Raw genomic sequence first — 57671 nt, 5'->3', positions numbered from 1 at the left:
TCAAGCCGTCAGCGATATTAGGAATCTCGAGATCGAAAGATTTCTTGCCGAGATCTACTCGGTTTACAAAAGTTTCATAGATGAGGAAGATTTGGAGCTTAAAGAAAGAGTCTATCAAATCAGAGAAACACTCTTAGGTGCAAAGTTGATTGGGAGGGTACCCGATTTTGTTTACGACCAGATAGTGAGTCATGGCGAAAGGTGTTCCTCGCTGTTTTTAAAGAATTATCTGAGAAATTGTGGCTTCGAATGTGAGGAGGCTCTCCCAGAAAACTTTGGTTTGATAACAGATGGCAGGTTCAAAAATGCATCTGTTGATCTACATGCCTCTGAAGAAAATCTCAGAAAGTATTTCAAGAGTAATACGAACTACATAGTGCCTGGTTTCTACGGTGTTCACGAAGATCACATCACTATTTTAGGTCGTGGTGGCAGTGATTATTCGGCGACCTCAATTGCATATTGCCTCGATGCAGAAAGGGTGGATTTGTACAAAGATGTTTCTGGTTTTATGACCTGTGATCCAAAGTGCGTTAAGGGTGTCAAACCAGTTAAAAGACTGAATTACGATGAAGCAGCTGAACTTTCTTACTTTGGGGCGAAGATACTCCATCACGCGACCGTTGACCCGATTCGCAAGAAAAAGATACCGTTGTACATCTACAACATAAACACCTTTAAATCGATCGATAGCCCTGATACGATTATCTCTTTCAACGATTCTATAGCTGAAACGATCATCAAGAGTATTTCCTTCACCGATGATATCGCTGTGATACAGTTCAAGGGTACAAACATCGGACGCGTTCCAGGTCTGCTTGGTCAAATCGCATCGACCTTTGGCACCGAGGGAATCAACATAAAATCTGTTGTCACTTCTCAGACGAGCATAAATGTGCTCATCTCAAAGCAAGATGTCGAAAGGTGCAAAAAGATAACCTCGAGACTGCAGATCTCAGAAGTTGAAGAAATCCACTACAGAACAGACATATCTCTCATTGCCGCAGTTGGTGACGGGCTTCTGAAGAAGCATGGTATAGCCGCGAGGATCTTCTCGGCTGTATCGAGAAGAGAGATAAATGTTGAGATGATCTCAGCTGGTGCGTCGGAGGTGACAATCTATTTCATAGTTAGTCTACAAGACAGAGAAAAAGCTTTGCAGGCGATTCATGAAGAATTCTTCTCAGATAAACTGTGAAACCGAGATATTGAGTTTGTATCTTTGCTGATCTTTTAGAATCTGAAGAGGTGATTTGTGTGAAAACAATCGAAGAGATCAATGAAAAGATCAAATCTGGCAAGGCAGTCGTACTGACTGCAGAAGAGGTAGTGCAACTTGCAAAAGGATCAAAGCCTCAAGAGATAGTCAAAAAGGTTGATGTTGTGACAACGGCAACCTTTGCACCTATGTGTTCAAGCGGTGCTTTTATAAACTTTGGTCATACAACACCACCAATGCGAATGGAAAGAATAGAACTTTCTGGAGTGGAAGTTTACGGCGGCTTGGCAGCTGTTGATGGATACATCGGTGCCACTCAAGAATCGAAGGAAGACAAGGCTTTTGGCGGAGCTCACATAATCGAGGCACTCATAAAAGGTAAAGATCTTCTTTTGAAAACCTCTGGAAAGGGTACAGACTGTTACCCCCGAAAGTACTTCGAAGGCTATGTCAACAAAGAGATGGTGAACGACTTTTTCCTGTTCAACCCGAGAAACGCCTATCAGAACTATGCTGCAGCGACAAACAGTTCTGAAAAGACCATATACACGTACATGGGTAAACTGCTGCCAAGGTTTGGCAACGTCACGTATTCAACATCAGGTGAGCTCAGTCCACTACTCAAAGACCCAAAGATGCTCACGATAGGTCTTGGCAGTAAGATTTTCCTGTGTGGTAGTGAGGGATATGTAGTATGGACTGGCACACAGTTCAGAAACAACGTCAAGGTTAACGAGCACGGAATACCGGTTTCAGCAGCAAGAACCATAGCTGTGATAGGCGATGCCAAGAAGATGAACGTTAGGTATTTGAGAGCAGCCTACTTCAAAAACTATGGTGTTACTATCTTTGTTGGTATCGGTGTACCTATTCCTGTCTTGGACGAAGAGATAGCCTATTATGTCTCCAGATCGAACGAGGAAATAGAAACTGAACTCAGAGATTACGGCCTTCCCGATAGGCCTGTGATCTGCAAAGTCAACTACGCACAACTCAGATCAGGATGGATCGAGATCGATAGAAAGCAAGTTAAGACATCTTCTATCTCGAGCCTTCCAATGGCTCGGGAGATAGCCAATTTGTTGAAAAATTGGATTGAGGATGGGAATTTTCTTCTCACCAAACCTGTGAAACTCTTCGAAGAAGAAAGATCTATAAAAGGGCTCGTTGAAAAAACTGAAGGTAAGGAACTGAAAGGTGATCAGCCAGTTTGTGTCGATTGCGGTCTTTGTGTTAGTCTCTGTTCTTTTGACGCCCTGATGCTCGTCGACGGCAAATTCACTTTTATACCAGAGAGATGTACTTTTTGTGGTGAATGCGCTGATGCATGTCCAACTGGAGTGAAACTTCCACCAAATGAATAGGTTCTATCGTGATTTTCACAGTGATAGGTTCAAAGCTTTCACAATCACTTATATGGAGACAGATCTTTGGGTAGGTGTCGATAGATTTCAAGCAGAGATGATCGACAAAATTCTTGATTTGGTGATGAGACTGCACAAAGATTTGCGTGAATATATAAAGTTCGATAATAATTTTCTGCTTTCTTTCGAACCGATAGAGATTACAAGAGACTGTACACCGATAGTCGAACAGATGGCAGTTGCAGCTCGATATGCGGGTGTTGGTCCGATGGCAGCCGTTGCAGGTGCCTTCGCCGATGAAGTGGGAAGATTGTTGGTAGAACAATTCAAATGTTCCGAGGTAGTGGTTGAAAATGGTGGTGATATTTTCATTAAGAACTTGAAACCTATAACGATCTGTGTCTATGCAGGTAATTCACCTCTATCGCAGAGAGTAGGTCTGAGAATACCACCAGGTGTCTGTGGTGTATGTACTTCATCTGGAACTGTTGGACATTCGATCAGCTTTGGAAGTGCCGATGCAGTAACTGTTGTCAGCGAGAGTGCAGCTATCGCCGATGCCTTTGCAACTGCTTATTGTAATATGGTAAAGAAAAGGGAAGATGTTGAAACACTTCTGAATAAAGCTTTGAATGAACATGTTCAAAGTGTTTTGGTGATTTACAAAGACAGAATGGGATTTGTAGGCAAACACGAACTTGTCTTCATATAACAAGGGCAGGGTGATGAAAGTCAACCACAGAGCACAAGATGCTGCACGAGGGCAAAATCAAAATACCCAAATCGAAACTAGAAAAAGTAAAAATACTCAAGGATGCAACACACGTATCCACAATAGGCTGGCATATAGTCAACAAATTGAGAGAGCGCCAATCAGTTCAAGTAACATACGGCAGCACAACCAAAGAGAAGCGACTAAACTGTGGCTTAGAAAAGTCACACAGAAACGACACATTCATCATAGCTGAAGGAAGTTTGCAAGAAAGACCAGCAGAATGGTATTTTGGGAAGTTCTTCAGGCGACAGAACAGGTCGCTGCACAAGGCAAATCCAATCAAAGGTGGCAGAAGACCTGCTAATACTGTAAAGCAGGTGAATGGACTTAGGAGATTTGACAAGGTGGGATACGAAGATAAGATTGGAATAATATCAGGGTTAAGAAGTAGCGGATACTTTTCGATAAGGACACTAAACGGAGAGAAAATAAGTGATGGTATTAAATGGAGCAAGCTAAGGCTTCTGGAAAAGGGTAAGACCTTAATGATTGAAAGGAGGGTAGTGGCCGCTTCCTCACGCGACTGAAGTCGTGTGTATCCGCAGCCAAGAGCGTATGAAAGTGACCGATAGAATAAAAAAAGCTCAAATTCTATCCATAGAGATCTTGCCTCCAAGTAGGGGAGAAGGCGTGGAAGAAATCTTCACTGTTCTTGACAATCTGATGGTCTTCCCCATCAACTTCATAAATATCACCAGACATGCACCAGAGATGACCTATTTGGAGTTGCCAGACAAAATAATAAAAGTGCCAAAGGTCAAAAGGCCAGGTACCGTCGGCTTGACAGCTGCTTTGATGAACAGATATAAAATCGATGTGGTCCCTCATGTCCTGTGCTATGGCATGAACAAGTATCAAATTGAGGATATGCTCATCGATCTACACTTGATCGGTGTGCAAAATCTCTTTGTGGTCCGTGGTGAGTACGAAAATCAATCTGATTCTGTGGAAAAAGACAGTTATCAACACGCCTCCGACTTAGTCAGACAGATATCGAAGATGAATCGCGGTGAATACCTGTATCCTTGCGAGAACCCACATCCAACAGACTTCTGCATAGGCGTTGCGGGATATCCCGAAAAACATTTTGAAGCCCCTAACATGCAGGAAGACCTGAAACATCTCAAAGAGAAAATCGAAGCCGGTGCTGATTATGTCATAACCCAAATGATCTTTGACTTCGATGTCTACACGAGATTTTTAGAGCTAACACACGAGCTTGGTGTGAACGTTCCCATAATACCTGGAATAAAGCCTATTGTGAACCTCAAATCCATCTACAGTATCCCCAAGAAATTTTTCGTGAACATACCGAATTCACTCTTGGTGAGCATGCAGGAAGCGAGAACGCCGAAGGAAGAATTTGAGATTGGGACTAAGTACATGGCTAAACTTGCAGAAAAGTTGCTCACCTATGGAGTGCCAGGCATTCATATATTCACAATGGGCAGGGGACAGTCGACAAAGGCCTTGCTGGAAGCAATCTATCGAAAGGGAGGTTGAGTTCATGAAAAAGGTGGCAATACTGGGTGCAACGGGATTGGTAGGGCAAAGGTTCGTACAGTTTCTATCAGGACATCCTTTTTTCAAGATCTCAGCTCTTGCAGCTTCTGATAACTCTGCCGGCAAGAAATACTCACAGGCTGTACAATGGCATCTGAATATACCAATTCCAGATGAAGTTTCACAGATGGAAGTACAGAGATGTGAACCGAACATAGAATGCGATTATGTTTTCTCTGCCCTTCCATCCGATATAGCTGGACCAATTGAAGATAGCTTCGTCAGAGCAGGATACACAGTCTTCTCAAATGCCGCAAGTCATAGGTTGGATCAAGATGTACCTCTTGTGGTTCCAGAGGTTAATCTCGATCATCTCAGATTACTCGATTCTCAAAAGACCCCAGGGAAGATAGTGACCAATCCAAACTGTTCGACGATTGGACTTGTGATGGCGCTCAAACCCATACTCGACAGTTTTGGTTTAGAAAGAATACACGTCGTGACAATGCAGGCGATATCAGGGGCAGGTTATCCGGGCGTTGCTTCACTGGACATCTTGGACAACGTGATACCTTACATCAAAAATGAAGAAGAAAAGATGATGGTTGAGCCAAAGAAAATCCTTGGCACATTGAACGGTGAGCAAATCAAATACGCCACCTTTGACATACAAGCTCAGTGTAACAGAGTACCTGTTCAGGATGGACATATGCTGTCGGTTTTTGTGGAAACCTCCCAAAGAGTGGATCTTGAAAAGATCGTCAAAGCCTTTGACGACTTTCGACCTCTGAACAAACTAAGCCTTCCCACAGCACCTGAAAGACCCGTGATCTATCTGCCAGATCAAAGATCACCACAACCCAAGCTACACAGAGATCTTGGTAATGGTATGTCGGTAACGGTTGGAAGAGTTGTTTTGATTTCGGAAAAAAGATTTCGTTTTGTGGCATTGGTTCACAACACTATAAGAGGTGCTGCTGGATGTGCGCTGTTGAACGGTGAAGCTTATGAAGTGCTGAGAAATAGATGACCAAAGAAGGTGAGAGATTTGACTGTTCAAGTACTCATATACTTTATCGTCTCAATCTTTTTCATCACAATAGCCTATGTGGTCTTGGACACTACGATAACACATTTCAGAACCACTCTCCAAAGAATAGACAAAGAGACAGACTTGTTCATGACTGTAGATTTTCTAAGAAGGGATTTTTGGTTTCACTCTGTCTCAACTGGATGTGTCTCACAGGATGGTTCGACCTTCACCTTCAAGGAAAAAATAGATGGCCAAGAAAAACAGGTCAGGTATTTCGTGGAGAGAGATGACAGTTTCTATCAACTTAGGCGAATAGCGAATGATGGGATAAACGTGGTCTACAAATCTGCTAAGCCCATCTCTTTCTCAGAACCAGTCAAAGGTATCTGGGCAATAACAATCGAAGACCTTCAATTTGAGATGGTCAACGCCACTCCGACAGAACTCATGGAGAAGTTGTACAAGGGTAAGGTCAAAACACCAGAGTTCCTTCTGCCCAAGTTGATCGAGGTGAGAAATAGATAGAGACCTCACTTCTCTTCGATCTTGGGTTTTTCGAGCAACTTTACCTTTCTCTTGAATTCTTTTATGTTCATCTCTCTCAAAACAAGAGATCCTAAAAAGTACTGGAATGGTAGCCAAGTCACATGACCCGATGGAATGATATACCTTCTTGGTCTTCCAAGTGCCTGCCAGAGAATCTTTCTCGTTCTTAAGGGAAGCGCTTTATCGAAAAGTGCTTCTATGAAAACAACTTTCTCGGAGTCAACAAATCTCGCATAAGCCAGAGGGTCTATCTTGAGCACTGGATGAACCTGAGAGTTCAGCATCTCTTCGATGGTTCTAAAGGAAGGAAGTTTTTTGATATCATTTTCAAAGGTTTGAAGAAACCAATTTTTCTCGTCCATCTTGTCTTCCTTACCAAAGCCTTTTTTAACATCCCTACGAAAATAAGCAAGTGTTGGTGAGTACCACATGAGGGTTGCGATATCCCCTCCAGAGGTTATGGTAATCGTTTTTTTGAAATCTCGACTCAGAGCTGAGAGTATGACAGAGATCATCCCTCCCAAGCAATAGCCAACAAGGCAGTTATTTTCGTGCCACCAGTTTCTCTCTTTAGCCAGTTCCAGAATGCTCAATACGTCGATCACTGCGTGTTCCCAGAATCGAACCATTTTCTTCACATCTGTTGAAAAGTACTCCCTACCGCTTGTAGAACCGTTCGCCGTTCTGGTTAGATTGCCTGGCAGAATCGGAAGAAAGGTTCTGACACCAGCGCTGGCTATGTGTATACCCATCCAAAGCAGAAACGGTATGTTGATCGTCCCAAGTCCATGCAAAAGAATCAACGAGCCAACGGGTTTTTCCTTAGGCTCTATGTGGTAGACTTCGACCGTCTCTGTGCCTGGCAATGGATTGGTGTACATCGTTGGAAATTTGATGATCGAAGCCCTGAAGTTCTTACCTTTTATGATATAGCCACTCGATATCTCCAATCCTTTCTTGTATTGAAAATCAAAACTCACCACTCGGATATCCCTTCCCACAAAACGTATAGACTCTTATGAGGACTTACCTTGCTTAGAAGAAAATTTCCTCGCTATATCGAACAAAACTATACCGGCGCTGACAGAGACATTGAGTGAATCGATAGGCGAATACATTGGCACACTGATCAATTGATCACATCTTTCTCTCACGAGTCTGCTCAAACCCTCTCCTTCATTTCCAAAGACCACTGCAACAGGTGGCACGAAATCTTCTTCAAAGAGATTATTTCCCTGCATATCGGCTCCATAAACCCAATATCCGCGTTCTTGCAACAGCTCGATTGTGTTGGTGAGGTTTGTCACAACCACAATTGGTATTCGAAAAACAGTTCCTGCAGAAACCTTTACCACAGCGGCGGTAACCTTTGCCGATCGATCCTTTGTTATCACGATCGCACTCGCTCCTGCGCCAACACAGGTCCTGACAATCGCTCCCAGATTGTGTGGATCAACGATATGATCAAGCAATACGATCAAATTGCCATCGAGGGCACTTTCATCACTGTATTGAAAATCAAGGTCTATGACGATACCTTGGTTTTTTTCTTCCCCACAGAGTTTTTCCAACTGCCTCGCCGTTGTATAAGTGTAAGGATAACCGATCTTCTTAAGCATTTGCTCAATGCTTTGAAATTTCTTGTCATCGCTCTCGCGCAGATATATTCTTCTTACAGGATAACGAGTTCTTATGATCTCATCAAGAACACTCTTACCGTACACTATCATCTTCAGAACTCTCCAATGTTATCTGAATCAATTTCATCAATCTGTCGAGGTCATCGGAAAGATAAAGAAAACCTACAAGAGCTTCGAAGGCAGTACTCTTTCTATAATGCAGATCGTTACCGTATTTTTTGGCAGCTTTACTGTTCATCGCTCTTTTCACCAAAGAAAGTTCAGTTTCATTGAGCAAATCCATGAGCTTGTCCAAGTTCTCAGCTTGCCCATGCCTCGAAACCATTTTATTGACCTTTTTGTGAATTTCATCGACTTTCACCAAACCTAAGAACTTAATTCTGCAAAAGAGCGAATAAACTGCATCACCAACATAGGCAATAGTGGAGATGGGAAGTCGCAGAATCTCTGATGTGTTACCCTTCACTTCTTGCCACCCTTCTCAGTGCAACTTCATCGAGGTATAATCTGTTGATCCTATCTTGTTCAAAGACATAGTTTCTAAACCTTCTTGCTCTCAGATTCTGCAAGATCTTTCTTTCTCTCCTTGCCGTGAGATACTGATCGACGAGGATTTCCTCCTCTTTTCTTAGATCTCTGAGTTGTTCATTCAATTTCTTAAGGTTCAGATTCACACTATCCATGTATGCAAGCCACTGACGTATTTCTACTCCTGTCATACCCCTTGATGAGTTTTGCAGCATCGATCTGTAGAGTTCAAGAATAGAACTCTGTGCAGAAGTAATCTGCTGTTCCACATCTCTTATCTTCTGTCTAAGGGCTGCCAAATCCATTTTGATTTGGTTTTCTTGAGATTCCCTTAGGTGCAATACCCTCTGTAATCTGAATCTGAACAACCCACTACTCCTCCGCGCGTTATTCATTCATGTCGATATTATACTACAGCATGAAAATGCTTTGCTTTGCATAACTCAAAGATAAGAGATTTACTCAAAATCAACGGGTTGTCATGATGGCTGAGAAGAAGGAGTGTCTGATACAGGCTGTTGGAAACGGAAGGCCACCAGAGTTGTGAGAAATTCCAGTGGCCCTTTGCGGTAGAGAAGTTGAATGAGAACTGTTTTCTGGAAAGTTCAGGATATCATTCTTTTCTCCGCATCTTTCAGGTCAAGGGCAAGTGTCCCACCTGGGTTCATAATGTTGTTTGGGTCAAAATATCTCTTCAGCGCCCTGATGATTTCAAGCTGGTTCTTTCCTATGCAGTCTTCAAACCACGGTGCGAACAACTTGCCAATGCCATGATGATGGCTTAATGCCGCACCGTGTTTCACTATATTATCAAGTATGCCGCTTTGATATTCAACAAAATCTTCTATACTCTCAAACTTGCCTATGAAGATGAAATACAAATTAGTGCCTTGTGGATAGAAATGTGAACAATGACTCATGACGATAGTCTTAGGTCTTTGTTTGCAATACTTTCTGACATTCTCCCAAACGTACTCAACTTGGTCCCAAGCAACAGCACATTCGAGCGTGTCTATTACTATACCAAAATCATTCAGATCGTCCCTCAGATATGGATCAGTGAATCTGCCGTGTTCCCAGGACTTTGCCACAAAGCCAGTTGTGTACATTGCACCATACCTCTTTGCCACGCTTATAATGTGCCGTTTGACATTTTTTGCATAACTTTTCTCTCCTTGTGCAATTCCAAGAAGCAAGCATCTTTTCATTGGTTTAAAACCTCGCAGGCTTATCATTTTGTCTATAAAGGTGCCTTCTACTCCGTAGAGTTTCAGTGCAACATCCGTTTCTTCAGGGTCTGACAGTCTCATCACTGCAGGAACTCCAAACTGAGATTGCATCATTTCCCTTGTTGCCTCTACTGCACTGTGAAACTCTGGAAAGATGAAGCTGAATCTTTGATCATTCTCTGGGAAGTATCTGAAAACCTTCAGCGTGGCTGAAACGAGTAGCCCATATGCACCTTCACTTCCAATGAAGATTTGATCGATCGATGGACCCAAGGCAGCCCGAGGGTATTCCTTGGTGACAATCCCTCCGATGGGTGTTATATATTCCTGGCAAACCACGAGGTCTTCTATCTTTCCATAGTATGTCGAATTCTGTCCAGCCCCTCTGGTGACGATCCAGCCTCCAACTGTGGAACCTTCGAAAGACTGTGGAAGATGACCACAGGTATACCTGTACTGTGCGTTGAACTCCTGTGGAGCATTGTTCAGTTTTCTTTCAAGCTCTGGACCGTAGATACCAGGCTCAACGGTGACGGTGTGGTTGATTTCGTTCAGTTTCAGAATTCGATTCATGTGTTTTGTGAAATCAACGCATATACCACCATTTGTGCATTCTGTACCCCTCGTTACCGTTGAACCTCCTCCTCTTGGATAGATTGGTATCTTGTTTTCATTGCAGAATCTCACTATCTCAATAACATCCTGTTTGTTGCGCGGAAACAAAACGGCATCAGGAAGATTCTCTATCTTCTTTTCTCTAAGTCTCATCAAATCGAGCATCGTTTTTCCAAAACTCGCCTTGACTCTTGAGTAATCATCTGTTTTCACATTCTCCTGTCCAACAATCTTTTCGAAAGCCTCAATGTGTCTTGACGAAAGCCTTATCGGTATATCCACCTTAACCTGTTCAAAACCTGTATTTATGGATTGCCTAAAGTGCTCGTCTGATAATTCGAAGACTTCTTTCATCAGTTTGTACAGTCTCTTGTTCGGATGTTTAAAAAACCTCGGATCACCCCACTTGAATATAGATCTATAAGAACCTGCAGGAGGCATCTGTTCAATCCACTTTGGCTCAAATTCCATTTCATTCACCTCTCAATAGTCTGGATAACCGGTTATCTCTTGCATGGCTTTGTAGAGTGGGCATAACCTGCGGTACATCTTTCGATAGACATGTTCGTATAATTGAGAATAAAGCTTAGCATACTCCTGATTTGGTGTGAATTCTCTGCTGTATCTGACCATATTCCTAACCGCATCTTCGAAAGAAGAATAGTACTTTATTCCGACAAATCCAACTATAGCTGCTCCCAGACCGGAGCCTTCGTAGATTTCACCCCTGATTGTCTTCTTGTTCAAAACATCAGCCAAGGTTTGACAAACAAAATCGGACTTTGATCCACCGCCTGTTACCATCACCTTTTCTATATTTGCACCAGAAACCTTTTGTATTTTCTCCGCAGCGTCTTTCAAGGCATAAGACAGGCCTTCTATTATCGCTCTATAGAGATAAGCCCTGCTGTGGACATCGCCAAATCCTATGATCGCCCCTCTGGCTTCAGGTATCTTCAAGCCAGCACCCCAATAGGGTTGAAGCATCAAACCGAGTGAGCCTGGCTCAGTCATCTTCAGTAACTCATCAAAAACATCTTCAGCTGTGATGCCTTTTGCTTGTGCCACTTGGGTTTCATGATTGCCGAACTCTTTTTTGAACCAACTGACCATCCAAAAACCTCTGAATATCTCTACTTCAGGATTGAAGTGTTGTGGAATCACTGCGGGGTATGAAGGCATGAATTTCAACGGCTCAAGATATCTCTTGGAGGTTATCTGCATGGTAGTTGTGGTACCGAGACTTGCACAAGCCGTCGATTCTGTCAAACATCCCAGAGCGATCGTTTCACAACCTTTGTCTGAACCTGCGGCAATCAAGGGAGTACCTTCAGCAATTTGGGTTAACTGTGATGCTTCTTTTGTCAAAGTTCCTATTACCGTCGCTGGTTGAACCAGATCTGGAAGCTTGTCTCTTTCTATCTGAAAAAGATAAGGTTGATAATCGTGCTTGGGATCAGCCCAAGCGAGCTTCTTGTAGTTGAAGGGTATGTGACCTATCTGATTGGCAACTGAATCGACAAAGTTACCTGTGAGAAGATAGTGAAACCAACCAGACAACAGTAAAAACTTGTGGGTCTTTTGCCAGATCTCTGGTTCATTCTGCCTCACCCAGTTTGCCTTGCACTTCTTTGCCGAGATCTTTGCTGCCTTATCCATTCCAACTATCTTGAAACCTATTCTGTAATGTAAAGGCAGACGACTGTCGTATTCAGCCATTCGTTGGTCTAACCAAAGAACAGCTGGTTTCAATGCCTTTCCATCCTTATCCAAGAAGACACAAGTATCACGTTGAGTTGTTACAACTACAGCCGCAATTTTTTTCCAAACTGCATTGTTTCTTTCTTTTACCACTGAACAAGCGCGTGAAAGTGCGCTTTTGTAAACTCCCACGTCTTGTTCCGCCCACCCTGGTCTTGGAGAAGTATAGGTTTGAGGATACTCTTCTTTGTGCACCTCTATCAATCTACCATTCGAATCAAATAGAAGTACTCTCAAACTCTGTGTGCCACAGTCTATGGCGAGTACCACTTCAGACATACTGAATCACCCGCAATGTACCTGTTGCAACGAGGTTTGCACCTGTACCAGCAACATCTTCGACTACAAGATCACCTTTTTCGATTGGTTTTCCTACAACGGTCCTTTTCACAAACTGCATCACCTTTTCGAAATCTTGTAGTCGTATTGGTCTGTCTGTTTTCACAGGGACCAACTTACCATTCGAAGTTAACACTGTCGTACAAAGTATACGCTTTGGATTGATCAAATCGTTCTTGGCGAATTCAAGACCTCTTTGACAACCATAGCCTTTGAACACAGGGTGATCTTCGTTACCCAAGATTTCAATCTCACATCCCTTTGGACAAACAATACACACTTTTTTCTTAGCAGAGCTTTCCACAACTTCTCCTCCCCTTCCTTCGAGTTCAACGGTGATTCTACCCCCGGCTGAAGAAAGCTCAAAATCCACGAACTCCGTTTGCTGTGGTCTAACAACCTGAAAGCTTTTCTGTATAATTCTTTGCTCACATCTAACAACAAGCTTCGCTTCCCTCTTTTGATTTCTCACCCGGAAAAACAGTCTTATCTTACCGTCTGAGGGAAACGCAATTCTCTGTGGCACACAGTAAGCTATATCGTCAGACCATTCGATTTCTGAGTACTGTGTGTTGCTAAGTAATCCTTTTGAGTACATCGCAGCTGATCTTCCTGCGATCTTACCAGTTTGTGTAACATAGTCGACAAGATCATGCACATGCAAAGCATTCCCACAACTGAAAACACCTTCTACAGTTGTCATCATGTTCTGGTCCACAATTGGTCCTCTTGTCCTACTGTCGATCTGAACCTGAAGCCTTTCTGCAAACTCATTTTCTGGTATCAAGCCAACCGCCAAGATGAGTCCATCACACTCAACTCTGTGGACAGTGGAAGGAATTGGTCTATTGTTTTCATCGACCTTTGCAATTTCAACTGCCTCGACTCTATCTTTGCCGAATACCCTTGTCACAGTATGAGAAAGAAACAAGGGAATATTGAAATCATCCAAACATTGAGATATATTTCGCGCAAGTCCAGATGGTTGGTTTCTGACTTCATAGACCCCCAAAACCTTTGCCCCTTCCAACGTCAATCTCCTTGCCATTATCAAACCTATATCTCCACTTCCAAGTATGACACATCGCCTGCACGGTAGCAAACCCAGTACATTCACCAGATACTGAGCAGTACCAGCTGTGAAGATACCAGCGGGTTTATCGCCGTGTATAAAGATTTGCCTTGAAGTTCTTTCTCTGCAACCCGTAGCAAGGATGACAGCTTTACTGTTGATAACAGAGATTCCTTTCTTGTTTTGAATAGTCAGACGAAAAAGACTTTTTATCTTTTCTATGTCAAGGACAAAACTTTGAAGCATTACATCAATATCGAGTTCATTGACCTTCTGTATGTACCTTTCTGCATACTCAGGACCGGTGAGTCTTTCTTTGAACTCTATTACACCGAAACCGTCATGAATACACTGCTTCAAAATTCCCCCTAACATTGGCTCTCTTTCTACTATCAAGACGCTCGCCCCATGTTCCTTTGCTGAAACTGCCGCTGCTAACCCTGCTGGACCAGCTCCTATGACCAACACATCGAATTCAATCACATCACTCACCCCTTGTTTTACCGACAACTATGTAAGAAGATCCACCTTTCTTGGTCATATTCAACACGTTTATTCTTTGTTGCTGAAGCGTCTGCAGCACATAAGGAGTACAGAAACCTCCTTGGCATCTTCCCATCCCACACCGTGTTCGCCACTTTACACCATCAAGAGTAGTGGCTGGTAAAGGCGAACTTACAGCTTTTATAATCTCTGCTTTTGTCACCTCTTCACATCTACACACGACAACACCGTAGTTTGGATCTTTTTCAATGAGTTTTTGCTTTTCCTCAAGAGATAGACTTTTGAAAGGTGGCTGCGCTCTTCTATTCGCAACAAATTTGGTGTTTGGAAGCACGTGCATTTCCTCTGAAAGAATTTCTACACACATTTTGGCAACATCCTGCGCGATTGCCGGAGCGCTGGTCAAACCTGGTGATTGTATACCTGCAGCATGAACTAAATTCCTCACTCTTCGGGATTTTTCAACAATGAAATCTTCTCTGTAGGTAGCGGCTCTTGTCCCTGCAAAGTAGGTTATGATATCATTCACCGTCAAACCGTGAACAAGCTTTGCATGTTTCTTGATAAGTTCTTCGAGACCTTGTGAAGTCGTGCTGTAATCTTCTTTGAATGGGACTTCTTTTGCAGTCGGACCGAGCAGTAGATTACCGTGAACAGTTGGGATTAACCCACCTCCTTTTGTCACAGATTTTGCTTGAGTTATCTGTGGCATAGAGATAGTAAGTCTCACAAGGCCCTGTCTTTTGCTGTCTATTATCGCCATCTCACCCTTTCTTGGGTGTATGGTGAAAAATCTATCATTGGCAAGCTCGGCAACGTAATCAGCCCAAAGACCAGCAGCGTTGACAACTACACGAGGAAAAACTCTGCCTCTGTTTGTTTCAACGGAGAGAATTTTTCCATCACTTACTTCGATAGACTCAACGAAAGTTTGAAAAGAAAACTCCACACCATTTTGTACCGCATTTTCCGCAAAAGCGAGTGTCATTTTGAAAGGATCGACAATTCCAGCATTCTTGAACAAACAAGCCCATGCAAAGTCATCGAATACATTGGACTCGATGGACTTCAATCTCTTTTTGGAAAGAAATTCTATCGATTCAATTCCATTTTTCTTCGCTCTTGAACTAATCAGCCCAGCACCTGCAAAAAAGATCCAATGTTTAAAGAGGATCACCATGCCATTTTCTTCATAAGGAAAGTCAAGTTCTTTTGAAAGCTCAGCTAAGATCTTCAACCCACGCTCGTTGTACAAAGCTTTCTTCGAACCTGGTTTGGGGGCAATTGGAGGGTGAGCCATGCCAGCATTTCTCGAGCTTTGATGCATCGCTATGTCGCTTTCTTTATCTACTACAAGCACGGTCATCTTGTATTTGGAAAGTTCTCTTGCTGTAGCACAACCTACAACACCAGCACCGATGACAAGAACATCTACTCTCTTGTTAAACAGCTTGTCATCTCTTACAATCGATCTTGATGGTCTTTCCTTTTCAATGCCTCTGCACTCGATCAAATTGACTACTTCTTTATTGGAGAACTGAGCGGCGATCTTTCCTGCACTGACGACTTTCTCCCAGTCGTTAACAACACCTTCAAGAACGATGCAATCGTCCCTTTCTCTTACTTCAATAGTCTTACAGACCTTCTTTCTAAGTATCTCTTGGAGATTTCGGATTGTACCACCCCCATCACTTATACGGTTGTCCGTACATCCTGATCTTACCTCTTTTCCATCCCTTTGTCAATAACCAGTAACAGAAACAATCCAAAAACAGCTTCACCAGACAAAAAACTGTCGAAAAACTCCAATGAATCTCCTTCGAGTAATTTGTTTTTTCTGAAGCATTACAACTGGACGTGCCGGTGTGAAAGCTCTTTTCAAAGATCTATAATTTAAATTGAGACCATGTCTGTCCACTATTCAAGAGGTGATTATATGGAACAGATAAAAAAGTCCTTTGTTGTCACTGGTATGACTTGTGCAACGTGTGCGAGAACTGTTGAAAAGGCTCTCAACAGAATTGAAGGCGTTGAATTTGCTGCCGTTAACCTGGCTACTTCAACGGGTTTCATTGTTGCAGAAAAAGAGATCCCCATAGAGGTGATAAGAGCAACTGTCGAGCAAGTTGGTTATGGTATATCAACAGAACCTGTTGAAGAGATCGAGAAGAAAAGGTATGCGAATGCCAAGAGAAATTTGATGCTGGCGTGGTTCGCAACTATACCTCTCGCCGTGATGATGTTGTGGCACATGTTTTTCAACCACTTCAGTTATCTCGTCTGGTTCGAGATCTTTTTAGGCGGTTTTGTGATTTTCTACGCTGCGAGAGACACAATAAAAGGTGCTTGGATAGCTCTGACACACAAGCACACTAACATGGACACGCTCATATTCTTGGGCTCTGTTGTTTCGTGGTTCACTGCTGTTCTGGAAGCTGTTAGAGTCCCAATCGTGTCATTTGGCACTATTGGAGCAATGATCGTAGCTTTTCACATAACGGGGAGGTTCATCGAATCTCATCTCAGAGATCGTGCGAGTAAAGAGATCAAAGCCCTTTTGAAACTTCAGGCGAAAGAAGCACGTGTTATCACTGAAAAGGGTGAAATCATGGTACCTGTGGAAGCAATCAAAGAAGGTTTGAACATATCAGTTCTTCCCTCTGAAAGAATACCCGCAGATGGTTTAGTGGTTGGTGGATCTTCTTCAGTTGATGAATCAGTGATAAGTGGAGAATCAATACCCGTTCACAAAAAAGCGAACGACGAAGTCATAGGTGGTTCATTGAATTTGACAAGTCCACTCAGGATTGAAGTAACAAAGGTTGGCGAAGACAGTTTTCTCTCACAAATGATAAACTTGGTCCAGCAAACTCAGGGTTCAAAGATACCTATTCAAGCGCTCGCTGACAGAATTACCATGTGGTTTGTTCCAGTGATTATCTTTTTGGCGATCATAAGCTCATTCATATGGTACCTCAATTTTCACAGGTTTACGCCATTCCTCAATCAAGTGAGTAGCTTCATCCCGTGGATTATGAACACAACTGAACCTATTAGTTTTGCTGTCTTTGTCTTTGTTGCAACGATAGTCATAGCCTGCCCTTGTGCTCTTGGACTCGCAATTCCTATGGCTCTCGTTGCCGGAACAGGACTTGCGGCTAAAAGAGGATTGTTGATAAGAAACGCAGAGGCGATTCAAACATGCAAAGACGTAAAAGTAGCACTCATGGACAAGACTGGCACCATTACCAAAGGTGAACCAACGGTGGTGCAACACAACTTAGATGAACATACCTTGAAAACAGTTGCGAGTATAGAGAGAAACTCCAGTCATCCTCTCGCCAAGGCAATATCTTCTGCGGTCAAAGAGCATTTTGAGATCAAGGAGATAGAGGAAATCCCAGGTGAAGGAGTCAAAGCAAGAGTTGGTGAAAATCTTTACTTTGTTGGAAAGCCAGTGAATACGAGTGCCTATGAAACCTTTTACAAAGATGGGAAAACAGTAGTCGAAGTCAGAATGAACGATGAAACTATAAGCTTTCTTGCCATAGAAGATACCTTGCGTGAAGATGCACAAGAGGCAATAAACAAACTCAAAGCAATGGGAATAGAACCAATCATGTTGACCGGGGACAATCACACAGTGGCAGTAGCTGTTGCCAAAAAGGTTGGTATACAGAAGGTCTATTCGAATGTCAAGCCACAAGACAAGTTGGACATCGTGAGAAGATTCCAAGCCGAGGGTTTTAGGGTTGTCATGGTTGGCGATGGTATGAACGACGCAGGCGCACTGAAAGGGGCAGACGTTGGGATAGCTGTTGGCAGCGGAACAGATTTGGCTATCGACAGTGCAGACATAATAATTAAGAAAGGCGGCATATCCAAAGTGTCCGATGCAATAGAGATATCAAAGAAAACCTTTACAGTGATTAGGCAAAATCTTTTCTGGGCATTTTTCTACAACATCATAGCTATACCAAGTGCAATGGCGGGACTCTTGCACCCCTTGGTTGCTGAAATCGCTATGGTTCTGAGTTCCATCACCGTAGTTTTGAACTCTCTGAGGATAAAGTAGACAAAGATACGCTCCTCTTCAGATGCCTCAATCAGATCATTTCTCCTCAAACGCACTATGAGCCCGTTTACCGGTTGGGGTCCAACCGCAGTACTGCGGAACAGTGCGCCACGAGATGCGAGCACAATCAAGTTCCCATGCCCTGTCGAAAGCTACCTTGTACAGAACTTGCTCAAGTTCAACGTAATGAATTTGTGCTATGTATTCTATAAACCCCCAAGCTACTTGGGAAGAGGTGTAAGAAACCAAAGTCTCGTAAAACCCGCTAGTCCATTCTCCACCGGAATCTTCGGGATTTGGATCTTTCTTGCCGTCACAATCGCCATAAGCCAGACGATCACTATCTGTTGCAGTCATTATCGTTAGCAAATTTCCTAAACCATCGTAACAGAGACCATCAACAAAGCTTCCTGAGTAGCACGCATCGATGATCACATAAAACTTTACTCCAAGATAGTTGGAAAGTATCCCGTACAGGTCATCAACGGTCAAACGACTGTTTCCCATGACCAACTGATTCTTACTACCATGAGACGAGATATAGATTATTAAACGTGTAGCACCACCTTTGATGAGTGCGTCAACTGCGTTTTCAAAATCTTCTTTTGAATTGTCTGGATACTCAAGTGCTCTCACAGCAACTTCACCATAAAACTGCTTGAAGAACTGCTCCATGTGTTCCTTGTCCTTCGAGATGCCAGCATCTATATATCGCTCAGGATTGTTGCCGTTGACTACCAATGCACAGTTGTTCGGTACACTCACCACGAGCTCTGAGGCGACAATCGTTTCAGATACACTCAATTCGAAATTCTTCCATTTGATCTGCGAAAACGAAGGATGGTAGATATCGCCAAGGAAGAGCGGTTGATCGTTGAGAAAAGGCATCCATTCGGCATCTTCCTGTGTAACGATTTCAAAATCTTCATTCAGATAGATATAAACAACTTCGTGTGCGAGCTTTGCAAGAGGGTGTTTATCGAGCACAAAAAGCCATTTCTCTTCGCCTGCCGCGGGCTTTTGTAGACTTTTGAATGGAGAACCTTCAGAGACAATGTCACCACTCTTTAGTTCTGCCGCGTAGAAGATTATGAATCTGTCATCGGTCGACTGGCTTGTTTCTGGTAAGCCAAGTTGATCAGCAATACTCATCGCAGCCTGCTTCATCGGGTCTTCTTCTTGAGGTACAGCGCAAGAGAAAATGATGAAGAGCAACAACATACAAGTAAAGACAAGGCAGAAATGCCTTTCTTTCATGTGAATCCCCCCTTGTGAAATTGCAGCTGCCTCGAGAATATTGAGTATCTGTGGCTTTGCAGAACTTAATGGCTGGTCTTGTCGAGAAGTCTGAGAACTCTGAGAAGATTTTTGTATTTTGAGGTTAGACAGTCAGTGTTTTCACTATCTCACCATATCTCACTACGAAGATCGTTTGATTTGCCATCGGAAAATAATCGCCGTTCATCGGTTCTGAGCATACGACAAAACCTTCATCGTTGCTGTACCAAAGTGTATAGTAATCTTCATTTGTACTGTAACCACAATAGACGATCAATTCATCCCTGTTGATCATCAAGAAATTCATACTCGTGTAACTATAATTCTTGGCTATGTGGGCTATCCTTTCCCTGAGTTCCTCGTAAGAACTGAACTGCCTGAGCTTTGAGAAATAAGAATAAGTGTCGCTCTCAATGAAATGAAACGGTATATCCTTTATAGTTCCGTTGTGGCAAAAGGCTTTTCCACAACCATCGATGAAAGGATGAATTTGCAGTATCGTTACCGGCAAGTTCTCAGAAGCCTTTCTTGCATGAATTATGCCTACCTTCAATTTTACAGAGGGGAAAGTATCATCAAAAGCAGCTTTTTCCGACCTGTGGTAGACAACATCTTCGCCGTTCAAAGCGTAGATTCCCCAACCATGGTTGTGCGGCGCATGCTTACCATTCTTTGCCATACGCTGAAGATGAACAAAAAACTCATCTACCGGTCTTTCGTCTTTGAAAGAAAATCCTATCATTCTACACACAGTGGTCACCCAGAAAAATGATAACACAGGGCAGAGCCCTGTGTTTAATCCTTCATGATCAGATTTCTAATTGCCTCGACAGCCTGTTCGGTGTTCATGTTGCGTATATCGACACCAACGTGTTTTGATCTATCAAAACCAGAAGTCTCGAATGCGTCTCTGTACATCTTTTTCTGCATAGCTGGGTCGCAACCCGCTACATAGAGCTTTTCAATATCACTGTTCTTCGTTAACGTGCTTAAGTACTCATCTCCATCTTCTGCACAAAGTTGAGGATGAAGTACAACGAAGTCAACTAACTTTTCCCTTCTAATGGTGTTGAGCACTTCAAAGATGTCCATCTGTTTAAAAGATGGGCAAGTACCTTGACATACACACAATAGCAGTCCCTTTTTACCCATGACTTTTCACCTCCGAGTAATAGCTAATCGCACCATATTCACACAGTTTTTGACAGCCTCTGCAGAACTCCACACATTCCATTGGGTTGGTCACCTTTGGTTTTCCATTGTCTACTGTGTAGACCCCGTGCGGGCAAAAGTTGGAACATGTCAAACAGCCAGTACACTTGTCGTAATCAATCACTGGATACCAATTCTTTGCCACTATCGCACCTCCTCACAGATTTTTTCTGCAATCTCGATTAAATCGATGATCCTTTTATCTCTCAAAAGCAATCTCTTTCGCTGCCCATCTTTCTGAAAATCTATTATGCCTGCGCTAAGCAGAACTGAAATGTGTCTGGAGATCGTCGTTCTATCAAGGTGATTCATTGCCTCAAGATCGCAGATGCACACATCCTGCCCGGCAATTTGCTTTACAATTTCTATTCTCCACCTGCAAGACAGTGCTTTGAAGATATTTTCAATATTCATTCTTAACACCTCATCTCTTTTACTGTATAAGTGTACAACTATACACTTAATATATACTATTTTCTGTAAAGTTTAGAATAATCTCCATTTACACAAATATGACCAAGCTGGCATTGCTACGTTATAGGGTTGGCAGATGAAAAGAATTGGGGAAATAAAAAATGGTCGGGGCGACTGGACTTGAACCAGCGACCTCCTGCTCCCAAGGCAGGCGCGCTAAGCCGTCTGCGCTACGCCCCGACACTATTAAGTATCTTACCATAAACTTCTAATTATTCAAGTGGTAGAATCAACAGAATTCCACAGTTCACAGCAAATCTCACAAAGGATACTCAGAAGACTTTTTAAGATGCTTCAAACCATGTTGCAAGAAAAAGCACCCCCCATCGCTATTGTGATAACCTAAATTAGCTGAGACTAAGTTCTGTTTTGAGCTTGCATAAATGAAAACAACGGAAAAATCGTTCGAGATTATCTGTTGGTCTGCCTCAAAGATAAGTGTGAATCTTTTCACTTTCGTATATTATACAGTGGAAGGCGCCAACCAAGATTTTGGTACACCCTGAATCGTATGTTGGGATAGATCTACCCTGTTGGGTCATTTTACAAGATTCTTTGGCAATTGATGATCTTTGAGGTTTTCATGGAAATCTATACTTTTTCACTTTCTGCATCAACGGCGAGTATAGTTAATTCGTGGATCTTCGAAAAAGTCTCTACATGAATTAGTTCAATCCAAAGCACTTTAAGAACCTGCTAAACAAAGGAGTTTGACAAGAACCTCGACTCAAAATCAGTCAGATTCACAGATGATCAATATTGCTTTCCTATCTTCAAAGGTTGAGATTGAATCTTTTTGTCTTAGGGATTGACACCGGTTAAGATTCCCAACGGCAGACAAGAAATCTAAAATTCTAATCGACTGCCAAAGACTGAGCGCGGCGAATGCCACGCATTTCTTTTTTGCACAAGATCACGCAAGAACAGTTTTCGGTATAAAGGCTCTAACTGTTTTGTTAGGATCTACAAGCTGACTCACTTGAATGTCTACCACAAGACTTGCCAACATGTAGGCTGATTTCACTGGAATATTAAGTCTTTCACTCAGAATTCTCACTGCTTCTAAGGTTGCCTCTTTGAAAGCCTCGTTGATATCTGGTAGTGATACGATTATGAAGTAGCCATCATTTGTCTCCACAATGGGCCATTTGATCTGCCAATCCACAACATCCACTTTTACAGTTACTTTCGCGGTGACTTCGCATGCAGAAACGCAGACCTCCCCATCTGCCATCAAAGCGTGAACATCACCAAGCGCCAAGAGTGCACCTTCTTGAAAGATCGGCAAATAGATTGTACTTCCCTCTCTTATGTACTTGGTGTCCATGTTTCCCCCGTGTCTATGAGCAGTTCCAGTCGGAAATTCATCTACTTCTGGGGCAACACCGATCACACCAATCATTGGGTTAATCGGTATTTTCAAACCATCGAAATAAACGAGGTTGTTCTTGATATCCAAAATTTTAGCCACGAAACCCTTTACCATCTCGGGAATGACTCCGAAGCCTTCTTCTGCAACAATGACACCTTTAGTGTCTATCTCTATTTCCAGAACTTTGATTTTCAAGGCCTTTCCGGGCTTTGCACCGAAGATGAAAACTGGACCTGTGGCTGGATTAACCTTTGAAAAGTCTATCTGTGTTGTGTCGTCTTCGGTTTTTATCTGTCCACCAAGTGCATCGAGCGTTTCAAAGATCAATACGTCACCACTGTCAACAGATTCAACAGGTTTCGTCGCAGGCGAAAAGGCATAAATACAGTTGAATGAAGAAATTCTTTTCATTTTTCTTCCTCCTGTGAATATTTCTCCTTGCCCCAAAGCTCTTCAAGCTTCTTTTTTATGTTTACTTCCTTTCCGATTTCCTTGGGTATGTAGATTTTGATTTTTTTCAGTTCTTGAGGCATATAACTTCTTTTCACGAAGCCCCCAGCTTCATGCGGGTAGATGTACCCATCGCCGTATCCTGAGTCTTTCATCAATTTCGTGACCGGATTTCTGAGAAACAACGGTACTTGAACAGCCGCAGATTCCTTAGCGATCTTTCTTGCTTTTTCAACAGCCAAGTAAACTGAATTACTCTTTGGAGCAGCGGCAAGATAGATTACAGCTTGTGCCAAATTCAAGATGCATTCGGGTAGCCCCACATACTCTACAGCCTGTGCAGCAGATGTGGCGACAAGAAGTGCCATTGGTTCTGCAAGACCAATATCCTCGCTTGCGAGTATTATCATTCTTCTTGCAATGAACATCGGATCTTCACCCGATTCTATCATTCTTGCCATGTAGTACAGCGCGGCGTCTGGATCGCTACCACGAAGACTCTTTATGAACGCAGAGGCGAAATCATAGTGTTCTTCTTTTCTGTAACCCTGAGGCTTGTAACTCGTGCTTGTCTGTAAAGTTTTCAAATCCAGCACTTTCTCATTCGTTGTTTTTGCGGTTTCAACGGCTATTTCAAGTGTGTTCAGAGCAAAACGCGCATCACCCTGAGACAGTTGTGCTATCGCCTGGAGGACTTCGTCGGTGACCGAAACACCATAACTCGCGACTCTTTGATCAACCACCAATGCCCTTTTCATGATCTTGATCAGTTCTTCATTTGAAAGTGGTTTTAGAAAGATCACCCTGCACCTTGAGAGAAGAGGTGGAATAACCTCGAAAGATGGGTTTTCTGTCGTTGCACCAATCAAAGTTATAGTTCCGTCTTCAACTTTTGAGAGCAATAGATCCTGCTGAGCTTTGCTCAGACGGTGTATCTCATCTATGAAGATCACCGTCTGTTTGCCATATCTTTTCATCTCTTGAGCCCTGTTCATAGCCTGCTTGATCTCGTTCGCTCCATGAAGTGCCCCGCTGAAAGAATAGAATTCCGCGTTGACGTATTTTCTAATCAGTTCAGCTATAGAGCTCTTGCCGCATCCAGGAGGTCCATAGAGTATGCAGGAAAACACAGTGCCCTTTTCAAGGGCTTTGCGTAGTACTCCTTCTTTGCCCATAACATGTTGTTGGCCAACCAAATCATCGAGGCTCTTTGGCCTCACTCTTTCTGCAAGGGGAACTTGTTCTTCAATTTGAGAATCAAACATCTAAAACCTCCAAATGACGGGTAGGAACTCTACCCGTCACGGTCTAAAAAACTCAACGGTCAACGCAAGACCTTCGGCAAGTGCTGTTTGTGGGAACCAGTTCAATTCTACATTTGCCTTAGATGCGTCGAGAATGCTCTTTCTTATGTCACCTTTCCTTGGTTCACGGTATATTGGCTGCTTTTGATAACCAGTTATCTGTGCGAGTAACCTGAACAATTCATTCACTGAAGTACCCACACCGGTGCCTATGTTGAATATCCCTGTAACGCCTTCTTTCAGGGCAAGCAGATTGGCTCGAACGACATCTTTCACATAAACATAATCTCTCACGTACTCACCATCGCCGAAGATGTTGACTTCATCGTTTTTCAGCATTCTTGAAGAGAAAATCGCCACAACACCGGCTTCACCGTTTGGATCCTGTCTTGGTCCATAGACGTTGCCGTATCTGAGCGCAACATAGTCTAAATTCTTTTCTTTTCTGTAGAACTCAAGGTACATCTCGATCGATCTTTTCGCTATTCCGTATGGAGATACGGGATTGGGAACAGTCAACTCATTGGTCGGTGTCGGTACACCATCACCATAAATGGCTCCACCGGTGGAGGAGAAGACGAATTTCTTGACTTTGTACTTCACAGATTTTTCCAGAAGAACTAGGCTACCAAGTATGTTCGTCTTCGCATCATTCGTCGGTTCTCTAACAGAAATACTGACACTTGCCTGTGCCGCAAGGTGAAATACAAAGTCAAACTTGTGCAACATGAATATGCGTTCCATCATCTCTTCGTCTTCCACACTTTGTTGGTAGAACAAGGCATTTCGATTGAGGTTCTCTATCTTCCCGTTGGAAAGATTGTCGATCACAACCACCTTGTGCCCTTCTTGAATCAGAGTATCAACTAAATGTGAGCCTATGAAACCTGCTCCGCCTGTGACAAGAGTGTTTGGCACGATCATTCACCCTCTTCTTCCTCTACCTCCGGACCATGGATATCCTCCAGTACCTCTTTTGGAAGCTGCTCAACATTGATGAGTTTTCTACTCTCCTCAATGAACTTTCTCAGTTCTTCTCCTTTTGAGGTATCGAAGTCGATAATGAGTTTGTAGAATTCCTTTACTCTCTCTCTTGCCCGAGCTGTTAGATAATGTGATAAGTGCTTTGCGATTTTTTCAGAAACATCTGTTGGAACTCCGAGCACATAGTAGAAGAAATTGCAGATCCTCTGTTGCAGAATTCGCATGATTTGAGCCTTTCTTTTGCCTTTGTTTGTGAGTACTATGAGCCCATACTTTTCGTATTCCACGTAACCAAGATCTGCCAAACGCCTAACTGCGTTTGTCACGCTTGGAAGACTCACACCCACCTTACGAGCAATTGTGCTAATTCTCGCGGCTGGTTGTTTTTGCTGAATTTCGTAGATGATGGTTAAGTAATCCTCAAGAGCTGGCGTTAGAATCTTCTTTCTACCCCTTGCCATAGTCTTACCTCCCTTTGTACTGTTCGAAAAATGCCTTCACTTTCTTGATATCCTGCCAAGTGAGATCCTTCGGCGAACCTTTTTCCTTTGAAGGATTCCTCAGCAAGAAACTCGGGTGGAACATTGGAAAGAGTTTCTTTCCACCTTTCCAATCTATCTCTTTACCCCTGTATTCGCTAATTGAGAGATTCTGGTTCAGAAAAAAAGACAGTGCAGTACTGCCGAGTGGAACTATTACGACCGGATCTACAATCATGATCTGGGCGAACAGAAAGTGACCACATGCTTTCTGCTCTTCTTGTTTTGGTGTCCTGTTCTCCGGGGGCCTGCACTTTACCACATTGCATATGTAGACATCTTCGCGTTTGATATCAACCGATTCAAGGATCTTTGTCAACAATTGTCCTGCTTTGCCAACAAATGGCCTGCCTGTTTTGTCTTCTTCCTCACCAGGACCTTCGCCAACAAACATTATTGGAGTGTATAAACTGCCTTCACCAACAACTGTATTAGTTCGTGTTGCATACAAAGGACATGCTGTACATTTGCTGATCCTCTCGCCAACGATTTTCATCAAATCTTCGCGTGTCACAGTTTAATCCTCCCGAAGTTATCTCTTAAAACACTGTTTCAATAGCATAGATCTTTTACATTTTTATTGTATCACATATTTCATATTTTAGTCCTACAAATCATCTTTAAAGTTCAACTAACTGACAAACCAACACGGTGCATGCACAGTTCTGTAAGGCAGAAAAGCTGTTAGAAGTAAATGAGTTTTCATGGAGACAGTTTACAGATCTGTCAGAAGTTCAACAATCAATCTAACGTCGTAAAAACCGTAGAGTTTACCGGCCTCTCTATCTTGAAACTTCGATAAAACCCCCTGATAAACCTTCTGCACCAACTTTTTTCTGCAGTAAACCCAAATTCCCCACGGAAGTTTCCCGATGATTATCGAAAGATCCAGCGGCAACATCAAAAGATCAACTACGCAGAGAAACTCATCGTCATTGTCACATTGGACTATACCTATCTCAGATTCCATTCCCACTATCTCCATGGTCGACAAGATATCAATGAACTTTTGGTGGCTGTTGATTTTGTCAGCCAAAACTATCTCAAATACATCTTCAAGTACGTGGTTGTTTAGAAACTTACCGAGGTATTGTATTTCCTCTGAGCGAGCTGCTTTCAGAAAACCTGTATCTGTAACAAGAGCCACTGCGAAGGCAAAGAGTACATCTTCGTCTAATTCGAACTCTTTACTCAGATCGTAGAGATTCATGACATTCGCTGTTCTCTGCCTTATGTATGCAAAAGTTGCCTTTTCAACAAATTCAGCGCAGTTGTTCACATGATGATCAAAGATTCTATAGTTGTAAACAGTCAGTGGAATCTTTTTGGGGTTAGAGGTGTCGTAGATGTAGAAAGAGTGAATTCGTGATGGCATAACGTTCTGCACGCCCAATTTCTTCATCAAATTGACCACAGTTGAATCTGGGTTGTGAACATATAGCCCCCCGCCGAAGACTCTGTAACCCCAGTACGCGCTTGCAAAACTGTCTGCATCGGCATTGAGATGTGTGAGATGCAGTATGGGCAACTCACCACAAAGCCGCTTGATCGGGGTGCACCTTCTTTCGCTTCAATTTCTTGAATCGTTCTGAACTCACCACCCTCAGCTTGTCCTCTAGTTCACTCTTGGTCGCTATCACATCGAGTACTTCTTTAGCCCTCTGAACCACATCTTCGGGCAGACCAGCTATTGCGGCAACCTCTATGCCATAGCTCTTGTCTGCTACACCATCAGTCACTTTGTGCAAAAAGACAACCTTTGATCTGTCTTCTAATACCTCTATTGTCTTATTCTCGATTCCATCGTACATTTTCGCTAACTCAGTTAACTCCGTGAAATGCGTTGCGAAGATGCACTTACATCCTATCTGGTTGTGTATGTATTCAGAAACTGCCCAGGCAATGCTTATTCCATCAAAGGTACTCGTTCCTCTGCCAACTTCGTCTAGTACCACCAAACTGTCTTTTGTTGCTTGATGAATTATCTTGGCAACCTCGTTCATCTCAACCAAGAAGGTGCTCTTACCGGAAGCTATGTCATCACGGACACCCATCTTCACGAAAATCCTGTCAAAGATGGGTAGGATAGCCTCTTGAGCGGGAACAAAACTACCCATCTGTGCCATAAGAGCGATCAAAGCCACCTGACGAATGAAGGTGGATTTTCCACTCATGTTTGGTCCTGTGAGTATTACAAAACTCTTCGAGCGATCCATGTACAGATCGTTCGGCACAAAACTGTCCACGAGTTTTTCTACAACTGGATGTCTCGAGTTTTTTAGTAAAACCGTACCATCAAACTGAAACTTTGGCCTGACATAACCGTTTTGGACAGCGACATAAGCCAAAGTTGAAAGAACATCTACATTTGCAAGAAAGTCAGCGAGCTTCATAATAGAATCTGTTCTTTCAGATACTCTGTCGCATAGTTTCTCGTAGAGTTCCTTTTCGCGCTTTTCAAGTCTGTCTTTTGCTGTCAGCATCCTTTCTTCAAAATCCTTAAGCTGCTCCGTGATGAACCTCTCCGCGTTCACAAGGGTCTGTTTTCTCACATAGTGATTTGGAACCTTTGATAGATGTGATTTTGTCACTTCTATATAATAGCCAAATACCGAGTTGTAACCGACCTTCAAATTCGGTATATTCGTTCTTTCTCTTTCCTCTATTTCAAAGTTCTTCAAGAACTCTTCAGAGTGATAGACAAGTTCTCTCAGATCATCGAGTTCTTTATCATACCCAGCTTTGATCACTTTACCCTCACCGAGTGTGTTAGAAGGATTCTCTTCTAATGCTTTGGACAACTCTTCATAGAGCTCCTCATGGCAATCTATCTGCGCTGTCTGTGAGAAATATTCGTTGGTCAAAAGCACTTCTCTTATATATGGACAAACCGATAGAGTCGACCGTAGAGCCACAAGGTCCTTTGGTGAGGCTTTCTTGTAGCGAATTCTGCTGGCAATTCTCTGGATATCTTTCACGGCATGCAAATACTCTCTGATCTCGTTGAGCAACAATTTGTCGTTGAAAAATGCTTCAACTCTGTCAAATCGTTCAGTTATCCTTTCCAAATCTCTGAGTGGCTGTAAAATCCAACTTTTCAGCAATCTTGCACCCATTGAAGTTTTTGTGAGATTGAGAACATCGAAAAGGCTTTTACCCTTTTCCTCTGAAAACAATCCCAGATGATCCACAGTTGATGCATCGAGAAAGACATATGATTGATCTCTGAGAATCTTTGGTGGTTTCAAAAAGAGGTCATTTGCCATCAGTGTAAAGCGAAGGTATCTGACCAACGCACCAAAGACACGCAAATGTTCACCTAATTCAAGATGATCTACGGTAGATATGTTAAAAGTCTCTGCAACGTCTCTTTCAAGATTGATTTCACTCATATGCCAGTCTGAAAAAGGTTCTATCATTACTGAGTTGATGTTTACTTCCAATTCTTTTTTTAAGATCGGTTCACACAATATCTGAGAGACCTTTATCGACTCAAGAAAATCTACAACCAGCTGCAGATCGTCGAAAGAGGCCACAAAACTTTCTCCGGTAGAAACATCAACTCCAGCAATGGTATACTTGACAGATTTACAGATCGCAACAAGATAGTTGCTTGAATCTTGCTCGAGCAATTCATCCTCTAAGACTGTACCTGGCGTGACTATCCTCGTAACCTCTCTCTTCACAAGTCCCTTTGCCGTGGCAGGATCTTCCAATTGATCACAAATCGCGACCTTGTAACCAGCCTGTACAAGTCGCCTTAGGTAGAGATTCAGAGCATGATAGGGTACACCTGCCATGGGTGCACCTTGTCGATGAGTCAAAACCAAGTCCAGCACCTTCGAAACCAAGTGAGCGTCTTCAAAAAACGCCTCGTAGAAATCACCGAGGCGGAAGAGTAAGACTGCATCTTTGTACTTCGATTTAATTTGTGTGTACTGTTGCATCATCGGCGTGAGTTTCATTGACTCACCTTCTCTTTGGTTCGATCACCCTATCTATCAAGCCATAGTTAAGCGCTTCGTAGGCATCCATGAAGAAGTCTCTGTCTGTGTCTCTTTCGATCCTCTCAAGTGGTTGTCCGGTTTTCTCGCTGAGAATTGTGTTTATCAAGTTCTTTATGCGTAGGAGCTCTTTCGTTATTATCTCCACATCTTTTACTGGACCTTCGGCGCCGCCCAGCGGTTGATGAAGCATTATCCTCGCATTTGGCAAGGCAAAGCGTTTGCCCTTACTACCACTCGTGAGCAACACGGCAGCCATCGAGGCAGCCTGACCTACACAGATTGTCACAACATCGCACTTCACGTACTGCATAGTGTCATAGATGGCAAGGCCAGCTGTGACCGATCCACCAGGACTGTTTATGTACAGCTGTATGTCCTTGTCAGGATCCTCTGCTTCAAGAAACAAGAGCTGCGCTACAACGAGATTTGCGGTGTGATCGTCTATTGGATAACCCAAAAAGACTATCCTGTCTTTCAACAACCTCGAGTATATGTCATAAGCACGCTCATATCTGCCTGTTGTCTCTATAACTGTTGGAATGAGTTGATCATTTATCTTCACTCTTCTGCGCCTCCTTCTGCAATTCCTCTGGCTTCACTTCGACTATCTTCGCCTTTTCGAGGATCAGATCTGCCACCTTTCTTTTCAGCAGTTCCCAACGTACGTCTTCAGATACATCACGTCTTGATCTGAGGATCGATTTGGCTCTTTCGGTGGAAATACCCCATGCTACTGCCAACTCTTCTGCCTGAGCCTCGACTTCTTCATCAGATACCTTCAAATCGTTTTCTCTTGCCACTTTTTCTATGGAAAGATTTCTCTTAAGATCTGTCAGGTAATAGTTCTTCAGAGCTTCTCTTAGTTTTTCTGGGTCGTTCTCATGGTCTTTGAGCAATTTTTCATATTCTTCCTTGTCTGAATTTATCTTTTCAAAAGCCCGTTCCACTAATTCTCTTAGAGTACTCTCGGATATGAGAACTTCTGCTTCGCTCGTCAAGATATCGATTACTTGGTTTTGCAAAAATTCTTTCATGTCTTTTTCGTACAGTTCACTTCCCTCTTTTTCCAATGCTTCTTTTAACTGCTGCAGCGTTTCATATTCGGCGCTAACTGTCTTTGCGAGTTCATCTGAGATATCGAGCAATCTTCTCTTATTCACCTGTTCGACGACGATCTTGTAGTGATAGACCTTTTCGTTTCCAAAATCTCTGTCAAATTCAACTACATCTCCAGCCTTTTTGCCGATCAATTCCGTCACCACAGGTCTGTCATCTTCTTTGTACAAAACGTATTCACTGCTCTTCTCGTCCATTATGGTTTTCCCGCTTGTCGTTACAGTCATCTTCACCCTTACCATGTCTCCGTACTCAGCAGCTCCATCCTTTGGCTCTAATATCGCATGAAACTCTTGCAACTCCTTGAGTCTTCTGTCTACATAACTCTCAAGAATGGAAGGTTTATCAAGTTTTTTCAACTCAAATTCCTCAAAAGGCTTCAGTACAACTTCTGGCTTTCTGTGAACTTGTAAGACCAGTGTAGCGCCATCGTCTTTAATCTCAAAGTCCTCAAGAATCGGGGGTAGAAATAAACTCTCATCATCGTCTATTTCTCTTAGAGCTTTCTGCCAGAGTATTTCCAGTATTTCAGATTTTATCGTTTCTGGGTAACGTGTCCTGATCAGAAACTTTGGAGCTTTACCCTTTCTGAAGCCCGGTATCTCAACTCTATCTGCCACCTTCTTTACGGCATCTTCTTCTGCCTCCAAGACCTCACTCTTGTCAAAGGTACATTCGTAAACACTCAGGTTCTTTTCCTGCATTCTGATGGTTTGTTTCATTCTCTGACCTCCTCAGCCATATCTTGCACTGAAAATTATATCACGTTACAAGAAAAAAAGCAGGCTCTCGCCTGCAACTCTGGCTGGGAGGGGAGGACTCGAACCTCCACCGGCGGATCCAGAGTCCGCTGTCCTACCATTAGACGACCTCCCAATGCCAGTAAATTATATCATCAAGGGGGATCAACGGTCAAGATCATTGTAGAATCAAAAGAACTCTACTCAGATCGGTAGAACCAGGCTCAGGATACTGCTCTATCACAAGCCCAGTTCCTCTTATTTGTATGTCCTTGACACCAATATCGTTCAGAATAAAAAGTGCGTCTTTCAAACTCATTCCCTTCAAATTTGGAATCATGTTCTTCGGATAGCTGATCAGATATTCCTTGGAAAGCTCTTTCATCCTCGCAACGATCTTCGAAAAAACAGGGGCAGCTACTTCACCGGCAAGGTATTTCTCCGCTGAGGGTTCATCAAGATAAACGATCATCGTGTACTGTGGGTCTTCATACGGGAAGAAACCCACGAAAATAGAGAAATACTTCCCTTCCCCCGCAGCAATCTTTTGTGCTGTACCTGTCTTACCAGCAACATTGAGTCCAGGAACCTGTGCTCTGATTCCCGTTCCCTCCTCGACAACAGCACGGAGCATCCTTGAAACCTCTTCGGCTGTCTTTTCACTTATGACTCTTTTCTTAGTCACGATGCTGTCTTCTAAGATTGACGGGGAGACATATTCGCCTTTGTTGGCAATCGTGTTGAAAGCGGCAAGAAACTGCAAGGCGGGTGTTCCTATGCCATGTCCTATTGAAACCATAGCAAAGTCAATCTTTGACCATTCCTCTGGTTTTCTCAAAACTCCGGGAATTTCGCCTGCCAGCTCGATGTTGGTCTTCTCACCAAGACCGAATTTTCTGAGCCAGTCATAGAACTGAAAATCACCGAGTTGTTCTTTGATCTTTCTGGCAATAAGAATAGTTGCGGTATTACAAGAGAGACTCAGCGCTTTCCTCACATCTACCTTCCCATGAGGCTCTAAGTCTCTCACGGTTATGTCCAAATCTTCCACCGGCTTAATGCTACCGGGACAATAGAAGGTATCGTTCAATGCAACTACGTTGTTTTCCAAAGCGATTGAATAGACAATCGGCTTCATTGCAGATCCAGGTTCAAAATACCCCATAACGGTGTCATTCCAATCTCTTGTTGTGACGATTGCTCTTATTTTGCCCGTCTTTGTTTCCATCACTATTACTCCACCGGCTATTGCCTTGTTTTCCTCAACGGCTTTCTTTATCTCTGTGAAGCAAATCCTTTGTAAATCTATATCTATGGACAATCTTATATCTTTCCCGTCCACAGGGTCGATAACTCTTTCTATCTTCGGTGACAAGGTTACAAAACCTTGATATCTGAGCAGAAATTTGCCGTCTTTTCTTTTCGAGAGGACTTCATCAAGTTTTTCCTCTACCCCTCCAATACCATGTCCGTCGATGACCTTGCCGAGGATTCTGTCGATACTATATTCTTTTACTTGATTTCTTTTTGTCTGCATCTCTATGGACACAAATGGCATAAGAGAAGTGGGAATCTTAGCGACGATCGATTCACGGCTTTTGTCTTCAGAAAGCTTTACGAAATTGACTGATCCTTTCAAGATATCGTCCTTATCATCAGAAAGATTGAAATTTCTCAGCAGAAGAGTGAGTTGCGGGTCTAACCTATCAGAATAGCGAGATTTAAGAAACCGAACATCGAGGTAGGCAACATAAAAAATCTCGTCAAGAGCACAGAATCTGCCATTCTTGTCAAGTATTTTGCCACGCAATGCTGGTATTCGAACACTCCAATATGAAGGTGAGTACGCCGCAGTACCCCTGAAATAGAAAGATAAAATCATCAGGATGCAGACGATGCCAGCTGTACGAAGTATTAATTTTACGCGCAACCCCAACACACTATCTCTCATGCTCTCCTGTTCTCACAACCTCATAGTTGACGAAGATCAACGATCGTTCGTTCTCAAGTTGCTGAATCTGTTGTTGAAGTTCAACGATCTTTGCCTCCAAAACTCTGTTTTCTTGAGACAAGTTAGCAGAGAGTCTTGCAAACTGCACAATTGGGAAGGACATCAGAACTATTGCTCCGATGAAGAAGATCAGGAGAGACAACTTCGACAGGTCCTTAACCAAGGTGCGCGTGATAACCTGTGAACTTCGCTTCGCTTTGGCTCTTGCGAGGGCCAAACCTCCTCCTCCTCTCACTTTCGCTCCGCTACTCTCATCTTTGCACTTCTTGCCTTTGGGTTAGCTCTTACCTCCTCCTGAGAAGGTCTCAAAGGTTTCTTTGTTAGCACCACCAGATCACTGCTTGATCTCAGGGCTTCTTTCACAATCCTGTCTTCCAAAGAATGAAACGAAATAACCCCGATGCGCCCGCCACTTTTTAACAACTCCGGTGCGCGGGAAAGAAATGTTTTCAGATTCTCCAATTCGTTGTTTACAGCTATTCTGATCGCTTGGAAAACCTTTGTAGCAAAGTGCCTTTTTCGGGCTCTCTTTTCTTCTGCTGGCAAAGCCTTTGCTACGACATTTGCAAGTTCCAAGGTACTTCTTATAGGTCTGTTTCTCACTATAAAAGCAGCGATACGCCTCGCATAACGTTTTTCCTCAGCGTACTCAAAGAACAATCTTCGCAATTGTTCCTCTGTCCAAGAGTTCACAAGATCGTAAGCTGTGAACTCTTGAGCCTTATTCATACGCATATCAAGTGGTCCGTCCGTAGAAAATGCAAAACCACGCTCGCTATCTGACAACTGCAGCGTGGACATGCCAAGGTCCATCAATATTGCACTCACCGATGAAATTTTGAGCTGCTTTAGTACATCTCTCGCTTCAACGTATGAAGACTTCGCTATGAAGAATCTTCCCTGGGCCATGAACTCAGCTAATCTTCGCTTCGCTAAACTGAGTGCAACGTCATCAACGTCTAAACCCACGACCACGCTGCCTTCAATATTGGTTAGAATCGCCTCCGAATGACCACCTGCACCCACTGTACAATCAAGAAATACACCACTCAAATTACCAAAGTAATCTAATACTTCTTTTGCCATGACTGGAACATGAATCCATTCCACTTACACCGCTCCGCTATCTGTGGTGTTTCAATTATACAACCACATCTCGTGATATTCAAACGAAAATGCTTCTCAAGCAAACGATTTCTAATACATATTTAGACGGTACTTTCGTGACGTTGTCTCTCGGTAACCTTATGTTTACTTAACAAAAACTCTATTTCTGAAGAAACGAGAAAAGGTTTTTCAATTATTGAATCGAATCATGTAGCTACACTCAAGGATTATACTTGATCTTTGCAAAACGGCATATTTCGCCACTGTTATACGGTAATTTCCAAGCCGGGTAGTTCATACGAACTCAAAGTACAAACTACAGCCCATCAATATCACCTTTATTTAACAGACATAGTTCAGGACTTTGCGCAAATCATAAGATACCGTTGCAAATTGATAGACTCGCACTTTCTGAATATTTCCAACAGGTAAAATGATGTATAATTAAAACAGATATAGGGGGTGATTTTCTTGAGAGATATGACTAAGAAGTTTTTGGAAGATGCCTTTGCAGGCGAAAGCATGGCTCACATGAAGTACCTGATCTTTGCAGACGAAGCAGAAAGAAAAGGTTTAAAAAAACTTGCCAATCTTTTCAGAGCAATAGCTCATGCGGAGTTTGTGCACGCAAGGAACCATTACAGAGAACTGGGTAAAATCTACCAGGAGTTGAAGGACAACGTTCAGCAGTGCATCGATGGTGAAACCTTCGAGATCAACGAAATGTATCCAGTCTACAACACAGTTGCACAATTTCAGCAAGAGAAAGGTGCTGAAAGAAGCACGAAGTACGCTTGGGAAGCAGAAAAGATTCATGCTGAGATGTACAAACTGGCGAAGGCTCTTGTTGAAAAGAACGAAGATTACCCAGCTGGCAAAATCTACATTTGTCCTGTCTGTGGGCACACGGTAGAAAATGAAGCACCAGAAAAATGTCCCGTTTGCGGAACTTCAAAGAAGATGTATATCGAATTCTCTGTGTGAAGGAGGGAAGGTTATGAAACTTGCCGATTTCATCAAATCAGAAGATTTCAAGAAAGAAAAGCACGTGCCAGTCATAGAAGCTCCTGAGAAGGTGAAAAAGGGTGAAAAAACAGAGATTTCAGTCTGCGTTGGTAAAGAAATACCACATCCAAATACGACAGAGCATCACATAAAATGGATAAAACTGTTTTTCCAGCCAGATGGTGATCCTTATGTCTACGAAATAGGTAATTTTGAATTCAACGTACACGGTGAATCTGTGAAAGGTCCCAACACAGGTGAAGTCTACACAGAACCCTTTGTCAAGACCTGGGTCAAACTCAACAAATCTGGAACACTCCTTGCACTTTCATACTGCAACATACATGGACTTTGGGAAAGTAGCTTAAAGATCGCCGTTGAGTGATGGAGAAACCCCGGCGCTGCCGGGGTTTTTTGAAACATAGGAGGTGTTTTTGTGGAGCTTTCTGTTCTAATCTGTGGTGAAGCTGGTCAAGGTATTCAGACGATCGAAAGCCTTTTCCCAAAGATCTTGAAGAATTATGGTCTTAATGTTTTTTCATACAAGGAGTACATGTCTCGCGTGAGAGGTGGTAGCAACTCCACTTTGATAAGAATTAGTGATACTCCTGTAAGGGCATTTCGCAGAAAAGCAGACCTTCTTTTTTCTCTCTCGCCTGGCAGTGTACACATTACAAGAGTTGTAGATCGAATAGACAAAGATACGATTGTTCTTGTCGACTCATCTGCACAAGTTGATGGTTTAGATGCAAAAGTTGTTCAAGTACCGATTTCAGAGTTAGCGTCGAAGGCAGGCAACAAAGTGTATTCAAATTCAGTTGTTCTTGGGATGTTATGTGGCCTTTTGAAACTTCCCTTGGAAAATGTAATTTTCGCGATTGAAAAGTGGTTCTGCAACAAAGGACCCAAGGTGTGCGAAGAAAACAAAAGAGCGGCCGTGCTCGGTCATGACTATCTTTATTCAGACACCGGCATGACCATCAAAATAGATTTGAAAAGAGATTCAAAGGTGAATGGACATCTGCTCATGAATGGAGCTGAAGCTGTTGCCTTAGGGGCCCTCGCTGCAGGTTGCACTTTCGTATCTTCTTACCCGATGTCGCCTTCAACTGGTGTTCTAACCAATCTCGCAGCTTATTCAAAAGACTTTGACATCATCGTTGAACAAGCAGAAGATGAAATATCGGCTATGAACATGGCATTAGGAGCTTGGTACGCTGGTGCAAGGGCGCTCGTCACGACCAGTGGAGGTGGTTTTGCACTCATGACTGAAGCACTCAGCCTTGCAGGAATGATAGAGAGTCCCATCGTGATCCACCTTGCGCAAAGACCTGGACCTGCAACAGGCCTTCCAACCAGAACAGAACAAGGAGATCTTCTCTTTGCACTCTTCTCAGGTCATGGTGAGTTCGAAAGAGTGATCTTGGCTCCTGGTAATCTTCAGCAAGCGTTTTCCTGTACAGTGAAGGCTTTCGAGATAGCGGATAAATACCAAGTACCCGTCTTTGTTCTCACAGATCAATATTTGATGGATATGATATACAACTTTGAGTACACAGACGAAATAAAAGAACCTTCGAGTTATGTCGTGAAAACCTTTTCCGATTACAAACGATATGAGTTGACAGATAACGGAATCTCCAAAAGAGGCATACCAGGTTACGGTGAAGGATTCGTTTGTGTTGACAGTGATGAACATGATGAGTTCGGAAGGATCACTGAAGATTTTGAAACCAGGAAAAAGATGGTCGAAAAGAGGCTCAGAAAGTTAAAGGATTTTGCCGACGAAATACCTGCAGAACTGATCGGCAAAAAGGACTGTGAATATCTTGTCATTTGTTTCGGTTCCACCAGAGAGATTGTTCTTGAAGCGGTTCGGGATCTTACAAAGGTGGCAGTTCTTCATCTCCAACAGCTCTACCCATTGCCTTCGAATTTACCTGAACATCTAAATGGTTCACGAAAAGTGCTGATTGTAGAATCCAATGCAACTTCACAACTTGGGAAACTCTTGAAAATGGAGCTTGGTTTTACGAACTTTAAATCGCTCACAAAATACAATGGTTTGCCCTTTTACGTAGAAGAAGTGAGAGAGAGTGTTGAAAAGTTTCTAAAGGGGGAACTCTAATGTCAAGCAAATTCGATCTTGAAAATGTTGACATTGCGTGGTGTCCTGGGTGTGGCAACTACTCAATTCACAACATACTCAAAATGGCACTTGAAGAGCTCAACGTAGAACCAAAAAACTTTGTATTGGTCTCTGGAATCGGCCAGGCAGCAAAGTCACCGCAGTACATAAAGTGCAACTATTTCAACGGCTTACATGGGAGAAGCTTGCCCGCAGCTACTGCGATAAAAGTAGCAAACCCAAATCTTACAGTGATTGTTGAAAGCGGTGACGGATGCATCTATGGTGAGGGTGGAAATCACTTCATACATGCCATCAGGAGAAATCCCGATATAACGGTGCTCGTTCACAACAATATGGTGTATGGTCTAACAAAGGGACAAGCCTCACCAACGAGTCAAAAGGGCTTTGTCACGCCCGTACAAGTGACTGGTGCAATCAGTGAACCATTCAATCCACTAGCAGTCGCTTTGTCTTTGAAATGTTCCTTTGTGGCAAGAGCTTTCTGTGGTGATCTTCAAGAAACAAAGGAGATAATCAAAAGGGCAGTTCTGCACAAAGGCTTTTCGCTTGTTGACATCTTTCAACCATGTGTAACCTTCAACAAGATCAACACCTACAAATGGTTCAAGGAAAACACCTATTACATGAAAGACCACGATGAAAAAGACCTTTCCAAAGCCTTCGAAAGGGCTATGGAAAAATCTCCTTTACCCTTAGGTGTGTTTTACGTCGATGAAAGACCAACCTTTGAACAACACCAGAGAGTCTACAGAGACTCTTTAGAACCACTGTTCAAAAGAAGGCATGATCTTCAAAAAGTTGCTGAGTTGATCGATTCAAAGCGGAGGTGGTAATATGTTGCAAATTGGTTCACTGGCACCAGATTTTGGGCTCAAGGACCAAGATGGTAAACTTGTTCAACTCTCTCAGCTGAAGGGCAAGAAGGTACTGCTATCTTTTCATCCACTGGCATGGACATCGGTTTGTGCAAACCAAATGATTTCCCTGGAACAGGCTTATGCTCAGCTCGAAGAACTTGGCACTATCCCACTGGGATTGAGCGTTGATCCTGTGCCGAGCAAGAAAGCGTGGGCAGACGCTCTAAAGCTCGTGAAATTAAGAATTCTTTCAGATTTTTGGCCACACGGCGAAGTTGCGAAAAGCTACGGCATATTCAGAGAAAAGGATGGTTTTTCAGAGAGAGCCAACATAGTAATTGACGAAAATGGCAAAGTTGTCTTCGTCAAAGTTTATCCAATCAAAGAGCTACCTGATCTACAAGAAATTGTGAGTTTTTTGAAGAACCATCGGTGAAAAAGAACAATATTCAAGAAAATTCACACAAAGACCAGGAAAAAAATTAAGCCTTCAGTAGTACAAAATACACCTGACCTTTCTGCCTTTTAAATCAACAATCTGTGAAAAGTGCGAACATTCTTTCTTTGCGTAGGGACATCTTGGTAGAAAGGAACATCCTTCGGGAGGACTTACCAAACTTGGTGGTTCTCCCGTTAGTCCAACTTTCACCTTAGTGTTGTTTGGATCTGGTGCGGCAGCTCTCAAAAGTTTGGTGTACGGATGAAGAGGTTCATCGACCACTTCTTCTGCTTTGCCCTCTTCAACGATCTGTCCTGCATACATGACAACTATCCTGTCAGAGATGTACTTTGCGGAAGCCAAATCGTGTGTCACATGAATCAAGGAAATCGCATGATCTTCTCTTAATTGCAACAACAAATTGAGTATCGAAGCCTTTATCGATACATCAAGCATCGAAGTGGGTTCGTCTGCCAACAATATCTTCGGTCTTGCTATTATGGATCGCGCGATAACAACTCTCTGCCTTTGACCTCCAGACAGTTCGTGCGGATACTTCTCAAGACAATCAACCGGCAACTCAACCTCCTTGAGTGCTTCTCTTATTCTATCTTTTGTATCGGGTAGATTGAATATCACGAGTGGTCTTTCAAGAAATTTTCCAACCTTCTTCGCTGGATTGAGTGCCGAGAAAGGATCCTGAAAGATCATCTGAACGATCTTTCTGTACTCCAATTCCTGTTTTCTGCTAATCTTTCTTGGAAGCTCCTTGCCAAGTAACAACAACCTTCCTTGATCTTGAATGTATATTCTCGCAACCACTCGCAAAAGAGTTGTCTTACCGCAACCACTCTCACCAACAATCGAAACTATCTCTCTTTCCAAGAGATAAAGATCGACCCCTCTTAATGCGTGTACCGTATAATGCCTGAAGCCTTTTCTCAAAATGAAGTTCTTGACAATCCCTTCTGCAATCAATACAGATGGCAAGACACCCACCTGCCTTGCTCAACTTGCTTGGAACGCGGATGATCTTTTAAACATATTTCCTTCCTAAACTGACATCTTTCGTAGAAGGGACAACCTTCGATCTCTTCAGAAAGATCTGGTGGCTTTCCAGGAATACTCCTGTAGCTCTTCAGTTCCTTAGATATGCTTGGCAGAGATTCAATCAGTCCTTGCGTATATGGATGTAACGGTCTCTCGTAGACAGATTTTGTATCGCCATACTCAACGATTTCACCTGCGTACATTATAGCCAGATGTTTTGATATCTCGAAGAGTAGTGAAATATCGTGCGTTACAAAGACAGCGGCAAACCCTTTCTCTTTTTGTAATTCAAAGATCTTCTCGAGTATTGATCTCTGCACGACCACATCCAAGGCAGTAGTTGGTTCATCGAAGACTACGAACTTTGGTGAAAGAGCCAGTGCCATTCCTATAACAACTCTTTGCCTCATACCTCCAGAAAGTTGATGTGGGTAACTGTGTGCACACTGCAAAGGTAACCCAACGAGTCTTAAGACCTCGTAGACGATCTCGTGAGCTTCTTGAATTTTCATAGCTGTATGGTGGACTATGACATCGACGATCTGGTCTCTTATCTTCATGACGGGGTTCAACGAATTCATCGAACTCTGGGGAACAAAGGAAAATTCCTTCCACCTGACTTTTGACAGCTCTTCCTGAGAAAGGTTGAAGATATCCACTTTGTCAATCAAGACCTTGCCAGATTCTATGTAACCTGGAGTTTTGAGCAACTTGAGCATTGCCAAAGCCAAGGTAGATTTACCGCAACCAGATTCACCGGCTATACCAAGAAAATCTCGATCGTAGATCGTCAGCGTGACATCTCTCACAGCCTTAACATTCTTCTTCCTAAATCGATAACCTGCTTTGAGACTCAAAATCTCAACCATTGAATCACCCTAACGCCTTCTCAACCTTGGATTGGTCATTTCATCGAGAGAAAAGTTCAAAAGCGCAAAGGCAGTTCCAAGCATGACTATCGACAAACCTGGGGCGAGAACCCAAAGCCACATTCGATTCAGCAACGCATTCGCACTCTGTGCCCAGTAGAGCATCGTACCCCATGAAATCTTGCTCACATCGCCCAAACCTAGAAAAGACAAAGATGCTTCACCGATTATCGCGTACAGAACGGCGCTGAAGAAATTCGAAGCTATCAAAGACAGCATATTGGGTAATATCTCAAAAAAGATTATTCTCCAATTCTTCTCTCCTATAGTCTTCGCCGCCAGAACAAACTCTCTGTTTTTAATAGAAAGCATCTGAGCTCTGACGATCCTCGCACCACCACCCCAACTGGTGAAAGCAATGACGAGAATCACTGTCCAAAAACTTCTAACTCTCATGTACGAGGAGATCACTATCATCAATGGAATCCCCGGTATGACCAAGAAAACGTCTGTTATCGTTGAAAGTATACGATCTACAATACCACCGTAGTACCCTGAGATCATGCCGATGAAGGTCGAGATGGTTGTCATGAAAACTCCCGTGAGTACCCCGATTAACAGCGAGAGTCTTGTACCATAGATGAGCTGTGAAAAGATATCTCTGCCCAAACGATCTGTACCAAGTAAGTGCAATCTACTGGGCTGTTCATAAGGTAAGTTGACGATCTCGTTCGGATCATATGGTGCCAAATACGGTGCTAAAAGAGCCACCGAAACAAAAAACAGTATTATGCTTACACCTGTCCAAGCTTTGAGAGTCAAAGGCTTACCCCCTTGTCCTTGGATCAAGAAAGATGTATACAAAGTCCATCAACAGATTGGCACTCAACACCGACAATGAAATAAAAAAGAAGATCGCTTGTATCAAAGGATAATCCTGACTCACAGCCGCTCTGTACAGTTGATACCCAACCCCCGGATAGGAAAAAACGATCTCAGTTAGAAGTGCACCACTAACAACGAAGCCCAAAGACAGTCCAAAGGCAGTTATACTTGGTAAGATGGCATTCCTCATCGCATAATTGCTCATTATTTCATTTTGTGGTAGTCCCTTAGCCTCGGCAAGAAGTATGTAATCTTCAGCCAAGACGCTGACAATATTGTTTCTCATAGTCAAAATCCAGCTTCCAAGGGATGCAACTACAAGAGTTGTGCCCGGCAAGATTGCATGGTAGATTACACTGCCCACGAACTTCCAACCATTCAGAAACTCTTTCGTCGAGTAAGCGTTGGAGAGTGGGAACCATCTTAAGACATATCCAAAGAGATACAGAAACATCATGGCGAGCCAGAAATAGGGGAACGCTCTTATCATAAGAGAAATCATGGTGAGCACAGTTCCAATTGGCTTGTCTCTTCTAAATCCAGCAATCGCACCCAGCCAGGTTCCGATCAAGAAGCTCACAAAAGTCGAGATCCCCACCAATCCTATGGTCCAAGGTAGAGAAGAGGCGAGAATATCTTTAACCGCAACGGGATAATACACATAAGAAATGCCGAAATTACCCGAAAAACTGTTCTTTATGTACTCGACGTACTGAGTCAGTATAGGTTTGTCCTTTTCAAGACCTATCGCAATCCTCAAGGCTTCGATGGCACTCTCATTAATTTCCGTAGAGAAACGAGACATAATTCTTTCAGCAGGATCTCCTGGCATCAGACGAGGAATCAGAAAATTCATCGTCAGAGCAGTCCAGAGGGCTATGAAAAAGAAGAAAAGCTTTTGAGAGATGTACTTCAAAAACTGACACCTCCAAAGGTCGGAGGCAGTAGCCTCCGACCATTACTCATTTGGGTTCAAGATGCATCACGAGGTAGATCTTGTCCATACCAGTCGTTCTTGGTTCCACAAATGCGTTGTCCTGGTTGGGCCAGCCAGTAAAGTTCTTAGTAGAATAAATAAACCAGACTGGGTTGTAGAAAAGCGGTACAGCTGGAAGATTTTCCAATATAATGTTCTGTATCTTTGATACTATAGACATTATCTCTTCTTTATCGGCAGTCTGTGAAAGTTTGTCTATCAACTCATCTGTCTCTTTGTCTATCCAGCCACCTCTGTTGCTCCCGATATATGCGTTGGAAGAGTGCAAGTAATTGTTGAAGAAAACATAAGGATTTGAGCCATAATTTGCCCAGCTCACAGCGACATCAAAGTCCTTTTGTCTGATCTTTGTCAAGTAAGCACCGTAGTCTATTGGTGTCACGTTCAACTCGATGCCTGCCTTCTTGAGCTGCTGAGACAGAAGTTGCGAGACAGCTATCCAGTCTGTCCAGCCGGCGGGAACTATCAATTCATACGACAACCTCTTACCACTTTGATCAACCAGAACTCCGTCTTTACCCGTTTTGAATCCGAGGGACTCGAGTTCCGCCTTTGCCTGTTGTATATTGAAAGAATACCACTTGCTCTTCAAATTCTCATCTACAAGATAGGAATAACCAGATTTTATGACAACTGGGTTTGTCTTCACTGCGTAGTTCGTCATGCCAATTCTTATCAACTCATCCGTGTTAACTGCCTTGGCGACAGCCTTTCTAAAGGCTGCGTTTTTGAATGGCTCCCTCTCAAGGTTGAAGAACAGAAAGACAGGATTACCTTCTGGAAACCAGTACTTTATATCTTTGTTCTGTATGTTTTCAATTCTTGGATAATTTATCCCGCCCCAGTCAATTTCACCACTTGCTACAGCGAGCTGTGCTGGTTCATTTCCGTTGAAGGCTGGTATTCTTATTCTGTCAACCTTGATCGTCTGTGCTTGCCAGTAGTCAGCTCTCCTCTTGAGCGTGAAAACTTGATCTGTGAAGCTTTCAAGAACATAGGCTCCCGTGCCAATCGGTTCTTCGTTTGTGAACTTTGATGGATCTTCAACCTTTTCCCAGATGTGTTTGGGCACAATGTACACACCAGCAATGTTGTAGATTATCAAAGTGTTGAGTCTCGAAAAATTCAATCTCACGGTGTAATCATCAATCTTCTCAACACTCTCTAAACCTGCCTTCCAAACTCCTTGGGTGTCCAAAGCCGGAAATGATTTCAGCATCAGGAAAGTGAAAACCACATCGTCGGCTGTGAAGGGTTTGCCATCTGACCAAGCTATGTTTCTTCTCAGGGTTAAGGTGAGATTCTTGTAGTCGTCACTCCAGTCATAATTCAAGGCAAGCCAGGGTAGCAGATCACCTGTGAAGTTGTTTGAGTATATGAGCGTTTCATAGATGAAACCACACGCTGCGTAACCAGTTCCACCAGCAAAATATGGGTTGAAGTTTCTCTGATGTGCTCCAGTCACAGAAATAATCATCGTCAGATCTGCCGAGAAGCTTGATACTACAGCTGCCAGAATCAAAAAAACCAAAAACCTCTTCACAACATCACCCCCTAAGATGATCGTTTGTCAAAACATGTTTTTACTATAGCATAGTTTATAGCACGACTTCCGCAAAACTTACCTTTTTTAGTTTAGAATAATTCACACACCTGGCATACTGAAAAGATATCTGTTAATCGCGAGCAAATGATCCACGTCGTGTTTTAATTTGAGTATTTCTATGTGCGAAAGATTTTCCACAAAGGTCTGCTCAACCTCTGGTATCTTGAACATACCACCGTGTATGTAAAGCTTACTTGCACCAGTTTTGTTCAGAATACACTTGGTTCTGTTGATCAGTGTTTGCAAATCTTCCTTGAGCACTTTGAGTACCAACGGTGTGATCTTCATCTGACTCGCAAAGGAGGCAATCCTTTCTTTGAAATCTTGCAATCTTTGCAAATCTACCAGATCTTCGATACTCTTCACTTTGTAAAAGCTGAGCAGTTGATCAAAACTCGAATCAAACTCAGCTATGCCGTCTCTGTAATCTAAAGCAGCTCGTATGATCTTGCAAACAACGCTGAAAGCTCCTCCTTCATCATCGAAAAGATGCCCCCAACCGCCCGCACGGTGAATGATCTGAGATCTGTCTATCCCCATCACAACAGATCCTGTGCCAGCTATTGTTACGGCTATTGGTTGCCCCGTGTAGCAAGAGTACAAAATACCCTCCGCGTCGGTGAAAATCTGTAAAATTGAGGTGGGAAAATACTTACTCAGAGTCTCTTTGAGAAGTGCTCTTCTCTGCTGGCTTCCGGCTCCAGAAAACGCAGCCCTCACAACCTCAACATTCCCAGCCCACTCACTGAGGTTTTCTATTGTCTCCTCAAGCAACTCCGGATCAACGGCAGACAAATTCACACCACGGTTCAAAACAACTCTGCGAACTGTGCCATCTTCTTGTGCAACAGTTGCCTTCAAAGATGTACCTCCACCGTCTATTCCCAAGACTCTCACATTCATTCCTCCACTTGTTAGACAACTTATCTTTATGATATTATACCTCATGGGGGTTAGTCATATTGTAATCACATCTCAGGGGAGGTGGTTCTTGTGAAAAGGTGTTTTGTGACACTTTTAATTGTCGGCATCGTTTTTGTAGCTTTCGGAACTGAATTTTTTGTAGAAGACAGCATACTCACACCAGATTCGAAACCATTCCAGGGCGGAACTTTGAGATTGGCTCTTGCTTCAACACCAGAATCATTCTTGCTCTATGGCTCACTCGACTCATCTGCATACACCGTCATCATGGGACCAATGTTTTCAACTCTCGTAGAGATGCACCCAGTGACAAACGAGATCAGACCAGCCTTAGCAAAATCTTGGACAGTCTCGCCAGACGGAAAAGAAGTGACATTCTTCATCAGAGAGGCTTACTGGTCTGATGGAAAACCAATAATTTCAGACGATGTGATCTTCACCTTTGAGTATTTCGTGATGAACAAATATGCACGCGGGAACTCGATCGACAGATTCACCATACCAGATGAAAAAGGTGAAAACAAGATGATTCAGTGGGTGAAGATCGACGACAAAACAGTCAAAGCGTTACTGCCTTCACCGTATGGTCCATTTTTCACCGTTTTGTCACACGTCTACATCTATCCAAAACACAAGCTCGACTCCTTAATAGACAAGAACGACTTGGGATCTGTCAACAAACTGTGGTTGTCCAACACAGACCCAAAAGAGATCGTAGTGAATGGACCATACAAACTTGAGCAAGTGATAACAGACCAGAAGATCGTCTTGGTGAGAAATCCATATTACTGGAAAGTTGACAGATTTGGCAACAGACTTCCATACTTCGACAGAGTTGAGTATCTCATCATCAAAGATGCAGAAGTAAGACTCGCAAAGTTCATGGCAGGAGAGATTGATTTCTTGGCAGTTGCTTCGAAAGACTACCCGATGCTAAAACAGCAAGAGCTAACTGGTAAGGCACCGTTCAAAGTCTATGCAACTCAGCCAAATCAGGCAACACCAAGCCCAATACACATCTCTTTCAATTTCGATGTTGAAGATCCGGAACTGAAAGAGCTCTTTGCAAAACTTGAGTTCAGAGAGGCTATGGAATATGCACTCAACAGAGAAAGGATCATCGACGAAATCTTCGCTGGACTGGCAATACCCGATGCTGGCTTGATGTTACCTTCGAACAAGGCATTCTACAACCCAAAGGTGGAAGAACTTCTCAGACCATACGATTTGAAAAAGGCTAATGAACTACTCGACAAAATCGGTTTGACCAAGAAAGACAAAGAAGGTTACAGAGTGTTCCCAAGCGGAAAAAGAGTGGAGTTCAACCTTCTTGTACAGAGTTCACCACAGGAGTATCAAGACATCGGAGTCATCTTTGCAGAAGATCTGAAGAGACTTGGAGTAAAGGTGAATCTGCAGATACTCGATTCATCCTTGGTTGGTCAGATGTTTGGTGCAGGCAACTTCCAAGCTGGTATAAGAGCCTTTGGTAATCAACCAGACCCGCAGTTGAGAAAGGCAATCTGGCAACCTGGCACGCAGTTGTATTACTGGCACTATTCGACGATGGATAAAACTAAGACACCTCCACAACCAGTCTTTGAAAATATGTTCGAATGGGAAAAACGAATTTGGGAGCTGTTCGAAAAAGGCCAAATCGAGATGGATCCAGTCAAGAGAAAGGCATATTACGACGAATGGCAAGAACTCTACCACATCTACTTACCTGTGATATTCGTCTGCAAGGGAATGAACATTTGGGGCATCAACAACACTCTTGGAAACGCCGGACTTACAGAAGATGGCATGATCGTCTTCACCGTTTGGACTGCTTATAGGAAATAAACAAGGCTTCCCCGCAAGGGGAAGCCTTTCTTGGAGGACTATGAATGTGGTCTTTCATCCTCAGAAGAGTTTTGATAATGATTCCAATGATGTTTGTCATATCGATTGTGTGTTTCGTGATCACCGAACTTCAACCAGGAGATTTTCTTTCTCAGTATCTTGAAAATCCAAGAATCTCACCTGAACAGATCGAAACACTGCGTCGTGAACTTGCCCTCGACAAACCTGCCCATTACAGATATTTCATGTGGATAAAGAACATCATCTTCAAAGGAGATTTTGGTTATTCATTCTCTTATCAAAGACCTGTAGTTGAATTGATCTGGGAAAGACTCGGTTGGACAGTGGCAATCGCTTTGTTCACGATAGGGTTTCAGTGGTTAATAGCTATTCCGATGGGTATATATTCAGCCCTTCATCCGTACACGGTGAGCGATTATACTTTAACTGTTGTGGGATTCATTGGCCTATCCATTCCAGAGTTCTTCATGGCACTCGTGCTAATGTACTTGATACTGAGATTAGGTGGAACGGCAGTTGGGGGACTTTTCTCCCCTCAGTTCATAGGCGCTCCGTGGAGCTGGGCAAAGTTCGTCGATATGCTCAATCATATCTGGTTACCGATAATCGTAGTGGGGATCAGTGGACTTGCTGGATTGATGAGAATCATGCGAGGCAACATGCTTGACATAATTGGTTCTCCGTTTGTGACATCGCTTCGAGCAAGGGGGCTCGAAGAGAAAGTTGTCAGAAAACATGTCATAAAGAACGCCTTGAATCCATTAGTTAGTATAGCGGGCATGGAGTTACCCAATATCTTCAGCGGTACAATCATTGCTTCTATAGTTTTGAATCTTCCGACGATAGGACCATTTTTCTACAATGCACTTCTGAACCACGATCAATACTTGGTGATGACCTTTCTGATGTTCATAGCTTTGATAACACAGATTGGAAACCTTTTGGCAGACATCGCCCTTGCATTACTTGACCCACGCATAAGAATTAGCTGAGGTGAAAACCATGAGCACGGCAAAGAGAGTTTTCTCACAGTTCAAAAAACACAGACTTGGAATCTTGGGCTTTTGGATACTCGTTGTTCTGTACATCACGGTGATCTTTGCTGACTTCGTCGCACCATACAACTATATTGAAAGCCATAGCAAATTCACATATGCACCGATCACCAAGATTCGTCTGATTAACGAAGGCAAACTTCGATCTCCTTTCATCTACGGTTTGAAAAGAACCAGAGATCCTGTGACCTTTGCCATCAAGTACGAAGAAGACAAGACAAAGGTCTATCCCGTAAAACTGTTTGTAAGAGGTGAGAAGTACAGATTCTGGGGATTATTTGAAACCGATCTACATCTCTTTGGGATAGAAGCAAATCCAAACGAAGCGATGATTTTACTCTTCGGCGCCGACAGATTTGGCAGAGATCTGTTTTCGCGAGTGATCATCGGTGGCAGGGTCTCACTCACAGTAGGACTAATAGGCACGCTGATAAGTGTTTTCATAGGTGCAATTATGGGGGCAATCTCTGGTTATTACGGTGGATGGATCGATGTGCTGATACAGAGATTCATAGAATTGCTGCGTTCTTTTCCACGAATACCACTTTGGCTTGCACTTGCTGTGATCCTGCCTCCAAGTTGGCCCAGTACGTGGGTTTACTTCGGAATCGTCATCGTACTTTCGCTTATAGGTTGGATGGGCGTAGCAAGAGTTGTCAGGGGTATGGTGTTGAGTTTGAGAGAAAAAGAGTTCATCTTGGCGGCTAAGGTGGCAGGTGTTAGTGATTTAAAGATAATCACGAAGCATTTGATACCAAACATCATGAGTTATCTGATAGTGGTCAGTACACTCTCTATACCCGGAATGATTTTGGGTGAGAGTGCGATCAGTTTCCTTGGTTTAGGAATAAAAGAACCAATGACAAGCTGGGGATTATTGCTCAAACAGGCTCAGTCTATCTCAACACTCGCAACAAGTCCCTGGCTCTTGATACCAGGTGTCTTCATCATGATCTCTGTACTCGCTTTCAACTTTGTTGGTGATGCACTTAGAGATGCACTCGATCCGTACAGGGTGGTAGAAAAGGTATGAAAGTTTTGGAAGTTGAAGACCTAAAAGTACATTTCAGATCACCTGATGGTTTGGTAAAAGCCGTTGATGGCGTTTCCTTTGATCTCAACGACTCTGAGATTCTTGCTTTGGTCGGAGAATCTGGTTGCGGCAAAACCGTTACCGTTTTGACGATCATGGGACTGGTGAAATCTCCACCTGCGATCGTAGAGGGCAAGATTCTTTACAAAAGTAATGAGCTGACAAAGTTTTCGAAGGAAGAATACAGAAAGATGAGAGGCAGAAAGATATCGATGATCTTCCAAGAGCCGATGTCTTCCTTCGATCCACTGTATACTGTTGGTGAGCAGATGATCGAGGTTGTGAAAACTCACCTTCAATACGATGAAAAAAAGGCAAAAGAACTCTGCATCGAGATGCTAAAAAAAGTTCAGATTCCACTCGCAGAAAAAAGATTCGATGAATATCCACATCAGATGAGTGGTGGAATGCTCCAAAGAATAATGATAGCAATGGCTTTGATAACAAATCCAGATATCTTGATTGCCGATGAACCAACTACCGCTTTGGATGTAACCATTCAAGCACAAGTATTGAACTTGTTCAAAGAGCTTCAACGCAATTACAAAACCTCTGTGATCTTCATCACGCACGATCTTGGTATTGTTGCAGAGATTGCCGAAAGAGTACACGTGATGTATGCTGGAAAAATCGTCGAGCGGGCAGAAGTTGGGAAACTTTTTTCACAGCCAAAACATCCCTACACAAAAGGGCTACTTGAATCACGCGTGAAAAGAGAGTACAAAGGAAAGTTCTTACCGTATATCTCGGGTAACGTACCTCGCCCAACAGATTTTCCAAGTGGTTGTAGATTCCATACCAGATGCCCAAGAGCAATGGAAATATGCAAAAGCAAAGAACCAAAAGAGATTGAAATAGATGGTACAAAAGTTGCATGCTGGCTTTACGGTGAAGGTGAACCAGAATGAAGATCACTCTGAAAAAGGTGAAAAAGTACTTTCCGATAAGATCCGGTGTATTCTTGCAGGTCAGTGGTTGGGTCAGAGCACTCGAAGAGATTGATCTCGAGATAAGGGAAAACGAGACCATAGGTGTTGTTGGCGAATCTGGCTGTGGAAAAACGACTTTGGGTAGAATCATCGCAAAGATACTTCAGCCTACATCTGGAAAGATAGAATTCAACGAAACAGACATCTCAAAAAAACTATCCAAGGAAATTGAAAGAGAATTCAGAAGAAATGTACAGATGATCTTTCAAGATCCGTTTAATTCACTCGATCCAAGAATGACGATCATCGACATCATCAGGGAACCTGTAAGAGCACATGGAATCTTCACATCGAAAAGAGAGGAAGAACGATATATCTATGAACTGCTCGAAAAGGTTGGTTTGCACAAAGATCATTCGGTACGCTATCCACATGAATTCTCAGGAGGTCAAAGGCAGAGAATTGCCATCGCAAGGGCTATATCACTCAAACCAAAATTGATCATCTGCGATGAACCAACTTCGGCACTCGATGTCTCTGTTCAAAGTCAAATCATAAACCTGCTACAGCAATTGAGAGAAGAGTACAAGATGTCTTACTTGTTCATCTCTCACAACCTTGATGTCGTTTACCACATGAGTGACAGACTGATCGTCATGTATTTGGGCAACGTGGTTGAGTCCGGTAATTCACTCGAAGTTTTCAACAACCCACTTCATCCTTACACGAGAGCTCTGATGACTTCAACACCCAGTTGGGATCCAGCGACGAAGAATTTTTCGAAAATCAAGGTTTACGGAGAACCACCAAGCCCAGTCAATCCACCAAAGGGTTGCCCATTTTCAACGAGATGTCCTGTTAAAATTGAAGGGTGCGAAATTGAGAAACCAATACTAACGGGCACTGAAGATCATAAAGTCGCCTGTTTTCTGAGTGAGGTGTAGAGAATGAAAGATACCCGAAAGATCTTCCAAAACGTCGATCGAATCATCGAAGATGGCGTCAACAATATCTATCCTGGTGCAGTTCTTCTGGTCGGGAAAGCAGACGAAGTAATCTACCAAAAAGCTTATGGAACACTGGACTTTGAGAGAAAAACACAACCAGAAACCGTTTATGACCTTGCAAGTCTCACAAAAGTCATCGCCACAACAACTGCAGTGATGAAACTGTTCAGTGAGGGATATCTCCATCTACATGACACAATTGGAAGATTTCTGCAACTGCCGAAACCAAAGAGCGACATAACGATTCTTCAACTTCTCACACACACTTCTGGCATGCAACCCTATTCGGAGTATTGGAAATTCCTAAAAGGTAGGGAACTGCTCGAAGAAATACTCAAGATTCAACCTGTAGGCGAACCTGGGAAAAAAATCGTCTATTCGTGCCTGAACTTTATAACTCTAATGGCAATAGTTGAAAAAATCACCGCAATGCCATTTGACAGATTTGTCTATTCAATCTTTGAGCCACTCGGTATGAAAGATACCAAGTTTTCACCGGGTGCAAACGAAAGAATTGCCCCAACCTCAATTCGTGATGGTAAGAGATTAATCGGCTTGCCAGATGACGAACTCGCCTACTACTTAGGTGGAGTCAGCGGCAATGCTGGACTTTTCTCCAATGTGGTTGATCTTCACAAATTCATGGCATCACTGCTTAAAGGAGAGATCGTTCCGTTGAACATAGTCAAATTGTTCACGCAGAAGATAGTTGAAGCCGACGGCAAAAGACATCTTGGATGGATGTGCCCTGCAAGTGGTACGAGCAGTGGGGATATGCTTTCTGAAAAAGGATTTGGTCACAGTGGTTTCACCGGCACAACCGTTTGGTGCAGGGAGGACGGCTTGCACGTGATTCTTTTGACCAACAAAGGATTCATCAAAAGACACGAAGAAGAGATCATGAGAGTGAGGGCGTTGGTGCACAACGTCGTCTTTGGAGGGATAGAATGCTCTGGAACAATTTTGTAGAGCTACTCAACAAAAAAGAACGAAGACTGATAGGCTTGATGTCTGGTACAAGCGCTGATGGATTGGACGTAGCTCTTATTACCATATCTGGATCGGGTCGACAGACAACCTTCAAACTGCTCGACTTTAGAAGTATCGATTACCCGGAAGAGTTCAAAAAACAAATAATCAAGACCTACAACCCTGAGAGTTCTACAGTCAAAGACGTAACACTGATGAACTTCGAAATAGCCAGAATGCACGCTAACATGTTGAAAAAGCTAAGCTACACAGCCGATGCAATAGGCTATCATGGACAGACAGTCTATCACATGCCTCAGGATGGAGCCACACTTCAGATAGGCGAAGCAGACCTGTTGGCTGTAGAACTCAATATGCCTGTCATTCACTCATTTAGAACAAAAGACGTCGCATTGGGCGGTGAAGGCGCACCAATCACCGCCTATTTCGATTGGGTGTTTTTCAGAAAACCACACACTGCAGTGTTAAACATAGGAGGAATAGCAAATGTCACTTACATAAACGACACAGTCTTAGCCTTCGATACAGGACCAGGAAACTGCTTGATAGATCTCTATGTAAAAGAAAGCTTTCAGATGGAATACGACAAAGAAGGCAAACTTGCAAGTCAAGGAACCATTGATAAAGGTCTGCTGAAAGAACTCCTCAAAAGGGACGAAGGTTACATGAATAAAAAACCTCCAAAAACTACTGGTAGGGAATGGTATAACAATCAGTTCTTACAAGGCTTGCCAAAGAGAAATCTCAACGTCCTCAGAACATTGACTTATTTCACAGCCTTGTGTGTGCATGAAAACATGAAGAGATATCTTCCAAAGGTCGAAATGATCTATGTCTTTGGTGGAGGTGCGTTCAACAAAACCTTGATCGAAGATCTCAAATCTTTTGGCTACAAGATCTTAATACCAGAAAGAACCTTTGCAAAGGCAAGAGAAGCGATATCCATGGCACTACTCGCCAATGAATTTCTCAACGGCGTGGCTTCGAACATACCATCTGTCACAGGAGCCAAGAGGTATGCCGTTCTGGGAAAACTTTCATTACCTTGGTGAATTTCTCTGATAGATCTACGAAAAAAATGCTTTTCAACGTTCAGCAGGTATTTGCACGAAATCTAAGGCAACCTAATGAGCTGCTAAGAATCCGTCCTCTTTAGGGGGTTGAGAGTGTCAAGGTCGCTTCTATATTTGACTATGAAAAGTACATCAATGAGTTGAAGATTTCAGAAAAGAGGTGATTCAACGAAAAGTGAGAATAGCCATTTTCAATCACTATGCGAGTATCCCAGAGTTTGGTAGCAGTGAAACTCGTCACTTTGAGTTTGCAAAGAGATTCGTCAAAGATGGTCATTCTGTCGATATCTATGTTGGTGATTATTCACACTTGAACAGCAGTAAATGGAGTATTAAGTTCAACCATGCCTTTGAAAAAGATGGCGTGAGATTTTTTGTGATAAAGACTCGTCCATATCGCGGTAATGGTTTGGATAGATTTCTTGCAAGCTATGATTATTTCAGGAATGGTAAGAGGTTAATCGCGAAGCAAGATTACGATTTCGTAGTTGCTTCTTCTCCTCATCCATTTGCTTGGTCTCTCGGGTGGTGGTATTCAAGAAAAAAACCATCTGCAAAGTTTTTCATAGAGATACGCGATGTTTGGCCCGATGATTTGATCAGTCTTGGAACTATCAAACCTTTCCATCCGGTTGCCAAGCTTTTCGATTTCATGTGCAAGACTTACTATTCAAAGGTAGTGGGAATGATAACTTTGATGCCAGATCTGTCACATCACTTTGAACGTATTGGTGTAAAGCCAAAGCGAGTTGCTTACATACCAAACGGCACTGAAATTGAGAGTTTTGTAAATCCAGCACCGTGCACAAAGGTTGATGAGATCTTCAACACACTGCCCAGTAAGAAAATTGTAGTCTATGCAGGCTCAATCGTGCCTCACAAGGGTATTAGAGAGTTCTTGGAATTGCTCAACGAGGTAGATGAGTCGCTTCGAAACAACTTTGTCTTTCTTTTCATCGGACCCTCTCAGAGAGATTATCTCAGTCACGTGAAAGCAATAGCACCAAAGGGTGTTTTCTTCTATGAACCTATACCAAAGTCTTGTATACCTTATCTGTTCAAGAAAGCCGATCTTTTGTTGTTCACTTTAAGTCAGACAGGTATGAAAGATCCTGCGGTGAGTTCTTATAAGGTTTTGGATTACATGGCAAGTGCAAAACCTGTTTTGAGCGTAGATGTTGAGAGTCTTGCTTTCAAACAAACAGAAGGTGCTATCTTTTACAAAAACGATTCTGCAGAGACTCTTCAGTCTGCACTAAGGAAAATTCTAAGCGCGGACATCGCCACGTTAGGTGATAAGAACAGAGAATTCGTTTTGGAGAGATCTTGGAACAGACTCTATGAAAAGTTCAAATCTTTCCTAATGCAATGATTATTGAAGATCTGTAGGATTATCAAAAGTCACATGAAGTTGTGGCAGATAAAAAAACATGATATGGTTGGAATCACCAAAAACGAGAAATGATTGTCATTGAGAGATAGTTTGAGTTGTCTGGCAGAGATTTCAGAAACATGATCATTGAATGCAAAGATGATTTTGCTCTTAGGTAGTTCACAAATTCGCGTGTTGTTGTATAATATGAACTTGGAGGCGTGTCCGAATTGGCTAAGGAGCCGGTCTTGAAAATCGGTGGTGGTGAAGCCACCTTGTGGGTTCGAGTCCCACCGCCTCCGCCACTTTCATCCTACCATGGGAGGTCTTAGAATGCCACTTGTCAGCAGTAAAGAGATGTTCAAGAAGGCTTATGGCAAATACGCTATTGGTGCGTTCAATGTGAATAACATGGAGATCCTACAAGGTGTGATCGAGGCAGCAAAGGAAGAAAGAGCACCTTTAATTCTTCAGATATCTGCAGGTGCTCGCAAGTACGCTAAACAAGTCTACCTCATGAAATTAATCGAAGCCGCAACACAAGATGCACCAGAGATCCCAATATGTGTCCACTTAGACCATGGAGATTCCTTTGAACTGTGTAAGGCGGTCATCGACGGTGGTTTTACTTCTGTAATGATCGATGGTTCTCATCTGCCATTCGAGGAAAACGTGAAACTGACAAAGCAAGTCGTTGACTACGCACATCCAAGAGGAGTTGTCGTAGAAGGAGAGCTTGGAAGATTAGTCGGCGTAGAAGAACACGTTGTCGTGAGTGAAAAAGAGGCAAGTTATACAGACCCAGATAAAGCTGTGGAATTTGTCGAAAGAACTGGTGTAGATTCACTGGCAATTGCTATAGGTACAAGCCATGGTGCTTACAAGTTCAAAGGTGAACCCAAGCTCGATTTCGATAGACTGTCAGAGATAGCCAGGAGACTGCCAGGTTTTCCACTTGTTCTGCATGGGGCATCCAGCGTCTTGCAGGACTTTGTAGAAAAGGCAAACAAGTACGGTGGAAAGCTTTCAGGCGCACAAGGTGTTCCAGAAGAGATGATTCGCAAGGCGACAACCATGGGAATATGCAAAGTGAACATCGACACCGACCTAAGACTTGCAATGACTGCAACGATAAGAGAGATATTCGCCCTTCATCCGGAAGAGTTTGACCCAAGAAAGTACCTTGGACCAGCAAGAGAAGCGATTAAAGAGTTAGTAAAGCACAAAATGAGAGCAGTGCTCGGTTGCAGTGGCCAGGCTTAATCAAGCCTGGCTGCATCGCTCCACAGCCCTTCCAAATCGTAGAACTCTCTCGCGTGTGCTGTGAAGATGTGCACCACGATCTCGCCTGCATCAACCAGGAGCCAGTCATAACCAATGCCTTTGTCAAAATAGACCAAAGGGTGTGAGTTTTGCACAAAAAATTCAACTATTGCATCTCTGAGCGTACCCATATGAGTTTGTGAGTTGGCTGTCGCTATGACGAAGTACTCAGTCGGCAATGGTGTCTTTGTCATGTCGAGTACAACAGGCTGTATTGCTTCTTTTTCGTTCATCAATTCCAACAACTTTTTAAGTAATTCCACAGCATCACTCCACAGTTACGCTTTTTGCAAGATTTCTTGGTTTATCGGGATCTAGTCCCAAATTATCTGCAACAAAGTAAGCGAATAGTTGAATAACTGGTGTCATCAAAATCGGATAGAGCTCTTCAGCCGTCGTGTTAACAAAGATCACATCGTCTACGACCTCTTCGATCTCGTGATTTGCGTCGTTTGTGATAGCCACAATCTTCGCATTCCTAGATTTGCATTCTATGATATTACTTTTCATCTTCATCACGAGTGAATCGCCCGGAGCAATCGCAAAGACTGGAAACTCTGGTCCGAGCATTGCAATTGGACCGTGTTTTAATTCACCAGCAGGGTACGCAGTTGCATGAATATAGCTGATCTCTTTCAACTTCAAAGCACCTTCTAACGCAGTGGGATATCCATAGCCTCTACCGATGTACATGAAGTGTCTGTAATTCTTGTACTTCCGTGCGATAGATTCAACCACTTCTGATCTTTTCAAGACATTCTCGAAGACCTCTGGCAATCTCAGAATCTTGTCGAGCAACTCATTGCTCTTCTCATTCCAGTTACCCCTCAGCTCTACGATCTTCAACCCCAAAAGATATAACAAAATCAACTGAGAAAGGTATGATTTTGTAGCTGCTACACTGATCTCTGGCCCCGCGTTTAGATACAGCACACAGTCTGATTCGCGTGTGATCGTGGAGCCAACGACATTGGTCAGCGAAAGAATTTTCGCACCACATCTTGATGCTAATCTAATAGACTCAAGAGTATCAGCAGTTTCACCAGATTGTGAGACAGCGACCAAAATTTCACCTGGTTTTATATGTGGTTTTCTATAACGAAACTCAGAGGAGACATCCACATCGACAGTTAGATCAGAGTTGTTCTCAACGAAGTGCTTGAAAACGAGCGCCGAGTGATAACTTGTACCACAGGCAACAACTTTGAGCGTCTGTGAGTCTTTCAAGACACCTTCAAGTTGTGAGATCTCTTCTAAAATGACCTTACCTGAACTAACTCTCCCGGCAAGGACCGAGACTATGCACTGTGGTTCTTCGTTTATCTCTTTGAGCATGAAATACTTGTACCCAGATTTTTGTGCACTCTCGTACGACCAATTTA

Annotated in this window: 55 protein-coding genes and 3 tRNA genes (2 of these 58 only partly in view); 23 read left to right on the top strand and 35 right to left on the bottom strand. The window is 43.0% G+C overall.

Going from position 1 to position 57671, the window contains the following annotated elements; translation table 11 throughout:
- The 7 genes in view from ACSFC1_RS02030 to ACSFC1_RS02000 are tightly spaced (at most 59 nt apart) and all read left to right on the top strand, a layout consistent with a single transcriptional unit that may run on beyond the window.
- Positions 1–1198: the 3' portion of an aspartate kinase gene (locus ACSFC1_RS02030; RefSeq protein ID WP_435564463.1), read on the top strand. Its footprint begins 143 nt before the window's first position; 1198 of the gene's 1341 nt are visible here — the last part of the coding sequence; its start codon lies off the left edge, out of view; the stop codon is at positions 1196–1198.
- Between the two features lie 59 nt (positions 1199–1257).
- Positions 1258–2583: a homocysteine biosynthesis protein gene (locus ACSFC1_RS02025; RefSeq protein ID WP_435564462.1), complete on the top strand. Its 1326-nt coding sequence runs from the start codon at positions 1258–1260 to the stop codon at positions 2581–2583.
- Positions 2576–3295 (top strand): UPF0280 family protein, encoded by a 720-nt coding sequence (locus tag ACSFC1_RS02020; protein ID WP_435564461.1) that lies wholly within the window; start codon positions 2576–2578, stop codon positions 3293–3295. The genes ACSFC1_RS02025 and ACSFC1_RS02020 overlap by 8 nt, the downstream gene beginning before the upstream one ends.
- Before the next feature lie 38 nt (positions 3296–3333).
- On the top strand, positions 3334–3885 hold the full coding sequence (locus tag ACSFC1_RS02015) for a hypothetical protein (protein WP_435564460.1): 552 nt from the start codon (positions 3334–3336) through the stop codon (positions 3883–3885).
- A gap of 28 nt (positions 3886–3913) precedes the next feature.
- Entirely contained in the window at positions 3914–4861 is a 948-nt protein-coding gene (locus ACSFC1_RS02010) for a methylenetetrahydrofolate reductase (protein WP_435564459.1), read from the top strand.
- A gap of 4 nt (positions 4862–4865) precedes the next feature.
- On the top strand, positions 4866–5891 hold the full coding sequence (asd, locus tag ACSFC1_RS02005; protein ID WP_435564458.1) for an aspartate-semialdehyde dehydrogenase: 1026 nt from the start codon (positions 4866–4868) through the stop codon (positions 5889–5891).
- Positions 5892–5909: 18 nt separating this feature from the next.
- A complete protein-coding gene (locus ACSFC1_RS02000; RefSeq protein ID WP_435564457.1) occupies positions 5910–6419 on the top strand; it encodes a hypothetical protein in 510 nt (169 codons plus the stop codon).
- 5 nt (positions 6420–6424) lie between these two features.
- On the opposite strand, the gene ACSFC1_RS01995 is transcribed toward ACSFC1_RS02000, so the two are convergent.
- The 8 genes from ACSFC1_RS01995 to ACSFC1_RS01960 form a co-directional block, all read right to left on the bottom strand.
- Entirely contained in the window at positions 6425–7423 is a 999-nt protein-coding gene (locus ACSFC1_RS01995; RefSeq protein WP_435564456.1) for an alpha/beta hydrolase, read from the bottom strand.
- Between the two features lie 33 nt (positions 7424–7456).
- Entirely contained in the window at positions 7457–8170 is a 714-nt protein-coding gene (gene rlmB / locus ACSFC1_RS01990; protein WP_435564455.1) for a 23S rRNA (guanosine(2251)-2'-O)-methyltransferase RlmB, read from the bottom strand.
- Positions 8154–8546 (bottom strand): Mini-ribonuclease 3, encoded by a 393-nt coding sequence (locus ACSFC1_RS01985; protein ID WP_435564454.1) that lies wholly within the window; start codon positions 8544–8546, stop codon positions 8154–8156. Before ACSFC1_RS01985 ends, rlmB begins: the two co-directional genes overlap by 17 nt.
- Positions 8536–8976 carry a flagellar export protein FliJ gene (gene fliJ, locus ACSFC1_RS01980; RefSeq protein ID WP_435564453.1) on the bottom strand — a complete coding sequence of 147 codons (441 nt, stop codon included), beginning with the start codon at positions 8974–8976 and terminating at the stop codon, positions 8536–8538. The genes ACSFC1_RS01985 and fliJ overlap by 11 nt, the downstream gene beginning before the upstream one ends.
- A 237-nt stretch (positions 8977–9213) precedes the next feature.
- Complete coding sequence (locus ACSFC1_RS01975; RefSeq protein WP_435564452.1) at positions 9214–10923, bottom strand: FAD-binding oxidoreductase; 1710 nt, start codon at positions 10921–10923, stop codon at positions 9214–9216.
- Positions 10924–10935: 12 nt separating this feature from the next.
- Positions 10936–12492 carry an FGGY-family carbohydrate kinase gene (locus ACSFC1_RS01970; RefSeq protein WP_435564451.1) on the bottom strand — a complete coding sequence of 519 codons (1557 nt, stop codon included), beginning with the start codon at positions 12490–12492 and terminating at the stop codon, positions 10936–10938.
- Positions 12485–14107: an FAD-dependent oxidoreductase gene (locus tag ACSFC1_RS01965; protein ID WP_435564450.1), complete on the bottom strand. Its 1623-nt coding sequence runs from the start codon at positions 14105–14107 to the stop codon at positions 12485–12487. The genes ACSFC1_RS01970 and ACSFC1_RS01965 overlap by 8 nt, the downstream gene beginning before the upstream one ends.
- A 1-nt stretch (position 14108) precedes the next feature.
- Positions 14109–15641, bottom strand: a complete 1533-nt coding sequence (locus ACSFC1_RS01960) for an NAD(P)/FAD-dependent oxidoreductase (RefSeq protein ID WP_435564449.1) — start codon at positions 15639–15641, stop codon at positions 14109–14111.
- Between the two features lie 423 nt (positions 15642–16064).
- Between ACSFC1_RS01960 and ACSFC1_RS01955 the strand changes: the two genes are divergently transcribed.
- Positions 16065–18203 (top strand): heavy metal translocating P-type ATPase, encoded by a 2139-nt coding sequence (locus ACSFC1_RS01955; protein ID WP_435564448.1) that lies wholly within the window; start codon positions 16065–16067, stop codon positions 18201–18203.
- Positions 18204–18239: 36 nt separating this feature from the next.
- On the opposite strand, the gene ACSFC1_RS01950 is transcribed toward ACSFC1_RS01955, so the two are convergent.
- The 19 genes from ACSFC1_RS01950 to rsmH all read right to left on the bottom strand — a co-directional run bounded on the left by ACSFC1_RS01950 (position 18240) and on the right by rsmH (position 34800).
- Entirely contained in the window at positions 18240–19460 is a 1221-nt protein-coding gene (locus tag ACSFC1_RS01950) for a C13 family peptidase (RefSeq protein WP_435564447.1), read from the bottom strand.
- 124 nt (positions 19461–19584) lie between these two features.
- On the bottom strand, positions 19585–20232 hold the full coding sequence (locus ACSFC1_RS01945; protein WP_435564446.1) for a class II glutamine amidotransferase: 648 nt from the start codon (positions 20230–20232) through the stop codon (positions 19585–19587).
- Positions 20233–20276: 44 nt separating this feature from the next.
- Positions 20277–20633, bottom strand: a complete 357-nt coding sequence (locus ACSFC1_RS01940) for a heterodisulfide reductase subunit A-like protein (RefSeq protein WP_435564445.1) — start codon at positions 20631–20633, stop codon at positions 20277–20279.
- Positions 20626–20838: an ATP-binding protein gene (locus ACSFC1_RS01935; RefSeq protein WP_435564444.1), complete on the bottom strand. Its 213-nt coding sequence runs from the start codon at positions 20836–20838 to the stop codon at positions 20626–20628. Before ACSFC1_RS01935 ends, ACSFC1_RS01940 begins: the two co-directional genes overlap by 8 nt.
- On the bottom strand, positions 20838–21107 hold the full coding sequence (locus ACSFC1_RS01930) for an ArsR/SmtB family transcription factor (RefSeq protein WP_435564443.1): 270 nt from the start codon (positions 21105–21107) through the stop codon (positions 20838–20840). Before ACSFC1_RS01930 ends, ACSFC1_RS01935 begins: the two co-directional genes overlap by 1 nt.
- Before the next feature lie 162 nt (positions 21108–21269).
- Positions 21270–21347: transfer RNA gene (locus ACSFC1_RS01925), tRNA-Pro, on the bottom strand.
- A 733-nt stretch (positions 21348–22080) separates the two neighbouring features.
- Positions 22081–22950, bottom strand: a complete 870-nt coding sequence (locus ACSFC1_RS01920; RefSeq protein WP_435564442.1) for an acetamidase/formamidase family protein — start codon at positions 22948–22950, stop codon at positions 22081–22083.
- On the bottom strand, positions 22947–24254 hold the full coding sequence (locus ACSFC1_RS01915; RefSeq protein ID WP_435564441.1) for a replication-associated recombination protein A: 1308 nt from the start codon (positions 24252–24254) through the stop codon (positions 22947–22949). Before ACSFC1_RS01915 ends, ACSFC1_RS01920 begins: the two co-directional genes overlap by 4 nt.
- A gap of 36 nt (positions 24255–24290) precedes the next feature.
- Complete coding sequence (locus ACSFC1_RS01910) at positions 24291–25211, bottom strand: NAD-dependent epimerase/dehydratase family protein (RefSeq protein WP_435564440.1); 921 nt, start codon at positions 25209–25211, stop codon at positions 24291–24293.
- Between the two features lie 2 nt (positions 25212–25213).
- Positions 25214–25738, bottom strand: coding sequence for a metal-dependent transcriptional regulator (locus tag ACSFC1_RS01905; RefSeq protein WP_435564439.1), 525 nt, complete (start codon positions 25736–25738; stop codon positions 25214–25216).
- Positions 25739–25742: 4 nt separating this feature from the next.
- Positions 25743–26330, bottom strand: a complete 588-nt coding sequence (locus ACSFC1_RS01900) for a uracil-DNA glycosylase (protein WP_435564438.1) — start codon at positions 26328–26330, stop codon at positions 25743–25745.
- 201 nt (positions 26331–26531) lie between these two features.
- Positions 26532–27344, bottom strand: a complete 813-nt coding sequence (locus ACSFC1_RS01895; RefSeq protein WP_435564437.1) for a hypothetical protein — start codon at positions 27342–27344, stop codon at positions 26532–26534.
- 1 nt (position 27345) lies between these two features.
- On the bottom strand, positions 27346–29781 hold the full coding sequence (mutS, locus tag ACSFC1_RS01890; RefSeq protein ID WP_435564436.1) for a DNA mismatch repair protein MutS: 2436 nt from the start codon (positions 29779–29781) through the stop codon (positions 27346–27348).
- 4 nt (positions 29782–29785) lie between these two features.
- Positions 29786–30385: an ATP-dependent Clp endopeptidase proteolytic subunit ClpP gene (clpP, locus tag ACSFC1_RS01885; protein WP_435564435.1), complete on the bottom strand. Its 600-nt coding sequence runs from the start codon at positions 30383–30385 to the stop codon at positions 29786–29788.
- Positions 30372–31661, bottom strand: coding sequence for a trigger factor (gene tig, locus ACSFC1_RS01880; protein ID WP_435564434.1), 1290 nt, complete (start codon positions 31659–31661; stop codon positions 30372–30374). The genes clpP and tig overlap by 14 nt, the downstream gene beginning before the upstream one ends.
- An 80-nt stretch (positions 31662–31741) precedes the next feature.
- Positions 31742–31815, bottom strand: a tRNA-Gln gene (locus tag ACSFC1_RS01875).
- A gap of 42 nt (positions 31816–31857) precedes the next feature.
- Entirely contained in the window at positions 31858–33618 is a 1761-nt protein-coding gene (locus ACSFC1_RS01870; RefSeq protein ID WP_435565965.1) for a penicillin-binding protein, read from the bottom strand.
- A gap of 1 nt (position 33619) precedes the next feature.
- Positions 33620–33907, bottom strand: a complete 288-nt coding sequence (locus ACSFC1_RS01865) for a hypothetical protein (protein WP_435564433.1) — start codon at positions 33905–33907, stop codon at positions 33620–33622.
- Positions 33908–33921: 14 nt separating this feature from the next.
- Positions 33922–34800, bottom strand: a complete 879-nt coding sequence (gene rsmH, locus ACSFC1_RS01860; RefSeq protein WP_435564432.1) for a 16S rRNA (cytosine(1402)-N(4))-methyltransferase RsmH — start codon at positions 34798–34800, stop codon at positions 33922–33924.
- 468 nt (positions 34801–35268) lie between these two features.
- Here rsmH and ACSFC1_RS01855 point away from each other — a divergent pair, with 468 nt between their 5' ends.
- The 5 genes from ACSFC1_RS01855 to ACSFC1_RS01835 are packed head-to-tail and all read left to right on the top strand — an operon-like array spanning position 35269 to position 39247.
- Positions 35269–35781, top strand: coding sequence for a rubrerythrin family protein (locus ACSFC1_RS01855; RefSeq protein ID WP_435564431.1), 513 nt, complete (start codon positions 35269–35271; stop codon positions 35779–35781).
- Between the two features lie 13 nt (positions 35782–35794).
- The gene (locus ACSFC1_RS01850) at positions 35795–36187 is read left to right on the top strand and encodes a class II SORL domain-containing protein (RefSeq protein WP_435564430.1); all 393 of its coding nucleotides are present in this window, start codon (positions 35795–35797) and stop codon (positions 36185–36187) included.
- Between the two features lie 51 nt (positions 36188–36238).
- Positions 36239–37930 (top strand): 2-oxoacid:acceptor oxidoreductase subunit alpha, encoded by a 1692-nt coding sequence (locus ACSFC1_RS01845; protein WP_435564429.1) that lies wholly within the window; start codon positions 36239–36241, stop codon positions 37928–37930.
- Positions 37930–38787 (top strand): thiamine pyrophosphate-dependent enzyme, encoded by an 858-nt coding sequence (locus ACSFC1_RS01840; RefSeq protein WP_435564428.1) that lies wholly within the window; start codon positions 37930–37932, stop codon positions 38785–38787. Before ACSFC1_RS01845 ends, ACSFC1_RS01840 begins: the two co-directional genes overlap by 1 nt.
- A 1-nt stretch (position 38788) precedes the next feature.
- Positions 38789–39247, top strand: coding sequence for a peroxiredoxin (locus tag ACSFC1_RS01835; RefSeq protein ID WP_435564427.1), 459 nt, complete (start codon positions 38789–38791; stop codon positions 39245–39247).
- Positions 39248–39301: 54 nt separating this feature from the next.
- Here the strand turns inward: ACSFC1_RS01835 and ACSFC1_RS01830 are convergent, their stop codons facing one another.
- The 6 genes from ACSFC1_RS01830 to ACSFC1_RS01805 all read right to left on the bottom strand — a co-directional run bounded on the left by ACSFC1_RS01830 (position 39302) and on the right by ACSFC1_RS01805 (position 45554).
- Positions 39302–40249, bottom strand: coding sequence for an ABC transporter ATP-binding protein (locus ACSFC1_RS01830; protein WP_435564426.1), 948 nt, complete (start codon positions 40247–40249; stop codon positions 39302–39304).
- Positions 40225–41169 (bottom strand): ABC transporter ATP-binding protein, encoded by a 945-nt coding sequence (locus tag ACSFC1_RS01825; RefSeq protein ID WP_435564425.1) that lies wholly within the window; start codon positions 41167–41169, stop codon positions 40225–40227. Before ACSFC1_RS01825 ends, ACSFC1_RS01830 begins: the two co-directional genes overlap by 25 nt.
- Before the next feature lie 9 nt (positions 41170–41178).
- Complete coding sequence (locus tag ACSFC1_RS01820; RefSeq protein WP_435564424.1) at positions 41179–41991, bottom strand: ABC transporter permease; 813 nt, start codon at positions 41989–41991, stop codon at positions 41179–41181.
- Between the two features lie 4 nt (positions 41992–41995).
- Positions 41996–42970 (bottom strand): ABC transporter permease, encoded by a 975-nt coding sequence (locus ACSFC1_RS01815; protein WP_435564423.1) that lies wholly within the window; start codon positions 42968–42970, stop codon positions 41996–41998.
- 46 nt (positions 42971–43016) lie between these two features.
- Positions 43017–44594: an ABC transporter substrate-binding protein gene (locus ACSFC1_RS01810; protein WP_435564422.1), complete on the bottom strand. Its 1578-nt coding sequence runs from the start codon at positions 44592–44594 to the stop codon at positions 43017–43019.
- 102 nt (positions 44595–44696) lie between these two features.
- Positions 44697–45554: a BadF/BadG/BcrA/BcrD ATPase family protein gene (locus ACSFC1_RS01805; protein WP_435564421.1), complete on the bottom strand. Its 858-nt coding sequence runs from the start codon at positions 45552–45554 to the stop codon at positions 44697–44699.
- 96 nt (positions 45555–45650) lie between these two features.
- Between ACSFC1_RS01805 and ACSFC1_RS01800 the strand changes: the two genes are divergently transcribed.
- From ACSFC1_RS01800 to fba, 10 genes are all read left to right on the top strand, one after another.
- Entirely contained in the window at positions 45651–47426 is a 1776-nt protein-coding gene (locus tag ACSFC1_RS01800; RefSeq protein WP_435564420.1) for an ABC transporter substrate-binding protein, read from the top strand.
- 44 nt (positions 47427–47470) lie between these two features.
- Complete coding sequence (locus ACSFC1_RS01795) at positions 47471–48439, top strand: ABC transporter permease (RefSeq protein ID WP_435564419.1); 969 nt, start codon at positions 47471–47473, stop codon at positions 48437–48439.
- A gap of 10 nt (positions 48440–48449) precedes the next feature.
- Positions 48450–49535: an ABC transporter permease gene (locus ACSFC1_RS01790; RefSeq protein WP_435564418.1), complete on the top strand. Its 1086-nt coding sequence runs from the start codon at positions 48450–48452 to the stop codon at positions 49533–49535.
- Positions 49532–50503, top strand: coding sequence for an ABC transporter ATP-binding protein (locus ACSFC1_RS01785; protein ID WP_435564417.1), 972 nt, complete (start codon positions 49532–49534; stop codon positions 50501–50503). The genes ACSFC1_RS01790 and ACSFC1_RS01785 overlap by 4 nt, the downstream gene beginning before the upstream one ends.
- Positions 50500–51468: an ABC transporter ATP-binding protein gene (locus ACSFC1_RS01780; protein WP_435564416.1), complete on the top strand. Its 969-nt coding sequence runs from the start codon at positions 50500–50502 to the stop codon at positions 51466–51468. The genes ACSFC1_RS01785 and ACSFC1_RS01780 overlap by 4 nt, the downstream gene beginning before the upstream one ends.
- 3 nt (positions 51469–51471) lie before the next feature.
- Complete coding sequence (locus tag ACSFC1_RS01775) at positions 51472–52500, top strand: serine hydrolase domain-containing protein (protein ID WP_435564415.1); 1029 nt, start codon at positions 51472–51474, stop codon at positions 52498–52500.
- The gene (locus ACSFC1_RS01770) at positions 52479–53573 is read left to right on the top strand and encodes an anhydro-N-acetylmuramic acid kinase (RefSeq protein WP_435564414.1); all 1095 of its coding nucleotides are present in this window, start codon (positions 52479–52481) and stop codon (positions 53571–53573) included. The genes ACSFC1_RS01775 and ACSFC1_RS01770 overlap by 22 nt, the downstream gene beginning before the upstream one ends.
- Before the next feature lie 196 nt (positions 53574–53769).
- The gene (locus tag ACSFC1_RS01765) at positions 53770–54966 is read left to right on the top strand and encodes a glycosyltransferase family 4 protein (RefSeq protein WP_435564413.1); all 1197 of its coding nucleotides are present in this window, start codon (positions 53770–53772) and stop codon (positions 54964–54966) included.
- A gap of 215 nt (positions 54967–55181) precedes the next feature.
- Positions 55182–55271, top strand: a tRNA-Ser gene (locus ACSFC1_RS01760).
- A 28-nt stretch (positions 55272–55299) separates the two neighbouring features.
- The gene (fba, locus tag ACSFC1_RS01755) at positions 55300–56229 is read left to right on the top strand and encodes a class II fructose-1,6-bisphosphate aldolase (RefSeq protein WP_435564412.1); all 930 of its coding nucleotides are present in this window, start codon (positions 55300–55302) and stop codon (positions 56227–56229) included.
- Here the strand turns inward: fba and rsfS are convergent.
- Together rsfS and glmS are read right to left on the bottom strand one after the other, a co-directional pair.
- Positions 56226–56522 (bottom strand): ribosome silencing factor, encoded by a 297-nt coding sequence (rsfS, locus tag ACSFC1_RS01750; protein ID WP_435565964.1) that lies wholly within the window; start codon positions 56520–56522, stop codon positions 56226–56228. The two genes, fba and rsfS, sit on opposite strands and share 4 nt — an antisense overlap.
- A gap of 34 nt (positions 56523–56556) precedes the next feature.
- A protein-coding gene (glmS, locus tag ACSFC1_RS01745) for a glutamine--fructose-6-phosphate transaminase (isomerizing) (protein ID WP_435564411.1) crosses the window boundary here: on the bottom strand, positions 56557–57671 show its 3' portion. 709 nt of this gene lie beyond the right edge of the window; 1115 of the gene's 1824 nt are visible here — the last part of the coding sequence; the start codon falls outside the window, past its right edge; it ends in the stop codon at positions 56557–56559.

Origin of the sequence: Pseudothermotoga sp. U03pept (genome assembly GCF_051235805.1) — a bacterium.
In the GTDB taxonomy this organism is placed as follows: Bacteria; Thermotogota; Thermotogae; order Thermotogales; family DSM-5069; genus Pseudothermotoga_B.
The sequence above is the reverse complement of the archived record's forward strand: the minus strand, read 5'-3'. Positions and strand labels throughout refer to the sequence as shown.

Excerpts from the sequence above, each read along its gene's own strand:
- tig (WP_435564434.1), bottom strand. The coding sequence starts at position 31,661 with ATGAAACAAACCATCAGAATGCAGGAAAAGAACCTGAGTGTTTACGAA.
- ACSFC1_RS01850 (WP_435564430.1), top strand. The coding sequence starts at position 35,795 with ATGAAACTTGCCGATTTCATCAAATCAGAAGATTTCAAGAAAGAAAAG.
- fba (WP_435564412.1), top strand. The coding sequence starts at position 55,300 with ATGCCACTTGTCAGCAGTAAAGAGATGTTCAAGAAGGCTTATGGCAAA.
- ACSFC1_RS01905 (WP_435564439.1), bottom strand. The coding sequence starts at position 25,738 with ATGGCAAGGGGTAGAAAGAAGATTCTAACGCCAGCTCTTGAGGATTAC.
- ACSFC1_RS02015 (WP_435564460.1), top strand. The coding sequence starts at position 3,334 with ATGCTGCACGAGGGCAAAATCAAAATACCCAAATCGAAACTAGAAAAA.
- ACSFC1_RS01770 (WP_435564414.1), top strand. The coding sequence starts at position 52,479 with ATGCTCTGGAACAATTTTGTAGAGCTACTCAACAAAAAAGAACGAAGA.
- mutS (WP_435564436.1), bottom strand. The coding sequence starts at position 29,781 with ATGAAACTCACGCCGATGATGCAACAGTACACACAAATTAAATCGAAG.
- asd (WP_435564458.1), top strand. The coding sequence starts at position 4,866 with ATGAAAAAGGTGGCAATACTGGGTGCAACGGGATTGGTAGGGCAAAGG.
- ACSFC1_RS01840 (WP_435564428.1), top strand. The coding sequence starts at position 37,930 with ATGTCAAGCAAATTCGATCTTGAAAATGTTGACATTGCGTGGTGTCCT.
- ACSFC1_RS01790 (WP_435564418.1), top strand. The coding sequence starts at position 48,450 with ATGAGCACGGCAAAGAGAGTTTTCTCACAGTTCAAAAAACACAGACTT.
- ACSFC1_RS01970 (WP_435564451.1), bottom strand. The coding sequence starts at position 12,492 with ATGTCTGAAGTGGTACTCGCCATAGACTGTGGCACACAGAGTTTGAGA.
- ACSFC1_RS01950 (WP_435564447.1), bottom strand. The coding sequence starts at position 19,460 with ATGAAAGAAAGGCATTTCTGCCTTGTCTTTACTTGTATGTTGTTGCTC.
- ACSFC1_RS01930 (WP_435564443.1), bottom strand. The coding sequence starts at position 21,107 with ATGAATATTGAAAATATCTTCAAAGCACTGTCTTGCAGGTGGAGAATA.
- ACSFC1_RS01975 (WP_435564452.1), bottom strand. The coding sequence starts at position 10,923 with ATGGAATTTGAGCCAAAGTGGATTGAACAGATGCCTCCTGCAGGTTCT.
- ACSFC1_RS01915 (WP_435564441.1), bottom strand. The coding sequence starts at position 24,254 with ATGTTTGATTCTCAAATTGAAGAACAAGTTCCCCTTGCAGAAAGAGTG.
- rsfS (WP_435565964.1), bottom strand. The coding sequence starts at position 56,522 with ATGAACGAAAAAGAAGCAATACAGCCTGTTGTACTCGACATGACAAAG.
- ACSFC1_RS01955 (WP_435564448.1), top strand. The coding sequence starts at position 16,065 with ATGGAACAGATAAAAAAGTCCTTTGTTGTCACTGGTATGACTTGTGCA.
- ACSFC1_RS01775 (WP_435564415.1), top strand. The coding sequence starts at position 51,472 with ATGAAAGATACCCGAAAGATCTTCCAAAACGTCGATCGAATCATCGAA.
- ACSFC1_RS01785 (WP_435564417.1), top strand. The coding sequence starts at position 49,532 with ATGAAAGTTTTGGAAGTTGAAGACCTAAAAGTACATTTCAGATCACCT.
- ACSFC1_RS01825 (WP_435564425.1), bottom strand. The coding sequence starts at position 41,169 with ATGGTTGAGATTTTGAGTCTCAAAGCAGGTTATCGATTTAGGAAGAAG.
- ACSFC1_RS01920 (WP_435564442.1), bottom strand. The coding sequence starts at position 22,950 with ATGAAAAGAATTTCTTCATTCAACTGTATTTATGCCTTTTCGCCTGCG.
- ACSFC1_RS01780 (WP_435564416.1), top strand. The coding sequence starts at position 50,500 with ATGAAGATCACTCTGAAAAAGGTGAAAAAGTACTTTCCGATAAGATCC.
- ACSFC1_RS01940 (WP_435564445.1), bottom strand. The coding sequence starts at position 20,633 with ATGGGTAAAAAGGGACTGCTATTGTGTGTATGTCAAGGTACTTGCCCA.
- ACSFC1_RS01835 (WP_435564427.1), top strand. The coding sequence starts at position 38,789 with ATGTTGCAAATTGGTTCACTGGCACCAGATTTTGGGCTCAAGGACCAA.
- ACSFC1_RS02010 (WP_435564459.1), top strand. The coding sequence starts at position 3,914 with ATGAAAGTGACCGATAGAATAAAAAAAGCTCAAATTCTATCCATAGAG.
- ACSFC1_RS02020 (WP_435564461.1), top strand. The coding sequence starts at position 2,576 with ATGAATAGGTTCTATCGTGATTTTCACAGTGATAGGTTCAAAGCTTTC.
- ACSFC1_RS01795 (WP_435564419.1), top strand. The coding sequence starts at position 47,471 with ATGTGGTCTTTCATCCTCAGAAGAGTTTTGATAATGATTCCAATGATG.
- rlmB (WP_435564455.1), bottom strand. The coding sequence starts at position 8,170 with ATGATAGTGTACGGTAAGAGTGTTCTTGATGAGATCATAAGAACTCGT.